50 protein-coding genes and 9 pseudogenes (1 of these 59 cut by a window edge) are annotated in these 57,671 nt (G+C 62.0%); 30 read left to right on the top strand and 29 right to left on the bottom strand.

The window, feature by feature from the left end; genetic code table 11:
- Window positions 1-183, bottom strand: a complete 183-nt coding sequence (locus tag CFB34_RS33695; RefSeq protein WP_143330922.1) for a hypothetical protein — start codon at window positions 181-183, stop codon at window positions 1-3.
- Window positions 184-1,094: 911 nt separating this feature from the next.
- On the opposite strand from CFB34_RS33695, the gene cueR reads away from it, so the two are divergent.
- The 14 genes from cueR (at window position 1,095) to CFB34_RS33625 (ending at window position 13,711) form a co-directional block, all read left to right on the top strand.
- Entirely contained in the window at window positions 1,095-1,556 is a 462-nt protein-coding gene (gene cueR / locus CFB34_RS33690) for a Cu(I)-responsive transcriptional regulator (protein ID WP_063777000.1), read from the top strand.
- 183 nt (window positions 1,557-1,739) lie between these two features.
- On the top strand, window positions 1,740-3,008 hold the full coding sequence (locus tag CFB34_RS33685; RefSeq protein WP_080001177.1) for an IS256 family transposase: 1,269 nt from the start codon (window positions 1,740-1,742) through the stop codon (window positions 3,006-3,008).
- Between the two features lie 480 nt (window positions 3,009-3,488).
- Window positions 3,489-3,803, top strand: coding sequence for a hypothetical protein (locus CFB34_RS33680; protein WP_027810709.1), 315 nt, complete (start codon window positions 3,489-3,491; stop codon window positions 3,801-3,803).
- Window positions 3,804-3,859: 56 nt separating this feature from the next.
- The gene (locus CFB34_RS33675; RefSeq protein ID WP_027810708.1) at window positions 3,860-4,108 is read left to right on the top strand and encodes a DUF2933 domain-containing protein; all 249 of its coding nucleotides are present in this window, start codon (window positions 3,860-3,862) and stop codon (window positions 4,106-4,108) included.
- Between the two features lie 151 nt (window positions 4,109-4,259).
- Window positions 4,260-5,207 (top strand): cytochrome c biogenesis CcdA family protein, encoded by a 948-nt coding sequence (locus CFB34_RS33670; protein WP_046544059.1) that lies wholly within the window; start codon window positions 4,260-4,262, stop codon window positions 5,205-5,207.
- The gene (locus CFB34_RS33665) at window positions 5,182-5,850 is read left to right on the top strand and encodes a peroxiredoxin family protein (protein ID WP_159068964.1); all 669 of its coding nucleotides are present in this window, start codon (window positions 5,182-5,184) and stop codon (window positions 5,848-5,850) included. Before CFB34_RS33670 ends, CFB34_RS33665 begins: the two co-directional genes overlap by 26 nt.
- Window positions 5,851-5,878: 28 nt before the next feature.
- Window positions 5,879-6,115, top strand: coding sequence for a thioredoxin family protein (locus CFB34_RS33660; RefSeq protein WP_223274314.1), 237 nt, complete (start codon window positions 5,879-5,881; stop codon window positions 6,113-6,115).
- A 73-nt stretch (window positions 6,116-6,188) separates the two neighbouring features.
- The gene (locus CFB34_RS33655; protein ID WP_027810706.1) at window positions 6,189-6,848 is read left to right on the top strand and encodes an isoprenylcysteine carboxylmethyltransferase family protein; all 660 of its coding nucleotides are present in this window, start codon (window positions 6,189-6,191) and stop codon (window positions 6,846-6,848) included.
- Window positions 6,849-6,989: 141 nt separating this feature from the next.
- Window positions 6,990-7,643: a peroxiredoxin gene (locus CFB34_RS33650; RefSeq protein ID WP_027810705.1), complete on the top strand. Its 654-nt coding sequence runs from the start codon at window positions 6,990-6,992 to the stop codon at window positions 7,641-7,643.
- A gap of 359 nt (window positions 7,644-8,002) precedes the next feature.
- Window positions 8,003-10,390 carry a heavy metal translocating P-type ATPase gene (locus CFB34_RS33645; RefSeq protein ID WP_080289696.1) on the top strand — a complete coding sequence of 796 codons (2,388 nt, stop codon included), beginning with the start codon at window positions 8,003-8,005 and terminating at the stop codon, window positions 10,388-10,390.
- Window positions 10,391-10,459: 69 nt separating this feature from the next.
- Window positions 10,460-11,410 carry a hypothetical protein gene (locus CFB34_RS33640; RefSeq protein WP_027810704.1) on the top strand — a complete coding sequence of 317 codons (951 nt, stop codon included), beginning with the start codon at window positions 10,460-10,462 and terminating at the stop codon, window positions 11,408-11,410.
- Between the two features lie 57 nt (window positions 11,411-11,467).
- Window positions 11,468-12,082, top strand: coding sequence for a class I SAM-dependent methyltransferase (locus CFB34_RS33635; protein ID WP_027810703.1), 615 nt, complete (start codon window positions 11,468-11,470; stop codon window positions 12,080-12,082).
- Between the two features lie 325 nt (window positions 12,083-12,407).
- Window positions 12,408-13,082 (top strand): c-type cytochrome, encoded by a 675-nt coding sequence (locus CFB34_RS33630; protein ID WP_046544057.1) that lies wholly within the window; start codon window positions 12,408-12,410, stop codon window positions 13,080-13,082.
- On the top strand, window positions 13,079-13,711 hold the full coding sequence (locus CFB34_RS33625) for a TlpA disulfide reductase family protein (protein ID WP_027810701.1): 633 nt from the start codon (window positions 13,079-13,081) through the stop codon (window positions 13,709-13,711). Before CFB34_RS33630 ends, CFB34_RS33625 begins: the two co-directional genes overlap by 4 nt.
- A 462-nt stretch (window positions 13,712-14,173) precedes the next feature.
- Here the strand turns inward: CFB34_RS33625 and CFB34_RS33620 are convergent, their stop codons facing one another.
- The 18 genes and pseudogenes from CFB34_RS33620 to CFB34_RS33535 form a co-directional block, all read right to left on the bottom strand.
- Window positions 14,174-14,611 carry a DUF411 domain-containing protein gene (locus CFB34_RS33620; protein ID WP_027810700.1) on the bottom strand — a complete coding sequence of 146 codons (438 nt, stop codon included), beginning with the start codon at window positions 14,609-14,611 and terminating at the stop codon, window positions 14,174-14,176.
- 52 nt (window positions 14,612-14,663) lie between these two features.
- Window positions 14,664-15,173: a protein-disulfide reductase DsbD domain-containing protein gene (locus CFB34_RS33615; RefSeq protein WP_048985210.1), complete on the bottom strand. Its 510-nt coding sequence runs from the start codon at window positions 15,171-15,173 to the stop codon at window positions 14,664-14,666.
- A gap of 14 nt (window positions 15,174-15,187) precedes the next feature.
- Window positions 15,188-16,357: a cytochrome c biogenesis protein CcdA gene (locus CFB34_RS33610; RefSeq protein WP_027810699.1), complete on the bottom strand. Its 1,170-nt coding sequence runs from the start codon at window positions 16,355-16,357 to the stop codon at window positions 15,188-15,190.
- Between the two features lie 13 nt (window positions 16,358-16,370).
- Window positions 16,371-16,895, bottom strand: a complete 525-nt coding sequence (locus tag CFB34_RS33605) for a TlpA disulfide reductase family protein (protein ID WP_027810698.1) — start codon at window positions 16,893-16,895, stop codon at window positions 16,371-16,373.
- Window positions 16,896-16,911: 16 nt separating this feature from the next.
- Window positions 16,912-17,445, bottom strand: coding sequence for an SCO family protein (locus tag CFB34_RS33600; RefSeq protein WP_223274318.1), 534 nt, complete (start codon window positions 17,443-17,445; stop codon window positions 16,912-16,914).
- A 170-nt stretch (window positions 17,446-17,615) separates the two neighbouring features.
- Window positions 17,616-18,077: a cytochrome c gene (locus tag CFB34_RS33595; protein WP_034175753.1), complete on the bottom strand. Its 462-nt coding sequence runs from the start codon at window positions 18,075-18,077 to the stop codon at window positions 17,616-17,618.
- Window positions 18,070-18,972, bottom strand: coding sequence for a hypothetical protein (locus tag CFB34_RS33590; protein WP_143282323.1), 903 nt, complete (start codon window positions 18,970-18,972; stop codon window positions 18,070-18,072). The genes CFB34_RS33595 and CFB34_RS33590 overlap by 8 nt, the downstream gene beginning before the upstream one ends.
- Before the next feature lie 955 nt (window positions 18,973-19,927).
- Window positions 19,928-20,578 carry a DUF1109 domain-containing protein gene (locus tag CFB34_RS33585; RefSeq protein ID WP_027810695.1) on the bottom strand — a complete coding sequence of 217 codons (651 nt, stop codon included), beginning with the start codon at window positions 20,576-20,578 and terminating at the stop codon, window positions 19,928-19,930.
- A gap of 239 nt (window positions 20,579-20,817) precedes the next feature.
- Window positions 20,818-21,039, bottom strand: coding sequence for a hypothetical protein (locus CFB34_RS33580; protein ID WP_027810694.1), 222 nt, complete (start codon window positions 21,037-21,039; stop codon window positions 20,818-20,820).
- A gap of 79 nt (window positions 21,040-21,118) precedes the next feature.
- On the bottom strand, window positions 21,119-21,913 hold the full coding sequence (locus CFB34_RS33575; RefSeq protein WP_027810693.1) for a molybdopterin-dependent oxidoreductase: 795 nt from the start codon (window positions 21,911-21,913) through the stop codon (window positions 21,119-21,121).
- A gap of 4 nt (window positions 21,914-21,917) precedes the next feature.
- On the bottom strand, window positions 21,918-22,502 hold the full coding sequence (locus CFB34_RS33570) for a cytochrome b/b6 domain-containing protein (RefSeq protein ID WP_046544053.1): 585 nt from the start codon (window positions 22,500-22,502) through the stop codon (window positions 21,918-21,920).
- Between the two features lie 389 nt (window positions 22,503-22,891).
- Window positions 22,892-23,152: pseudogene (locus CFB34_RS33565) on the bottom strand (NrsF family protein); the annotation flags it as partial.
- Window positions 23,153-23,404, bottom strand: a pseudogene (locus CFB34_RS33560) (sigma factor-like helix-turn-helix DNA-binding protein); the annotation flags it as partial.
- 75 nt (window positions 23,405-23,479) lie between these two features.
- A pseudogene (locus CFB34_RS33555) lies at window positions 23,480-23,674 on the bottom strand (integrase core domain-containing protein); the annotation flags it as partial.
- 39 nt (window positions 23,675-23,713) lie between these two features.
- A complete protein-coding gene (locus tag CFB34_RS33550; RefSeq protein WP_080001177.1) occupies window positions 23,714-24,982 on the bottom strand; it encodes an IS256 family transposase in 1,269 nt (422 codons plus the stop codon).
- Between the two features lie 62 nt (window positions 24,983-25,044).
- A pseudogene (locus CFB34_RS33545) lies at window positions 25,045-25,353 on the bottom strand (DDE-type integrase/transposase/recombinase); the annotation flags it as partial.
- Between the two features lie 59 nt (window positions 25,354-25,412).
- Window positions 25,413-26,399, bottom strand: coding sequence for a cation diffusion facilitator family transporter (locus CFB34_RS33540; RefSeq protein WP_027810736.1), 987 nt, complete (start codon window positions 26,397-26,399; stop codon window positions 25,413-25,415).
- Window positions 26,400-26,487: 88 nt separating this feature from the next.
- A pseudogene (locus CFB34_RS33535) lies at window positions 26,488-26,910 on the bottom strand (Cd(II)/Pb(II)-responsive transcriptional regulator).
- 82 nt (window positions 26,911-26,992) lie between these two features.
- Here CFB34_RS33535 and CFB34_RS33530 point away from each other — a divergent pair.
- From CFB34_RS33530 to CFB34_RS33490, 9 genes and pseudogenes are all read left to right on the top strand, one after another.
- Complete coding sequence (locus tag CFB34_RS33530; RefSeq protein ID WP_080289699.1) at window positions 26,993-29,386, top strand: heavy metal translocating P-type ATPase; 2,394 nt, start codon at window positions 26,993-26,995, stop codon at window positions 29,384-29,386.
- 45 nt (window positions 29,387-29,431) lie between these two features.
- The gene (locus tag CFB34_RS33525; protein WP_034175768.1) at window positions 29,432-29,764 is read left to right on the top strand and encodes a zinc ribbon domain-containing protein; all 333 of its coding nucleotides are present in this window, start codon (window positions 29,432-29,434) and stop codon (window positions 29,762-29,764) included.
- Between the two features lie 511 nt (window positions 29,765-30,275).
- Window positions 30,276-30,479: pseudogene (locus CFB34_RS33520) on the top strand (transposase domain-containing protein); the annotation flags it as partial.
- A gap of 187 nt (window positions 30,480-30,666) precedes the next feature.
- Window positions 30,667-30,779 (top strand): annotated as a pseudogene (locus CFB34_RS33515) (IS3 family transposase); the annotation flags it as partial.
- 279 nt (window positions 30,780-31,058) lie between these two features.
- Entirely contained in the window at window positions 31,059-32,366 is a 1,308-nt protein-coding gene (locus CFB34_RS33510) for a TolC family protein (RefSeq protein WP_039349349.1), read from the top strand.
- A 26-nt stretch (window positions 32,367-32,392) separates the two neighbouring features.
- Entirely contained in the window at window positions 32,393-33,862 is a 1,470-nt protein-coding gene (locus CFB34_RS33505; RefSeq protein WP_039349346.1) for an efflux RND transporter periplasmic adaptor subunit, read from the top strand.
- A gap of 128 nt (window positions 33,863-33,990) precedes the next feature.
- Complete coding sequence (locus CFB34_RS33500) at window positions 33,991-37,203, top strand: CusA/CzcA family heavy metal efflux RND transporter (protein ID WP_027809992.1); 3,213 nt, start codon at window positions 33,991-33,993, stop codon at window positions 37,201-37,203.
- On the top strand, window positions 37,203-37,886 hold the full coding sequence (gene irlR, locus CFB34_RS33495; protein WP_006490455.1) for a heavy metal response regulator transcription factor IrlR: 684 nt from the start codon (window positions 37,203-37,205) through the stop codon (window positions 37,884-37,886). Before CFB34_RS33500 ends, irlR begins: the two co-directional genes overlap by 1 nt.
- Window positions 37,883-39,307, top strand: coding sequence for a heavy metal sensor histidine kinase (locus tag CFB34_RS33490; RefSeq protein ID WP_027809993.1), 1,425 nt, complete (start codon window positions 37,883-37,885; stop codon window positions 39,305-39,307). Before irlR ends, CFB34_RS33490 begins: the two co-directional genes overlap by 4 nt.
- An 82-nt stretch (window positions 39,308-39,389) precedes the next feature.
- Here CFB34_RS33490 and CFB34_RS33485 read toward each other — a convergent pair whose 3' ends face one another.
- Window positions 39,390-39,674 carry a DUF4148 domain-containing protein gene (locus CFB34_RS33485; protein WP_027809994.1) on the bottom strand — a complete coding sequence of 95 codons (285 nt, stop codon included), beginning with the start codon at window positions 39,672-39,674 and terminating at the stop codon, window positions 39,390-39,392.
- A 146-nt stretch (window positions 39,675-39,820) separates the two neighbouring features.
- Between CFB34_RS33485 and CFB34_RS33480 the strand changes: the two genes are divergently transcribed.
- Complete coding sequence (locus CFB34_RS33480) at window positions 39,821-40,216, top strand: hypothetical protein (RefSeq protein WP_223274451.1); 396 nt, start codon at window positions 39,821-39,823, stop codon at window positions 40,214-40,216.
- Window positions 40,217-40,421: 205 nt separating this feature from the next.
- Here the strand turns inward: CFB34_RS33480 and CFB34_RS33475 are convergent, their stop codons facing one another.
- The gene (locus CFB34_RS33475; protein WP_027809996.1) at window positions 40,422-41,582 is read right to left on the bottom strand and encodes a porin; all 1,161 of its coding nucleotides are present in this window, start codon (window positions 41,580-41,582) and stop codon (window positions 40,422-40,424) included.
- A gap of 315 nt (window positions 41,583-41,897) precedes the next feature.
- Between CFB34_RS33475 and CFB34_RS33470 the strand changes: the two genes are divergently transcribed.
- Both CFB34_RS33470 and CFB34_RS33465 read left to right on the top strand, forming a co-directional pair.
- Window positions 41,898-42,173, top strand: coding sequence for a DUF4148 domain-containing protein (locus CFB34_RS33470; protein WP_027809997.1), 276 nt, complete (start codon window positions 41,898-41,900; stop codon window positions 42,171-42,173).
- A 64-nt stretch (window positions 42,174-42,237) separates the two neighbouring features.
- Complete coding sequence (locus CFB34_RS33465; RefSeq protein WP_027809998.1) at window positions 42,238-42,741, top strand: hypothetical protein; 504 nt, start codon at window positions 42,238-42,240, stop codon at window positions 42,739-42,741.
- Between the two features lie 22 nt (window positions 42,742-42,763).
- On the opposite strand, the gene CFB34_RS33460 is transcribed toward CFB34_RS33465, so the two are convergent.
- Together CFB34_RS33460 and CFB34_RS33455 are read right to left on the bottom strand one after the other, a co-directional pair.
- Window positions 42,764-43,489 (bottom strand): hypothetical protein, encoded by a 726-nt coding sequence (locus CFB34_RS33460; protein WP_027809999.1) that lies wholly within the window; start codon window positions 43,487-43,489, stop codon window positions 42,764-42,766.
- A gap of 161 nt (window positions 43,490-43,650) precedes the next feature.
- A pseudogene (locus CFB34_RS33455) lies at window positions 43,651-43,908 on the bottom strand (PLP-dependent transferase); the annotation flags it as partial.
- A 115-nt stretch (window positions 43,909-44,023) separates the two neighbouring features.
- On the opposite strand from CFB34_RS33455, the gene CFB34_RS33450 reads away from it, so the two are divergent.
- Window positions 44,024-45,694 (top strand): phage integrase family protein, encoded by a 1,671-nt coding sequence (locus CFB34_RS33450; RefSeq protein ID WP_027810000.1) that lies wholly within the window; start codon window positions 44,024-44,026, stop codon window positions 45,692-45,694.
- Window positions 45,695-46,093: 399 nt separating this feature from the next.
- A pseudogene (locus tag CFB34_RS33445) lies at window positions 46,094-46,800 on the top strand (IS5/IS1182 family transposase); the annotation flags it as partial.
- Window positions 46,801-46,951: 151 nt separating this feature from the next.
- Here CFB34_RS33445 and CFB34_RS33440 read toward each other — a convergent pair.
- The 4 genes from CFB34_RS33440 to CFB34_RS33425 form a co-directional block, all read right to left on the bottom strand.
- Window positions 46,952-48,100, bottom strand: a complete 1,149-nt coding sequence (locus CFB34_RS33440) for a porin (protein ID WP_027810002.1) — start codon at window positions 48,098-48,100, stop codon at window positions 46,952-46,954.
- Between the two features lie 149 nt (window positions 48,101-48,249).
- Complete coding sequence (locus CFB34_RS33435) at window positions 48,250-48,978, bottom strand: substrate binding domain-containing protein (RefSeq protein ID WP_179266745.1); 729 nt, start codon at window positions 48,976-48,978, stop codon at window positions 48,250-48,252.
- Window positions 48,979-49,094: 116 nt separating this feature from the next.
- Window positions 49,095-50,087, bottom strand: a complete 993-nt coding sequence (locus tag CFB34_RS33430) for an IS5-like element ISBmu2 family transposase (protein WP_006412423.1) — start codon at window positions 50,085-50,087, stop codon at window positions 49,095-49,097.
- Window positions 50,088-50,162: 75 nt separating this feature from the next.
- Window positions 50,163-50,378: a LysR family transcriptional regulator gene (locus CFB34_RS33425; protein WP_226233998.1), complete on the bottom strand. Its 216-nt coding sequence runs from the start codon at window positions 50,376-50,378 to the stop codon at window positions 50,163-50,165.
- A gap of 396 nt (window positions 50,379-50,774) precedes the next feature.
- Between CFB34_RS33425 and CFB34_RS33420 the strand changes: the two genes are divergently transcribed.
- On the top strand, window positions 50,775-53,048 hold the full coding sequence (locus tag CFB34_RS33420; RefSeq protein ID WP_223274452.1) for a heavy metal translocating P-type ATPase: 2,274 nt from the start codon (window positions 50,775-50,777) through the stop codon (window positions 53,046-53,048).
- 95 nt (window positions 53,049-53,143) lie between these two features.
- On the opposite strand, the gene CFB34_RS33415 is transcribed toward CFB34_RS33420, so the two are convergent.
- Together CFB34_RS33415 and CFB34_RS33410 are read right to left on the bottom strand one after the other, a co-directional pair.
- Window positions 53,144-54,562 carry a heavy metal sensor histidine kinase gene (locus CFB34_RS33415; protein ID WP_080289663.1) on the bottom strand — a complete coding sequence of 473 codons (1,419 nt, stop codon included), beginning with the start codon at window positions 54,560-54,562 and terminating at the stop codon, window positions 53,144-53,146.
- Complete coding sequence (locus CFB34_RS33410) at window positions 54,559-55,230, bottom strand: heavy metal response regulator transcription factor (protein ID WP_046544051.1); 672 nt, start codon at window positions 55,228-55,230, stop codon at window positions 54,559-54,561. The genes CFB34_RS33415 and CFB34_RS33410 overlap by 4 nt, the downstream gene beginning before the upstream one ends.
- A 449-nt stretch (window positions 55,231-55,679) precedes the next feature.
- On the opposite strand from CFB34_RS33410, the gene CFB34_RS33405 reads away from it, so the two are divergent.
- Window positions 55,680-57,671, top strand: the 5' portion of a protein-coding gene (locus CFB34_RS33405; protein ID WP_027810005.1) for a copper resistance system multicopper oxidase. Its footprint extends 39 nt past the window's final position; 1,992 of the gene's 2,031 nt are visible here — the first part of the coding sequence; the start codon lies at window positions 55,680-55,682; its stop codon lies off the right edge, out of view.

The raw sequence follows: 57,671 nt of genomic DNA, 5'->3' as shown, positions 1-57,671 counted from the left end.
TTAACAGCCCCACGGGGCCTTTTTGAAACCGTCTCTTAGCGTTGCGGTGGTTGTTCCGGTTGACGCATACGGATACGGCCCCGGACCACGCGAGCCGCCGCCTCCACCTGCAAAAGCGGTGGCGGACAGCGCAACGAGCACCACGGCAATGGTGGCGCGATTCAACAGCGAAAACTTGCTCATGATTAACTTCCTTGAAATTGACGAAATTCTGTGACGTGCAATGGCACATTCACGAAAAAGGGGCTCAGCGCTCGCCGATACCTGCAAGCCGCTTCCGGCTGCGACAGCCCTTGCGTCCGAGGAACGATTGAACGACGGAAGCGCGGGCGCGCGAACGCACCGCGCATCGACGTCATGCGTCAACACGTGCGCTAGCAGGGCTGGAAGCGCGATGGTGCGTGCGAGCGCGGACACATGCCAGCATGTGCGGGCACGGCCACGATCAGTCGACCGGGATTAAGTGCGGAATACCTGGAAGAGGATGCGTGATGGCGGGGGCGCCGACACGAGGAGGGGCTCGACATGCGCCGGCCGATCCGGCTGCAGCGCGAGTGTCAGAATGCTCGAGTGTCCCCAGATCAAGGGCAGCCACACGAGTGGCGCCGGGACAGGTTGATCGGCGTGATCCGGTTGCGCGCTGTTGTCGCAGTGCGCGTGGCATGTCACACCGACGTGATGATCCTGGAGATCGCCGTGGCTGTTGGCTGGGATCGCCGAAACCATCGACGATGTGCCCCGTGCGTCACCCGTGACTGTCGTACACGCGTACGCCGAAATCCACAACTGACTGAAAATCAGCGTGAACATCACGGCAATGGCGACGAGTGCTCGTTTGACAGGGCGGCGCATGGTATCTGAACGGTGGGCCGGGCAGTTGAAAGCGATGGCCCGAATTATGCGCATTGCCACGAACGGAATGTCAAGAGTATTTATCCGAGGATTTTTCTTCGCTCGCCCCTCAAAAAACCTTGACATTCCCGCCGTTGTATCGCCTAGAGTCGAATCAAGATGTGAGAGGTCCTGCGTGCGGCCGTTTGCAAAGATCACGCGCGGCGTAGCGGAACATAGATTCGGCGATATCGAGGTACACCATGAATATCGGACAAGCCGCGAGCGCGTCGGGGGTTACCCCGAAAATGATCCGCTACTACGAGAGCATCAATCTGGTGCCGGCGGCAGGGCGCACGGTTGGCGGGTATCGAATCTATGGTGCAGACGATGTCCAGGTGCTGCGGTTCATTCATCAAGCGCGCACACTGGGCTTTCCGATCGAGCAAATCCGGCACTTGCTCGCGCTCTGGCAAGAGCGCGATCGCGCGAGTGCCGAAGTCAAGAAAATTGCTTCGTTGCAGATCGCCGAGCTTGATACGCGGATCGCGGAGTTGCTCGAGATGCGTAGCGCGCTCGACCATCTGGCCAGTCATTGCGCCGGTGATGACCGACCCGCTTGTCCGATTCTCGAGTCGATTGACAGTGGTCAGGAGATTCGCCGACTCGCTCATCAATCTGTAGCGTCGTCGGCAACAATCGGCGGCTTGGATTCACAGGGCTGACGATGCTGGGACGAATCTTTACGTGCTAGGCGAAGACCCAAGGGGGCGACCGTGAGGTGGATGGTCAAACTGGTGCTGATGTTCCTGATTGCGTGGCTGCCCATTGCGGGCTTCTCCACGCGGACCTATCCGTCATTTTGTGGGCGGGGCATATCATGAGGTGTAAAAGCCATGGATATGCCGATGAAGAAGAAAAGACAAACCGTAGCGCGTCAGGCAGCGGCCCGCGGGCCGCTGCCTGAGTTGCCCAAGGAACTGCTGGACCAACTGGTCAAGGGGCCGATGACGCCGACCGAGGTCCAGGATCTGATGCTGGCGTTCAACAAAGCGATCATCGAACGCGCAATGGGCGCCGAGATGAATCTGCATTTGGGCTACCCGTCCGGCCAGTCCAAGCCTACCGGGCAAGCCAACGAGCGCAACGGCGCCAGCGGCAAGACGGTCATCACCGATCGTGGCCCGGTTCGGGTCGAAGTCCCCCGCGATCGCGACGGCAGCTTCGAGCCGATTCTGATTCCCAAGCACGAGCGCCGCTTCACCGGCTTCGACGAACGCATCATCGCGATGTACGCCCGCGGCATGAGTGTGCGCGAGATTCAAGGGTTTCTGGCCGAGCACTACGGCACCGAAGTGTCGCCCGACTTCATCAGCTCGGTCACCGACGAGGTGATGGCCGAGGCGCTGAGCTGGCAGAACCGCCCGCTCGAGCCAATGTACCCGGTGGTGTTCTTCGATGCGCTGCGGGTCAAGATCCGCGACGACGGCGTGGTCAGCAACAAGGCCGTCTATCTGGCCTTGGGCATCCAGGCCGACGGCCAGCGCGACGTGCTGGGCCTCTGGATCGAGCAGACCGAGGGCGCCAAGTTCTGGCTCAAGGTGTTCAACGAACTCAAGACGCGCGGCTGCCAGGACATCCTGATCGCCGTGGTCGATGGCCTGAAGGGGCTGACCGAGGCCATCAGTGCAGCCTATCCGCGGACAACCGTTCAGACCTGCATCGTGCATCTGATCCGCAACAGCCTCGAGTACGCCAGCTACAAGGACCGTAAGGCGCTCGCCACAGCCCTGCGCCCGATCTACGCAGCCGCTAGCGAAGAGGCGGCAAGGCAGGCGTTACAGGACTTCGCCGACGGCCCGTGGGGCGAGAAATATCCGACCATCGTGCAATCGTGGCAGCGCGCCTGGGAGCACGTCATACCGTTCTTCGTGTTTCCGCCGGAGATTCGACGGGTCGTGTACACAACGAATGCCATTGAAAGTCTGAACATGCAACTGCGCAAGATCATCAAGACCCGTGGTCACTTCCCCAATGACGAGGCGGCGATCAAGCTGCTCTGGCTGGCGCTGCGCAACGTGCTGGCCAAGACCGTGCGGGCCGCCTTCGACTGGAAATCAGCGATGAACCAGTTTGCTATCCTGTTCGGCGAGCGATTCACGCAGGCGCGTGGATAACCTGTTGTTCAACCGCCTCGCCCACAAAAATGCGGACAGGTTCCTCCACGCCGGCACTGCTTTGTCAGCACAGCGCGTCGCCCGTCTCGACTTCTCCGGCCGGTACGGCACACATGTTGAACGCGATGCCCAGCGTGCATGCCACGGCGCCGGACGGCGGTCAGCATCATCAACCCGTCTGTCAAACCAGCGCGGGCACGGCATCCTGTACCATGCTGGCGATACCGTCGGCGACGATCGTCACTGTCCCTGTGACGTCTTCCTCCACGTACGCACTCCGTAACGTACCGTCGGCATCCCAGTTCATTCCAGAACTGCCTCAGCGCCCGCCGCAAGCACTCTAACTCCTGCTGTTCCCTGATCGGAAACCGCCGTCGCGGTTCGATCGCACTCGCCATTCCTCGTCGATTCGACCAATTTCGTAAGGATCGCGAGCTGGTCAGGAGTGCACCAATACGCCTTTGACAGGAGGAACACACCATGAACACCAAACGCATTTTCGTCATGCCGTTGCTCGTGATCACGCTACTCGCCGGTAGCGGTCTGAGCATCGCCGCCGACTCGCATTCTTCGTCGGCATCGTCTCGATCGACCATGGATCAATCCATGATGGGCGGCTCGATGATGGGCGGGCATATGAAAGGCGGCGCCATGATGCAAGGTTGCCCGATGATGGGCCAATTGCCGCCGGGCAACGAGAAACTCGCGATGCAGATGCACGGCGAAATGATGAAGGCGATGGGCGACATCATGCTCAAGTACGCCGACAAGGTCCAAACCTCACCGTCGAAATAGCAACGCGTCCGACTGACGCCAAGCTTCCCGAATTCTGAATCTCAAGGAGTCACATCATGAAATGCACGAAGAACATGCTGGTCATCGGCGGCATCATGCTCGCCGTCCTGGCAGCCGCCTATTTTGCGTTGCCGCAGTTTCGCGCGCTCGTCGTGAGCGCTGGACCGTTCCTCCTGTTCCTGATCTGTCCGTTGTCGATGTTCTTCATGATGAAGGGCATGAACTCGCACAGCGACCGGCCTGCGTCTTCCGACAACGCGAACAAGGAACGTCTGTCGTCGAACGAATCGCACGGAAAGCACTGAGTGTGAACGGTGGAAGCCATGCGTCGCAAATACGCGCTTGATGCAATCGCAGCACGGCTTCCGTGGCGGGCACCGCCTATCGGATGAATGACAAGCAGGCGGTGCAACGATCCAACGTATCGCTGGCGCGAGCCGGCCACAGGACGACACGATGGAAACCAGCATTTTCTTTGGCGGGTCGGTCATCGCGGCTTTCATTGCCGGCATGATCGCGCTGTTTGCGCCGTGCTGCATTTCGGTGATGCTGCCCGCGTATTTCGCAAGCTCGTTTCAGAATCGCCGCAAGCTGGTTGCAATGAGCTTCGTGTTCGCAGCTGGGATCGCGACCATCATCCTGCCATTGGTGATGGGCGCGGTCGCGCTGCGGCAACTCTTCGTTACTCGGCATCTGTTCGTGTATCTCGCCGGCGGACTCGTGATGATCGGCATGGCGGTATTCACGTTGCTGGGCGGAAAGCTGCAACTGCCGATGCCAGGCCGGCGCGCGGCGACGCCCGCCGGGCCGCTTGGCGTCTACTCGCTCGGGATGTTTTCGGGTGTGGCCAGCTCATGCTGCGCGCCGGTGCTCGCCGGGGTGATCGCGCTGTCGAGCGTCGCGCCGTCGATTGCGATCGCGATTGGTCTCGGCAGCGCGTACGTGTTCGGCATGGTAGCGCCGTTATTCATTGTGTCGCTGTTGTGGGACCGGGTCGACTGGCGATCGAGCGGGTTGTTTCGCGCACGCCGGATCACATGGCGGCTCGGCCCGATCCAACGCACGTTATCGGCGTCTGCGCTCGCAAGCGGGCTGCTTCTTGCCGTGATGGGAGCAGCGACGGTGTGGATCGCATTCGCGGATCAGTCGATGCCCACGCCGAGCCATTGGGCGCTGATGCTGTCGGTGAGGTTGCAGCATCTGGGGCGGATCGTCACGACCGCGCTTTCCTGGGTACCGAACTGGCTCGCCGCACTCGGTCTCGTCATCGCGGTCGGCGCGCTGGCCGTACGCGCGCACGCGCAGTGGCACGGTCAGGCGCTCACCGAAAAGCAACACAACACGCCGTCAACGAAGCATCACGCAGATGGAGGAGATCATGAAGCAGATACAACCATTCTCTGACGGGCAAGCAGCTTCACGGCGCGTGCTTGTGCTGTCGGCTGGCCTGGCTGTTTTGGTCGCATTGGTGGCCGCGATCTTTTGGATCCACGCACAACAGGAAGCGGGGCGTGGGGGGGCATTCGGGCAGCTCGCGGGCAAGTACCGGTTTCAGGTAGGCGATCCGGGCCCGGGTCAACTCGCCCCGCCGATTCGATTGATGAGCACCGACGGTAATGTCTTCGACCTGAGCGGCATGCGAGGCAAATCCGTGTTGTTGTATTTCCAGGAGGGCGTGACGTGTCAGCCTTGCTGGGACCAGGCGAAAGACCTCGCCACCCATTCCGATCAGCTCCGCGCGCTCGGCGTCGATTCCGTCGTCACCATCGCGTCGGATCCAGTCGACGTGATGAGGCGCGTGGCAAAGGACATGTCGCTGTCCTATCCGGTGTTGTCTGATCCTGATCTCGCAGTGTCGTCGGCATATCACGCGAACGACTACGGCATGATGGGACGAAGCCGTGACGGACATTCGTTCGTTCTGGTCGGTCCTGACGGTCGTATTCGGTGGCGCGCGGATTACGGTGGCGCCCCCGACTATACGATGTACCTGCCGGTCCCGAATCTGATCGCCGACATGCGGCAAGGCATGCGAATCCCTGGATGAGGTGCGGATGAGAACGCTACGAATCACCGTGCTGACGCAGGACGATTGTGTGTTCTGCGTCGATGCTATCGCGATACTCGACCGCCTCGCGGCCGAGTATCCGTTGGCCGTCGAAACAATTGCCTTCCAGTCGGCGGAGGGCGAAGCACTTGCCATCCAGGGCGGCATCTATTTTCCGCCGGGTGTGTTGATCGACGGTGACGCCGTTTGCTATGGCCGTCCATCGGAAAGGCTGCTCCGTAGGGAACTTGAACGGCGATTGTAGTGACGGATGGTATTTGCCGGCGCATTGCGTCCCGTGAAGCACCCGGGTCGAGGCGATGGCAAGGAGAAAGGACATGGATGATGAGGCTGGCTTCGCTGCGCACTACGGCCATTGGGGGCTGGTTGCGATCATGATCGTCGCAGCCAGCTGGATCCTCTACCGATTCGCGGCACCGAAACGCTGGCGAGAATGGACGGGCGCGGGACTCGTCCAAGCCTTCATCATCGCCCTGTACGCAGAGATGTACGGATTTCCGCTCACGATCTATCTGCTGTCTGGATTCTTCGGTCTCGATATCCCGCGTACGTCGTTCACGGGGCACTTGTGGGCAACACTGCTCGGCTATGGCGAAATGGGCGCGATACTCGAAATGCTGATCGGGGGCGTCTTCGTTGTGCTCGGTCTGGCCATGCTCGCTTTTGGCTGGCGAGAGGTCTATCTGGCGCGGCGCGATGACCAACTCGCGGACGACGGGCTGTACAGCGCAATACGACATCCTCAGTACGTGGGCATCATGCTCGCCGTGTTCGGTCAGGTCGTTCACTGGCCGACGGTCGCGACACTCGCCCTGTTTCCGGCGATCGTGTTCGCGTATGTGCGTCTCGCTCGCAAGGAGGAGCGCGAAATGTCTGGACGGTTCGGTCCGGTCTGGAAAGAGTATGCGCGCCGTGTACCGATGTTCGTTCCTCGCCTCGACCATTGGAGCGTACTCCTGAATCCGTTGAGGTGGTAACAAGCTTGCGCTGGCCCCGTGGAGGCGTCGGCTGTGCGAACCCGAATGATCGAGACCTGTGGCCGATGTTGACGCGTACGAAGGCGGCCACGGTGAGCGTGGCAGTCGTTTCTTGATTCACTTTCCGTATGGAGGCACAAGATGGCTATTCGCATTGGAGACGAAGCACCCGATTTCACCGCCGAGAGTACCGAGGGCACGATCCGCTTTCACGAGTGGATCGGCGATCACTGGGCAATCCTGTTTTCCCATCCGAAGGACTTCACGCCGGTATGCACAACGGAGCTCGGCTACATGGCCGGGCTTAAGCCGGAATTCGATCAGCGCAACACGAAGATCATCGGGCTCTCCGTCGACCCCGTCAGCGATCACCAGAAATGGGTGAAAGACATCGAGGAGACGCAAGGGCACGCGATCAACTATCCAATGATCGGCGACGACAATCTGGTGGTCGCAAAACTGTACGACATGATTCACCCGAATGCGAGCGGCGGGCCGCGCACCGCGGTCGACAACGCGACCGTACGCTCGGTGTTCATCATCGGGCCCGACAAGAAAGTGAAGGCGATGCTGGTCTACCCGATGAGCGCGGGCCGTAATTTCGACGAGGTGCTGCGCCTGCTCGATGCGCTGCAACTCAACGCGAAGCACACGGTCGCGACGCCGGTGAACTGGACGCCCGGCGACGACGTCATCATCCCGACCTCGGTGTCGGACGACGATGCGAAGAAGAAGTATCCGCTGGGTTTCAAAACCCTGAAACCTTACCTTCGTTACGTGAAGCAGCCTGGCTAGATCTGAATCCGCGGGGGCGCCAGAGAGTATCCCGGCGTCCCATTAGCGCAGGGTTCCGCCGACAAAATGGGGATTCATCGACGACACAATTGTTGTGCCGCGACGGCGGACGACGGAATCGCCAGTCGTGCGAGAGCAGTTTCTGCGACGGGGAAAGTAGTGAATCGACTGCGAAGAGATTTAACTGCACGTGTGTATCAGGCGACCGGCTTGACCTTCCCACCGGGGCGACGTCGATCGTGTAACTAAAGCCGCACCACAACGGGACCGGACAAACTGCTGATCCCGCGCCGTGGCAATGGTGCCCGCGAGGCGTTGCCGAATCGGTTCAACCGTATTCGTTGAAGGAGCAAGATCGAATGGACAAGCAGCACGACGACCACGCCTCTTGCGTGCATCGCAGCACCGCAGAACCCAGCGCATCCGGTCAAGCCAAACGGGTTGATGACGCTCGAAACGGTGCGAACACTTCATCACTGAAGGATCCAGTGTGCGGAATGACCGTAACGGCGGATACTCCGTACCAGACTCGTCACATGGGCCACGCATACAGTTTCTGCAGCGAATCGTGCCTGCGGAAATTCAAAGCGAATCCGGCGCGATACGTCGACTCGACTGGAGAGGATATGCCGAGCAAAGCGCCGGACGGCACGGTTTATACCTGCCCGATGCATCCCGAAATCCGCCAGGATCATCCCGGCCACTGCCCGAAGTGCGGGATGGCACTCGAGGCACTGATACCGGACACGAGCGACGAAGTAAACCCGGAACTGGTCGATTTCCGCCGTCGATTCTGGCGGACCTTGCCGTTTTCCGTCGCTGCCTTCCTGATCGCCATGTTCGGCCACCGGATCGGCGGAGCATTTCCATTGATGCAGAACTGGGTGGAACTGGCGTTGTCCGCGCCGGTCGTGCTGTGGGCCGGCCTGCCGATCTTTGCGCGCTTCGTGCAGTCATTGCTCCAGCGTAGTCCGAACATGTGGACGCTGATCGGACTCGGCACCGGTGCGGCGTTCATCTACAGCGTCGTGGCGACTGCCGTGCCGGATGCCTTCCCGCAGACTTTCGTCGTAGACGGCAGGGTGGGGGTGTATTTCGAGGCCGCGGCGGTGATTCTGTCGCTGACGCTACTCGGCCAGATTCTCGAACTGCGGGCACGCGCGCAGACATCGGCCGCGATTCGATCATTGCTCGAACTTGCACCCAAGACGGCTCGCCGAATCATGGTGGACGGAACGGAAGAGGATGTGCCGCTGACCGATGTTCGTCCGGATGATTGCTTGCGGGTGCGACCCGGTGAGAAAGTCCCGGTCGATGGCGTCGTCGTAGTTGGCGCCAGCACAATCGACGAGGCTATGATCACCGGCGAGGCGATGCCAGTGCCGAAGCATTTGGGCGATCACGTGATCGGCGCGACGCTGAATACGTCAGGCAGTTTCGTCATCCGCGCGGAAAAAGTGGGATCGCAAACGGTCCTGGCACAAATCGTCGAACTTGTCGCGCACGCACAGCGTTCCAAGGCGCCCATGCAGCGCATGGCCGACAAGGTGGCCGGTGTGTTCGTGGTGGCGGTGATCGCGATTGCGCTGACAACGTTCGTCGCGTGGGGACTGTGGGGGCCGCAGCCCGGCTGGGTGTTTGGACTGATTAACGCTGTCGCGGTGCTGATCATCGCGTGCCCATGCGCGATGGGCCTCGCCACACCGATGTCGATCATGGTGGCGAACGGCAAGGGGGCATTGAACGGCGTGCTGTTCCGTGACGCGGCCGCAATCGAACATCTGCGGAAGGTGGATACCCTCGTCGTCGACAAAACCGGGACGCTGACCATGGGGCGGCCGGCGTTCTCGGAGGCGCTCGCCGCGAACGGCTTTGCCGACAACGAGGTGCTGCGTTTGGCGGCGAGTCTGGATCAGGGCAGCGAACACCCGCTGGCCGCCACGCTCGTCACGGCTGCGGTGGAGCGCAAGCTGGCGCTCGAATCGGCGACGGACTTCACGGCGCTCGCTGGACTTGGCGTGCGCGGGTCGGTTGCAGGGACGCCACTTGCACTTGGCAACGCCGCGCTGATGCATGAGATCGGTGCCGATATTGGGCCGCTTGCCACGCGCGCTGACACGTTGCGCGAGCAGGGATCGAGCGTCATGTACCTCGCAGTGGACGGTGCGCTCGCCGGCTTGGTAGCTGTCTCCGATCCGATCAAGGAGACTACGCCTGAGGCACTTGGCACGCTGCAGGAAGCCGGCATCCGGGTTGTCGTCGCGAGCGGTGACGGGACTGCGACCGTCAAGGCCACCGCAGAACGTCTCAAGATCGGTGAATACCATGGTGAAAGTAAGCCGGCCGATAAATTGGCGCTGGTGTCGAGACTGCAGAACGAAGGCGCGGTCGTTGGCATGGCCGGGGACGGCATCAATGATGCGCCGGCACTTGCGAAAGCCGATGTCGGCATCGCGATGGGAACCGGGACGGATGTCGCGATGCACAGTGCTCAGGTGACCCTCGTAAAGGGTGATCTGCGCGGCATCGCGCGGGCGCGAGCGTTGTCCGAAGCCACGGTGCGCAACATGAAGCAAAATCTGGCGTGGGCATTCGTCTACAACGCGTTGGGCGTGCCACTGGCGGCCGGCGTGCTTTATCCGCTGACCGGTTGGCTGCTGTCGCCGATGATCGCGGCGCTGGCAATGAGCCTGAGCTCGGCGTCGGTAATCTCGAATGCGTTGAGATTGAGAAGCGTCAGAATTTGACACGCGTGAATGGCCGTTTCCCGACGGCGATGCGCAAGACAATGCAAACGCGAAGCGGGGAGATCGACGATGGAACGAACATACGGGATCGATGGCTTCACCCGACGCCGTTTCTTATGCGCACTGGCAGCGCTGGCCGGATACTACGGCGGCCCGGCTGCCGGCGCGTCCGAAGATCGATCGAACGGGCGTTATCAGATTTACGTCGACGATGTCGTTCCAAGACAGGGCGTCGACACGAGAGTCGCTTTTGGCGATGCGATTCATCGGCTGGTGGCAGCGGGCGTGATCGTCCCCGACAAATACCGCGCAGTGATTGGTGCGAAGGCGCGCCTTCCGGATTGGGTCGAGCACCTATTCGTCGGGCCGTCGTCGTCGCCGATCGTGTTCTCCGCCGAGAATGCGCCGTATCTGCTTCATTTGCTTTGGCCGCTCGGCTTGGCGACACGCGCCCGCTTCAACGAGCACAGCCCGATGCGAACGGTCCGGCTGCCATCATTTGCGAGCACGGGCGGCTGGACGCTCGGTCAGGCAAGCAACGGCTACGTCTATTTCGACCGGATCGACACGATGCGTCTGACGCCTGCGCAAGAAGCAATCGCTCTCGAGGTCGCGACGAACACCTATCGGCCATGCTGCGACAACTCGACTTTCTATCAGGACTGCAATCACGGCTCGGCTCTCCTTGGAATGATCGAGTTGGCTGCGTCGCAAGGTGCATCGGCTGACTTGGTGTTCCGGATCGCGCGGGTAGCGAATTCGTACTGGTTCACGTCCCAATATGCGATGACGTCGATGGTCTTTACGCATCTTCGCCAGCAAGCGTGGCATACGGTGTCGCCACGGCTCGTGCTGGGACAGGACTATTCGTCGTTGAGCGGGTGGCAACGGAATGTGGCCGACGTGCTGGAGCGGAAGAAGGTATCCGGGCCGCTACCGCAACAGGCGTCGGCATCGTGCGGCATGCCCGGCGACAACGCCGCGCGACTGGCCGCGCCGCATATCGTGCGACGGGAGTAAGACGTGAGCGCCGTCGCGTACCTTCGCCGAGTTCGGCGACATCGAAAGGGGCATTTGATGGGAATCTACAGTCGCTATATTTTTCCTCGGCTCTGCGATCTGGCGATGGGTCAGGCGATGCTGGTCCCGTACCGTGAGCGCGTCGTCGGAGGCGCAGCGGGACGCGTGCTCGAGGTCGGTTCGGGCTCGGGCCTGAATCTGCCGCTGTATCGCGAAGATGTACGCGGCGTATTCGCGCTGGAACCGTCGGCGGAACTGTTGAAGATGGCGAGCCGTCACGTCATGCAAGCTGGCGCGCCGGTCGATTTCCTGATGGCGTCTGCGGAATGCATTCCGCTTCCGGACCAGAGCATCGACACGGCGGTCAGCACCTGGACGCTGTGCTCGATTCCGGATGCCGATCGAGCGTTGCAGGAAATCCGGCGGGTGCTGACGCCCTCGGGGCGCTTGCTGTTCGTCGAGCATGGTCTTGCGCCGGAGCCCGGTGTGCGACGCTGGCAAGATCGGCTGACGCCCGCTTGGTGTTGCGTCAGCGGCGGCTGTCACTTGAACCGTCCGATCCGCTCGCTAATCGAGCGTGCAGGTTTCGGGTTCGACCAAATCGGTACCGGTTACGCGCCGGGACCCAGATGTTTCACGTATTTCTACGAGGGCGTTGCGCGGAAATGCTGAGATCGTGGCGTCGCGATATCGGACGTGACCGCGGCGCATGGTCGCGAACGATTGCCTTGCCAAATTCTTTCGATTTGACTGCGCCATTTGTGGCAGTTGGCGAGTTTTGGCATGCGTTCGACCCGCAGCTGTGTTCGCGGCCGCGTCAAGTGGAGGTCGTAATCGAACACCTTGGAATTTCACGCGGAAAGTGCCGCACGGGATAGAACGATGACGAGACGGATGGGGGGCACGATACAACCGCAGGACGCGGGCAGAGCTTCACCCGTCGCCGTTTTGCGTGCTGTCGCCGCAATTTGACCCGGTACCCAACTGGAGCCGTTCAATGATCTCGCCGCTTCGCCCCCCAACGATTCTGGCTACCCTGGTCACGTTTGCCTTCGGCGGTCCAGTTCGAGCAGAAGGCGATCTCATGCGCGGCGCGCAGGCGGCCCGCGAGTGCATGGCCTGCCACTCGTTCGCGCCGGGGCGACACATGACGGGGCCGAGCCTCGCCAACGTATGGGGCCGCAAGGCGGGCACAGCCGCTGGTTTCCAGCGCTATTCGGATGCGCTGAAACGGTCGGGCCTGGTTTGGGACAAAGAGCACCTGGATGCGTGGCTCAAGGACCCCGCGGCACGGGTTCCCGGCAACGCGATGGACTTTCCGGGCATTGCGGACGCGCGCACGCGGGCCGATCTGCTCGCTTATCTCGAGGCGGTTTCCGGCGGTCGTGTGTCGGTCCCGGACCAGGGCCTGCCGAACCTGAAGGCGGCAGGCGCGGCTTCGCAGCTGACCGCCATCCACTACTGCGGCGACACGTACCGCCTGTCGACGGCCGACGGAAAGCTACATACGTTCTGGGAGTTCAATCTGCGGTTCAAAACGGACGGCAGCGTCGACGGCCCGCGTCCGGGTACGCCCGTACTCGTTGGCACCGGCATGCGGGGTGACCGCGCCGCTGTGATTTTTTCGCGTCCGGAGGAAATCTCCGGATTTATTCGAAGGCAGTGCACATGAATCAACGCCGCCCTGACCGATCCGACGAACCCATCCCGCCAAGCGATACCGCAGAGCGGCATGACGGCGAGCGCAACTGGCGCATGTCGAGACGAGCGTGGCTTGCAATGCTGAGCGTCACGGGCCTGGCGGGTGCTGGCTTTGCTTACGGGAGCTGGTTTTCGGATGATATTGTAAACGGCGTTGTCATTCATCCGCGTCCACGCGAGCTCGGAACGCTGCGTTTCGCAGACGACAAGGGCACCGCGACAAGCCTGAGCGCGTTTCGTGGCCGAGTCGTGCTGCTGAACGTCTGGGCTACCTGGTGCCTTCCGTGCCGTGATGAGATGCCGACACTGGATCGTCTGCAGGCAGCGCTCGGCGGACCGAGTTTTGAAGTCGTCGCAGTTTCTCTTGACGCGGGCGGCTTGCCGGCGGTGCAGGCGTTCTTTCGCGAGATTGGCGTTAAACACCTGCGCCCATATCTCGATACCTTCCACGATGTCGCGGCTCTGGCCTCAACGGGCATACCGCTCACCTTGTTGATCGACCGCAACGGCCGCGAAGTGGGCCGCAAGCTGGGGCCTGCCACGTGGGACGATCCTCAAATGCTCCGACTGATCCGGCGTTATCTACCGGCCACGCCGTGAGCGAGCGGCCCCCCCGAATCGCACGCTCACATGAGGAGATCGAGATTTGGGTCTTTAACGCCACACCACCATGCCACGGCACTGCGATCGGGCGATCGCGCAATGCCATGCTGCTCCCTTATCGCGAGCGCGTCACGGGCAGCACGGAAAACGCCGGATTGGAGATCCGGGCCGGTTCCGGGCTGAATTTTCCCTTGTGAAAAAGGGGGCTCGGCGATACGCGCGAGCCCCGTAAAAGACGGTCGAGACCTGACAATCGATCACGGCAGGACAGCACCCTAATCGACTCTCCGGCCAGCACCGTCTGCGTGGACGTTGCGCCGCGGCGCTCTTGCACAGTGCGTCTTGTCGGGCAACCGCCTAGACCCGGCGCCGCAGCAGTAGCAGGGACACCGACAGCAAGACGTGGCATTCACGCATGCGCGCATGCTTCTGGACGTCGGTGCTGCGCCATCCTAGCCCTCAGAAGTTCGCAAAGACTGTGGGCGCTGGCCCTGGCTGCAATTCGTAGACGGTCAGCGGCCCTTTACGGGACCCCGGCATCCCCGGCGCGCCGGCCGGCATGCCCGGCAGGGCGATCCCCTTGATCGCCGGATGCTCGTTCAGCAGGCGCTTGACGAGATTCGCAGGGACGAGCCCTTCGACGACATAGCCGCCTACGATCGCCGTATGGCACCCTTCCAGGCTTTCAGGCACGCCGTATTGTTTCTTGATCGATACCAGGTTGGGCGTATTGATTGTCTCCACCTTGAAGCCATTCGCCGCGAGGTCTTTCGCCCATGCATCGCAGCACCCGCAATTCGGGTTCTTGTACATCTTCACGGGAATTTCAGCCGCCAGCGCGGACAATTGCACGCCGAGCGCGGCGATCATCAGCAGGCACATCTTGAGGTAACGCATGACAGGACTCCTTCGTCGTGAGGTGAGTGACTAAACAAACGAATGCTGCTGGTTACGTCGTGTCCATCGAAGCGACGACGTTCGCCGGGGGCAGGCAGATGCCCTGGGTGCTACAGGCCTGCACGTGCACCACGACACGGTAGCTCTTGAGGTTCGAGGGAGCCGTGAACGGGATGACCGTACCGTCTTCGTACACCTGAATGTCCTTGCCGTCGATCACGATCCCGCTGTTTCTACCGGGCGGATAAACGGCCTGCGCATCATGCGATGCGCCTTCGCCCTGAAGCGTTAGGGTCGTCGGAATGAGCGATTCGAGCGACGCGGGATTGGCGTTCACATGCCAGCCGGTGGCGATATGCAAGGTCAACTCGGCGTGGTGGTCACGTGCAGCGACGGAGGCGCTCACGTATCGAGACGAGTCAGCCATGCCGATCGCTTGCGAGTCGGTGACGGAGGGGAGGTGAGCGCGCGGGCCAGCCTCGATCCAGACGAAGGCCGCGGCGACGGCCAGCACGACGACGGCGGCCGACGCGGCGAGCACACGGTTGACATTCTTCTTCATCAAGGATTCTCCATTTACTTCAGCGCATTCAATGCGTCCACAAGGCTTCCGGCGGTGAACAGGCCGGAAAAGTGTTGTACCTCGCGCCCATCGCGATCGAGCACCGCAACGAACGGCAGCCCCACTCCGCCGTAGAAAGCAAGCAGGCGTTCGAGCGCGGGATCGGGTCGTGTGAGGTCGGCCTGAAACGGCACGACGCCGCGTCGGTGAATGGCCTCGGCAACGTTATCGGCCTGGTACACGCTGCGCTCAAGGACCTTGCAGTTGATGCACCATTGCGCAGTGAATTCCACGATGGCGGGGCGCCCGAGTACCGGCAGCATTGCCAAGTCGCGATCGTGCAGTGGTTGCCAGGCGATGCTGCGCGCCGCGGATGATCCGAAACCGGTGCTGACATTGACCATCACCGCTGTTACGACGCCGACGATGACGACCGCGCGGCGCGAACCGCGGTCTTTGCTGCGTACAAAGACTGCGCACGCCCATGCCAGCACGCCGAGACCAAATGCAAACCACAGCAGCGGTTCCCAGGCCGCAGGCAAGACACTGCGAACGAAGAAAATCGCCGCGCCGGACAGGATCCAGCTGAAACTCTGGCGCACTACGTCGGACCAGCCGCCGGCGCGCGGAAAACGCAGGAGCAGCGCAGGCCGGAGAATCAGAAGAGCGTAGGGCGACGCGAGCCCGACGCCGATTGACACGAAGAGCGCGACGATATTCGGTGCCGGCTGCGCGAGCGCGAATACGAGGACACCGCCCAGCAACGGTCCCGTGCACGGTGTCGACAGCAACGCACACACCAGGCCGGAAACGAAAGGCTCGAGAAACTTCACGCCATGCGCCGACGCGATCACGGCGGGCAGGCGCAGCCCACGCCAGCCGAAATTGGCGATCGCCAGCGCGAGCAGCAGCGCGCTCAACATGGTCAACACGATCCGCGATTGAAACAGGACGCCCCAATGCAAATGCAGCAGCGCCGTAGCCAATCCCAGCGCCGCAAAAAAAAGTACCGATCCGGCGGTAAACAGCGCGGCCGACATCGCGCGCGCGCTCAGCCGTTGCCCGGTTTCGCGCAGGATCGCGCGAACCTTGAGGGGGATGGCTGGCAGCACGCACGGCGTGAGATTGAGCAGGGCGCCGGCGCCGAACGCGAGCGGAATCTGAACGAAGAGCAGAGACAGCATGTCGGCACACTCATCAGGAAGCTTGCGCGAGCGCCTGCTCGATCAGATGATGCAGCGCGGGAAAGTCGGGCTCGCCGAGAATTCGTTTCAGGATCTCCCCCTTTTTGTCGACCACGAAAGTCGTGGGCGTCATGTTCACGTTGTCGAATTGCTGAGCGAGGCCGCCGTCCGAGTCCATTGCCACTTTGAAAGGAAGTCCGTGCGTACGGGTGTAGTTGACGACGTACACTGGCGGGTCGTACTTCATCGATACCGCGATGAAGTCGAATCCTTTCCCTTTGAACTTGTTGTACGTGTCAATCATCTGTGGCATTTCCTTGATGCAGGTCGCGCAACTTGTCGCCCAGAAATTGACCAGATATACCTTGCCGCGCAGGTCGGCCGTCGTCAGCTTCTGGCCCGACAGCAGGACGAAGGTCGCCTTCGGCACGGACTTCGTCGGAGCCAGTGCGAGGTATGCGGATACGAGAAGAGCGGCCGTTACCAGCGCGGCGGCGACCTTGCCGATTGAAAGCCTGAATCTGCGCGTCGCGGTCATGTCGGGCCTCATGATTTCATTCCAGCAATTGCCGTATGTCCGCCGCGAGTGTCGTGGCATCGGCACCGGTCTGCTCCAGCACGCGCACGGCGCCCTTTGTGTGGAACAGGAAGACATTGCCGTTATGCATAATGGTGTTATCGCTCGGTTCTCCGGATCGGCCGCCAAACACCTTCATCTGGCTGGTCGCGGTCTTCAGTTCCTCCGGCGTGCCGCGCAAGCCGAGAAAGCGCGGATCGAACGCGGATACCCACTGCCGTAGCACGGGCAAGGTGTCGTGCTCGGGATCGACAGTCACGAACAGTACCTGCACCTGACCGGCGTCCTTGCCGAGTTGCTGCATCGCCCGTCCAAGCTCCGCCATCGTCGTCGGACATACGTCCGGGCAGTGTGTGTACCCGAAGAACACCGCGACGACCTTTCCCCGGAAATCGGCCAGCGACCGCCGCCGGCCCGTATGGTCGGTCATTGTGACGGTCATCGTCAGTGGCGATGCGCTGATGTCCAAGCCCTTGAAGTCGGGCGTCCGACTGCACGCGACCAGCAGCATCGCGGCGGGCACGAGCGACAGGTAACGCAACGCGGTACGCCGGCCCGTGCACAACGGCTTGGCATGGGTCACTGGGGGCTTGCGAAACTGCATATACGATCCTTTATGGTGGCGCGTGACTGGCGGCTGTCGGATTGCGTCAGCGGGCGAACAGGTTCGGGAGGCCGGTGTCATTGCCGAGCCTCCGGCGGAAACGATGCGTCGCGACTCTCGGACCGCTGGAATGCGCGTTGTTCAGGTGTCCACATCGTCTTCAGATATTCGATCACGCTGCGAATCTCGATCGGCGTCAGCGTGGCGCCAAAGGGCGGCATGGTCAGCCGCTCGGTCTTGTTGAACGGATCGCGCCAACCGTCGTGGACGAGCTTGTACAACATGCCATCGGCGTGCTTCCACGTGTGTCCCTTTGCGTTGTGCGGGGGCGCGGGCATCTCGCCCAATGCATCGGGTTGCTGCCAGTTCGGTGCACCTTCACCGTGTGGCCCGTGGCACGACGCGCAGTTTTGCTGGTATATCGTCAGGCCGGCCTTAAGCAAGTCGAACCTGTGCGGCGATGCCGAGGTATCGCCGGCATGCGCGAGCGGCGCCAGCGTGAGCAGCGCGGCGAACGCGGCGGGTGTCGGCTTAGCCATCGAGGCGCTCCCATGTTCCTGCGTGATCTGCGCGGCGAAAGAGCGCGCCGTCGCCAGCCGCGTACAGCACCCCGTCCGGGGTGACTAGCAGAGCGGTGATCGCCGGGCCGGGCGCGGCCAGATGCGTCCATTGCTCGCCGCCGTCCCGGCTCAGCAGGAGTTCCTTGCCCAAAGCCGCGTAGATCTGCTGCGGTTCGCGTGGATCGTAGGTGACCGCATCCACTTTGCCGGTCAGCCCGCCGGCCTTGCGCCAGCCGCAGAAGCAGTCCATCGACCGGCTGACGCCGTTCGAGGTCGCGGCCAACAGCCAGCCGGTCTGCATGCTGCCGGGCATGTTCGAGTGAACAAGACGCAGGATCGTGGCTCGCGGTCCGGCATCCATCAGGCGCCAATCCCGTCCGTCCTTCTGGCTCCGGAAAATTCCACGCCCGGCCACATAGGCGTAAACCGTATCGGCCTGATCGGCATGCGTGGCAAGGGCCTCGACGGTACGGCTGGGCAGTCCCGCGTTGGTCGATTGCCAGCTTTGACCGTCGTTGTCGCTACGAAGGACGCCCAGACCGGGCCCGCCGACGTACAGCAGGCCCGGTCGCCGCGCCGACGTCGCGATGGCCAAGACGCGGCCATGCGTTTGCGGCAGCGCGATTCGATTCCAATGCCGCCCGTCGTCGACGCTCCGGTAGAGCGCATCGACGGTAGCTTTCAGCAGCACATGGTGGGACGCGTCGATCCCGAGCGCGACGATCGGGCTTCGCGCGGCCGTCGTCAGCGCATCCGCGCTGGCATCGTGCAGCGCGAGCAAGCCAGTGAACAGGACAACAACCACGCTCAGCGCGTGTGCTGGCAAGTTGCACCGTCCGAAGATTCTGCGCTTGCCGTCTTTTTTGGGTTTCATTGAAGTCTCCAAGACAAACGACTCCCGTTTGCCGACGATTTCCGGTCAATCCGTTCGTCCGCACCGCAACCGCGCCCGCCGGCCCTCAGCCGACGGACGGGACACAATTCAGCGCGCAGGCTTCAATCCCACACGCGGGATAGGCGGCGAAATCCGTCTTTTCCGCAGTGGTATGGCGGACGGAGCGGTGCGTCGTCGAAGGCGGCAATCGGCCAACGGACTAATCGCGCAGTGCGACGAAACGACACCGTCGTGCTGCGGACGCGAAGGAAAATCAGCCGAGACTGGGAGGACGCAGCAGCGTCCGCGGGAAGTCCTGCAGGATGAAATGCGAGGGGAGGTGGGGATAGCGGAACCGCTGATATTGAGAATCAGGGAGACTGGAATCCGCTTGGAGTACCGGCATGGTGGGACTGCACACCGTAGCAGCCTTGCACGGCTTGCCCATCAACGCATGCTGGCTGGCGTCCGCTGGCAAGCAATCGGCGGTGGCTGCCACCGTTCCCGTTGCCATCGCCGAACCTTCCGCGCATTCCCCCGACGCTGACAATGCCGCTCCCGCCTGTCCCAGGAAGGCCAGACAAACGAACAGCGAAAGGAGAAGGCGGACTGCAGCGGTCATACAAGGGGGGACGGACGCCCCGGCAATGGCGCAAGCATGACGAAGACTATATCAAAGTATTCGCGCTGATCGGCAACATTGAATTGAACGTTGCGTGAGAAGGCGGCCGAAGTTCGATCATCCGTCCACCGCTGCTTGCGCAGTGCATCGCAGCAATTTCCGCATGATGCCGGCGTATCGGCACGCGGCTGCGTCGCCCCGGGCGGTCCCGGATGGGTTTCACGCGTCAGGGGCACGCGAGCTGATCGCTGAATCGACGTGTCAGGTGGGGTGGCGGCGACGACTCCACGTCCGCGTTCGCGCCCCGGGAGTGGCGATGACAAGCGTAGCTCGTCATCGCTGCGGCGCGAGCCACCCCAACAGCCGTGGCCCATACCAGGCACTGAGCACGAGGAGGAGAGCTGTAACGCCGAAATTCCACAGGAGAACCATCACCGTTGCGTCGAGCGGATGGAGTAGTGACAGCGCTATCGTTGTCACGGCCGAACGGAGACCGCCCATTATCGCTACGGGCACCGGCGCGAAGCGCGCTGCGTGGCGCAGCATCGCAAGCATCAGTAGTGACAGCGGCGTGCCGGTGAGGGTCAGCGTGGCGAAGCAGCGCGCGGTTTCCCCGGCGGATATACCGTCCGGCCCAATTTTGATCCAATTGGTGAGGCACCCGTAACCGATGGTAGCTATCCACACGGCGAGTGCGGGCGCGGGAAGCAGCAACCACCGCCGTGAGCGGCCCGGAACGCTGACGATGAAAGCGGCCACCGCGGCGAGAACGCCGGTGGTTGCTGCTGCCACGCCGGTGACGAAAGTGGGCTGACCCAGCTTATTCATCAAGTCCGGCCGCACCCCGTGTTCGAGTGCCACCAGCGTCAATATCAGGGCTGCAAACGCCAGCCAGCATGCCGCCCGCAGCGTAGGCGGCAGCAGGCGTCGAACCGGTTTTGCCTCGGCGACCAGCGATTCGATCAGATCCTGGGTAGATGTCATGCTTCGCCTCCCCGCTTTCCGCTCGGCTGACGCTGATTGTGCCGCGCCCGGTGTGTCGCAGACCTTCGGCGTGGCCGTCGGGATCCCGCTGGCCACCGCAGCTTCCCATGCTAACGACGCTTCGTCGCATTTCCAGTGATCCGGATCGCATCCCACTGCGCCTCCGTCACGCGCTCATCCGGTCGAAGAGCCTCCGGCACCTGCAGCACTATGCAGTGCGACTCTTCTGGCTCAGAGGGCTAGTAGCCCTTCGCGCCGGAGGCGTGGTTCCCCATCCCGCTGTCTTGCTTTTTCATCATTTTCTTTTGATGCTTCATCGGTGTCTTGGCCATCGTCCCGCTGGCAGCCAGCGTTTCGGACGACATCGCATTGTTACTCATCACGCCGCTCGCTTGTGCAAACGTTGCACCGCCCGCCATCAATAGGCCAGCGGAACATGCAGCAATGATCAAGTTCTTCATTTTGCGCTCCTTGTTCATTACTTGATTCCGACGGATCGCCGGCTGCGTCGAGGGCGCCCGCTACGCGTTCCTTCGCGCCTCAGGAGCCGCCGAACCAACTGTACCCTTGGTCTTCCCAGTAACCGCCAGGGTACGTATTTGTGACGAACATCTCCATAATGTGCTTCGGGTTTTTGTAGCCGAGCTTTGTCGGCATCCGCAGCTTCATCGGAAAGCCGTATTCGGGCGGCAGCGTCTTGCCGTCGTACTGAAACGTCAGCAGTGTCTGGGAGTGCAGCGCCGTCGCCATGTCGATACTTCCGTAATAGTCATCCGCACATTTGAAGCCGACATACTTTGCCGACGTGTCCGCACCGATCCGCTGCAGGAATTCGCGGAAAGGCGTCCCGCCCCAGCGGCCAATCGCGCTCCATCCTTCCACGCAAATGTGACGCGTGATCTGTTCGGCATGCGGCAGTGCGTACAGCTCCGGTAGCGTCCAAGTGCGCTTTCCGGTCACAAGGCCGCCAATCTGCAGCCGGTAGTTCGAGCCGTCCACGTCGGGCACCTCGTCTATTCCGTAATACGCATTGAACGGAAACGGCCGCGTGATTTGCGCTTCGGTGTAAGTCGGCGCCAGCCGGGTCGGGTCGAACAGCCACGCCTGCACGCGGTCGTTCATCCGCGACACCCGCATCAGGAAGGCGTTGACCGATTGGTCGTCGGTGAGGCTGCAGCCCGTCAGCATCGCGAGGCCGCCGAGCGTCAGCGCGCGCTGGGTGAAGAGGCGCCGCGACGGCAGCGCCAGTTCGCGTTGCGCGTCTTTCAGGATCGACTTGCGATCGAGCGACGGGCTGACAGGAAAACTGATCTTCTGCCTAATGGACATCGCAATCTCCTCAGCGTCCGCGGATCATCGTCAGCAGCGAGCGGGGCACCACGGCGACCATCGCGACATGCACCACGACGAACGCTACCAGCACGGCCATCGCGCAGAAATGGACGATGCGCGCGGACTCGTAACCGCCCATCAATTCCCGAAGCAGCGGGAACTGCACTGATTTCCAGAGCACTATCCCGGACAGCACCAGTACGATCAAGTCGATGATCGCAATCAGGTAGGCGAGTTTCTGCACCGCGTTGTAGTTGTGCAAATCGTCGTGATGCAGCTTCCCAGCCAGCGCTCGCATGAGATCGCGCAGCACGGCCACCGGCGCCAGCGGAAAGAATTTACGAAAGAGGCGCCCGGTCACGAGGTTCAGCACGAGATAGACGATGCCGTTGAAAACCAATACCCACATCGCCGCGAAATGCCATTGCAGCGCGCCGGCGAGCCACCCGCCCAGCGTAATGTCCGGCGAAAACATGAATCCTTTGAAGATCGGCGACGCATCATAGATGCGCCAGCCGGACAGCACCATCACGATCGCGGCGAGTGCGTTCACCCAGTGCGTGATGCGTAGCCAGATCGGATGAATCGCCATGATCGCCTCTCTTAACCGCACACCGTCAGAGCGGTCGCCTGCAGCTCGCCGCTGTCCCTTGCGCCCATGCGTGACGGTGACGATGCCGCATGTATCAGATTGTAGATTTAGCTGGTACTGCCGACCGCGATTTTCTGGCACATTTCGACGGCTGCACGACGTGCAGCTCCGCCGCCCGTCAGCCACGAGCGTCTTGCCGCCGCTTTCGTCTGCTTGAACCGGCTGCAAGACCCGCTCGTCGCCGAAGTACCGGCACGCTCCGCGTCGACCAACACTTGAGACCGTGTCCGACCATCCTGTTATGTCGAGATTCGACGTTGGCGTGCTTGCGAAGAAGGTTCGTGGCAATTGCGGCGTCGCAAGAAGGAGAGCGAAATCCCATCCGCTAATCACTCGCCCGCTCCGACCCAACGGAACAGCCGCGCGCCGTACGACGCGCTCGCGATCAACAGGACGATTATCAGCCCGACGTTCCACGCGAGAATCATCATCGTGGCGTCGAGCGGATGATAGAGCGATAGCGCGACCGCCGTCATCGCGGAGACGGCAACGCTTCCCGCCATGACCACGGGCACCGGCGCGAGACGTGCGGCATGGCGCAGCATGATCAGCAGTGTCAACGAAAGCGGCACACCGGTGAGCACGAGCGTGACCCCGCGATGGACCGCGACCTCCAGGGCGGCAACCGTCATGCCGCTCGCGACGGCCGCTTCCTTCAACGACATTTCCTCGAGTTTGAGCGTCCGGATCGCGTCGCGCTGGCCCTGTGGTAACCGGGAGGGCGCGTCGCGCAGCACCCGCGAATCGGCTGCCTCCTCCATAAGATTCGCTCCGTGGCCGGCCAAGGTTTCGTGGTCGGGGTCGAGCGACATCTCGCGTGATGCCGCACGGCCCCGGCGACGTTGTATCAGGCAGGCAGAGGTGGCTCCGTACGTTCGGACAGTCGTTTCGCGATTTAAAGTGGAAGCCGCTGATCGTTAAGCTGCCGTTTTGATCGCAGGCAGCATCGCGAAGTAAGCCTCGTCCGGCGTCCGGTCGGTCAGACTGGAATGAGGCCGTTGCCGGTTGTACCACGTCATGTAAGCGGCGATCGACTCGCGGGCCTGGCTCACCGATTCATACGGTTTTAAATATACCTATTCATATTTCACACTCCGCCATAGCCGCTGAACCTGTCCGCATTTTTGTGGGCGAGGCGGTTGAACAACAGGTTATCCACGCGCCTGCGTGAATCGCTCGCCGAACAGGATAGCAAACTGGTTCATCGCTGATTTCCAGTCGAAGGCGGCCCGCACGGTCTTGGCCAGCACGTTGCGCAGCGCCAGCCAGAGCAGCTTGATCGCCGCCTCGTCATTGGGGAAGTGACCACGGGTCTTGATGATCTTGCGCAGTTGCATGTTCAGACTTTCAATGGCATTCGTTGTGTACACGACCCGTCGAATCTCCGGCGGAAACACGAAGAACGGTATGACGTGCTCCCAGGCGCGCTGCCACGATTGCACGATGGTCGGATATTTCTCGCCCCACGGGCCGTCGGCGAAGTCCTGTAACGCCTGCCTTGCCGCCTCTTCGCTAGCGGCTGCGTAGATCGGGCGCAGGGCTGTGGCGAGCGCCTTACGGTCCTTGTAGCTGGCGTACTCGAGGCTGTTGCGGATCAGATGCACGATGCAGGTCTGAACGGTTGTCCGCGGATAGGCTGCACTGATGGCCTCGGTCAGCCCCTTCAGGCCATCGACCACGGCGATCAGGATGTCCTGGCAGCCGCGCGTCTTGAGTTCGTTGAACACCTTGAGCCAGAACTTGGCGCCCTCGGTCTGCTCGATCCAGAGGCCCAGCACGTCGCGCTGGCCGTCGGCCTGGATGCCCAAGGCCAGATAGACGGCCTTGTTGCTGACCACGCCGTCGTCGCGGATCTTGACCCGCAGCGCATCGAAGAACACCACCGGGTACATTGGCTCGAGCGGGCGGTTCTGCCAGCTCAGCGCCTCGGCCATCACCTCGTCGGTGACCGAGCTGATGAAGTCGGGCGACACTTCGGTGCCGTAGTGCTCGGCCAGAAACCCTTGAATCTCGCGCACACTCATGCCGCGGGCGTACATCGCGATGATGCGTTCGTCGAAGCCGGTGAAGCGGCGCTCGTGCTTGGGAATCAGAATCGGCTCGAAGCTGCCGTCGCGATCGCGGGGGACTTCGACCCGAACCGGGCCACGATCGGTGATGACCGTCTTGCCGCTGGCGCCGTTGCGCTCGTTGGCTTGCCCGGTAGGCTTGGACTGGCCGGACGGGTAGCCCAAATGCAGATTCATCTCGGCGCCCATTGCGCGTTCGATGATCGCTTTGTTGAACGCCAGCATCAGATCCTGGACCTCGGTCGGCGTCATCGGCCCCTTGACCAGTTGGTCCAGCAGTTCCTTGGGCAACTCAGGCAGCGGCCCGCGGGCCGCTGCCTGACGCGCTACGGTTTGTCTTTTCTTCTTCATCGGCATATCCATGGCTTTTACACCTCATGATATGCCCCGCCCACAAAATGACGGATAGGTCCTAGCCGCTCGACGAACACATTGTCGCGCCAACTGCCCTTGCCATCCATCGACAGCCGGACGCCTTTGCCGAGCACCATCTCAGTGAACGCGTCGCTGGTGAATTGGCTACCCTGATCGGTATTGACGATTTCCGGCTGCCCATACCTCGCGAACGCCTCTTCCAGCACGGCGACGGCATGCTCGGCTTCGAGCGTGATGGCTACCCGGTGCGCGAGCACACGGCGGCTTGCCCAGTCGACGACTGCCGTCAGATAGACGAAGCCGCGCGCCATCGGAACGTACGTCGTGTCGAGTGCCCAGACCTTGCTTTCGATGATCGCCTTCAAGATGACTTCGCCGGAGGCTTACACTGAGACTGACTCCCCGGCTACACAACGTGTGCGGGAGCCAGAAGGCACGGATGCGACGGATCACCGGCCTCGATCTGAAACGTAGCGTGATTGATGGAGAAGCGCGTGCGTAGTTCCTCGCAGGCTGACTGAACAAACGCATCATCGATGCCGCCCCCGGGTCGTACCAGATGTACTGTCAACGCAGTCTCTGTCGTGCTCAGCGGCCAGATGTGGAGATCATGAACGTCCTGCACGCCAGGCATAGAAGCGAGAAAGGCCTGTACCTTCGCTGCATCTACCGCTTCCGGTACTTTATCGAGCGCCAGATTGACGCTGTCGCGCAGCAGTCCCCATGTTGAAAACAGAATCAGCGCCGCGATGCCGAGGCTGACAATCGGATCGAGCAGGGACCAACCGGTCATCATGATGACGAGTCCCGAGATCACGACTCCGGCGGAGACGGCGGCGTCCGCAGCCATATGCAGGAACGCTCCTTTGATGTTCAGATCGCCCGCACGTCCGCGGGCAAATAACAGCGCCGTTGCGCCATTGATCAGGATGCCGATTGCAGCGACGATCATGACGGTTCTGCCGCCGACCTGGTCGTTAGCCAGCCCCGAAGTCAGTCGCCGGATCGCCTCCACGGAAATGCCGCCAACGCCGACCAGCAGTACAACCGCGTTGGTCAACGACGCGAGGATCGAGCTTCTGCTGTATCCGTAGGTGCGACTATGCGTTGGTTTTCGCCGTCCAAGCCATGCCGCGAACCAGGCCAGCAGGAGTCCAAGGACATCGCCAAGGTTGTGTGCGGCGTCTGCGAGCAAAGCGATGGAGTGCGCCGCGAGACCATATACAACCTCTGCCACCACGAAACCGGCATTGAGCGCTGAGCCGATCGCGAACGCGCTATCGAACCCGGCGGGCGGTGCGTGATTGTGGTGGTGATGCCCGTGGCTATCCTGATGATGAGCGTGCTCGCCGTGGTCGTCGTGATGATGGTCGTGTCCGCTGGGGCGTGTCATCCTGGCTCCTACGTTCTTCATGGTCATGCCAACGCGATAGCAATGTGGATGCCTTGCACTCGCGCGCCATGTCGACTTGCGGTAATGCTCAGACGTGGCTGTGCGATGGGGGCGAACCAGCCATCACCGTCGTGCGAAGCTCCTGCATAATGCCGCAGTCTTCGACTGCATTCCTGGCGGCGCACCGGCTGCGCACAGCAATTGCCCTTTCAGCGCGTTGAGTTCGTCAATCCGTTCCGCAACGTGACCAATATGTTCATCGACAAGCCCGTTTACGCCAGCACAGTCAACGCCTGAGGCTTCGCTTGCATCCAGCAGCGTCAGGATCTCGGTGTGACTCATGCCCAGGCCCGGCAGTTTCGAAGGAAACGCAGCCTCTGAAGGTGCGTGTCGCCGTAGATCCGGTAATTGGTATCGGACCGTTCCGCAACGGGAAAAAGGCCTTCCTTCTCGTAGAACCGGACCGTATCGGCCGTGCAGCTGCCTGCATGGCCAGCTCGCTAATTTTCATACAAAATTTCCTTGCGCTGTGCTTGACCTTGGAGCGGCTCCAAGGTGTTTACTAGACCACAACGCGCTTAAGGAATCCAGCAATGTCCAAAACGACCCCTTCGTCTGGCGGAAACACCAATCTCCAGCAGGTTGGCCATCAGGATCAATCCGCTCACAGCCATGGCGGTCAGCTCGCCGCGGCAACCGACGGCTCCGCTCATGCTCACGATCGCGACCAGGAGCATTGCTGTGGCACCGCCCATTGGCATGAGCACGCTCCCGTACACAGCGACAGCCATGATCATGGCCGTGATCACGACCACGACCACGACGGCAGCTGCTGCACTCCCGGCGCAGCAACGTTGGGTGCGCTCGCCTCGCCGACGGTGGCCAGTGACAGCGTCTGCACGCCGATCCGCATTCTGCAGATGGACTGCCCCACGGAAGAAGCCTTGATTCGCAACAAGCTCGGCGCAATGGCGTCCGTCAAGGGCATGGAGTTCAATCTGATGCAGCGGGTGCTGACTGTTACCCACGCGCCGGACGCCCTCGCGCCGGTGCTCGACGCAATCCGCTCGCTGGACTTTACTCCTGAGGTTGCCAAAGCCGGTGGGCAGCTTGCAGCGGTTCCGGAAGCGCCCGCGAAGCCGTGGTGGCCACTCGCGCTAGCCGGTTTGGCGGCGATTGCGTCGGAAGCAGCGAGCTGGTTGGGACAGCCGGGATGGGTGAGCGCCGCACTGGCCATCCTTGCTGTCCTGGCGTGCGGTCTCACGACTTACCGAAAGGGCTGGGTGGCACTCCGCAACGGCAATCTGAACATCAACGCGCTGATAAGCATCGCCGTCACCGGCGCACTGGCGCTCGGCCAGTGGCCGGAAGCCGCGATGGTGATGGTGCTGTTCACGATTGCCGAGCTGGTTGAGGCGAAGTCGCTCGACCGCGCACGCCACGCGATTCAGGGTCTCATGCGGCTTGCCCCTGAAAAGGCCACCGTCAGGCAACCGGACGGCTCGTGGGCCGAAATCGAGGCGGGGTCGGTGATCGTTGGCTCCGTGGTGCGCGTGAAACCGGGCGAGCGTATCGGCCTCGACGGCAACATCGTGGCGGGGCGCTCGAGCATCAACCAGGCACCGATCACGGGCGAGAGCCTGCCGGTCGAAAAAGCCGAAGGTGACCTGGTGTTCGCTGGGACGATCAACGAAGCGGGCTCGTTCGAATATCGCGTCACCGCGGCGGCGGGCAGCACGACGCTCGCCCGTATCATCCACGCGGTGGAGGAAGCGCAAGGCGCGAAGGCGCCAACTCAACGGTTCGTCGACCAGTTCGCACGAGTCTACACGCCAATCGTGTTCGCGATCGCCATGGCGGTCGCGGTCGTCCCGGCGCTGGTGATGAACGGGAACTGGCATGACTGGATCTACAAGGCGCTCGTGCTGCTCGTCATCGCGTGCCCGTGCGCCCTTGTGATTTCGACGCCGGTCTCAATTGTCAGTGGCCTCGCCGCTGCAGCGCGCCGTGGCATCCTGATCAAGGGCGGCACCTACCTTGAACAGGGGCGAAAGCTGACCTGGCTCGCTCTCGACAAGACAGGCACGATCACCCATGGCAAGCCGGTGCAGACTGATTTCGAACTGCGTGCGCAGGTCGACCTCGCGAACTGCTGCGCGTTGGCCGCGAGTCTTGCAAGTCGCTCCGATCATCCGGTTTCACTGGCGATCGCCAACGCCGCGGAGGTGCAGCATCTTCCGCGTCTGCCGGTCGATGACTTCGAAGCAATTCCCGGCCGCGGCGTGCGCGGCACGATCGATGGCGTGTCCTGGTCGCTCGGCAACCACCGGCTGGTCGAAGAAATGGGACGTTGTTCGCCGGACCTGGAGGCCCGTCTGGATACCCTTGAGCGACAGGGAAAGACGGTCGTCATGCTGGTCAATAATGACCGCGTCGTGGCGCTCTTTGCGGTCGCAGACACCGTGAAGGACACCAGCCGCGCAGCCATCGCGGAATTGCATCGGCTGGGGGTGCGCACCGCGATGCTCACCGGCGATAATCCGCACACGGCAGAAGCGATTGCCGGGCAGGTCGGCATTGACCAGGCGAAGGGAAACCAGTTGCCTGAAGACAAGCTCAATGCCGTCGATGCATTGGCGGCCGACGGGGCGACAGTCGGCATGGTCGGTGACGGCATCAATGACGCGCCGGCGCTCGCGCGGGCCGATATTGGCTTCGCAATGGGCGCAATGGGAACGGACACCGCGATCGAGACGGCAGACGTCGCGCTAATGGATGACGACCTGCGAAAGATTCCTGCCTTCATCCGCCTGTCCAGAGCGACGCATTCCATCCTCGTGCAGAACATAACCGTGGCGCTTGGAATCAAGGCTGTCTTCCTGACACTCACGGTGGCGGGGTACGGAACCATGTGGATGGCGGTATTCGCCGACGTGGGAGCCAGTCTACTGGTGGTGGGCAACGGCCTGCGTCTGCTGCGCAAGTGAACGGCAGGCAGTGCCAGAACTGACCCGACTCTACTGGAGGTTGCGATGGGGTGGTTGGAAAGAATACTTGGTGGTCATCATGGCGGCCGCGGTAGCCACGAGGGCGGACGGGACGCACACGGCGGTGGCCACGGCTATGGTGGCGGCCACGGCTCAGGTGGTCATCATGACCAGGCTTGGGGAAGGACGGCGGCACCTCCGCAGCGTGCCACGGACGCCGTTACCTGTCCGAAATGCATGACGGCCAATGCGCAGGGCGCACGTTTCTGCAGTCAATGCGCCACGTCGCTGGGTCCAGTGGTATGCGGAAAATGCAATGTTGCGCTGGCGACCGGCGCGAGGTTCTGCAGCCAGTGCGGCAGTCCGGTCACTGGATGACGCCCGCCGTTAAACTGGCGCTTCTTACGCTTCCGCCCCTTCTCGCAGCAGGCGCCGGGGCGCTCGTCGTATCCGTGAAGACGCCCGGTGCCCGCACAACCAGTGTCATCCAGCATTTCACCGGCGGCATCGTGTTCGCAGCTGCGTCCCTGGGGTTACTGCTCCAGGACAGAACGCACACGACGACCCCAGTCGTCATCGGCTCCGTACTGGGCCTGTTGCTGACGCTGGCATCCGGCAGATGTGCGACCGGCTGGAGAGGTGGTTGGAAGATGCAACGCTGCCGACAGGTCTGATCATCGTCACGGCCATCGACCTCATCGTCGATGGTCTGGTACTTGGTATCGCATTTTCGGCGGGCGAACAGACGGGCCTCATCCTCACGATAGCTCTCACGCTCGAGGTGCTTTTTCTCGCGCTGTCGGTGAGCGCCGCGCTCAACGTTGCGCGCACAAGCAGGCTGTGGACGCTCGCCGTACCGGTCGTGCTCGCCGCATTGCTGAGCATATCCGCGGTTGGCGGCCACGCGTTGTTCGCCGGCTCACTGCGCGCGGGGCAACGTGCAGCCGCGATCATGAGCCTGATCCGGTCGGCGCAGCTTAACGGCCATGATCCGTACGCCTACCTGAAAGAGGTGCTTACCCGACTGCCCACGCATCGTGCCGACGACATCGCGGCGCTGCTTCCGCATCGCTGGACGCTCGCCGCGGCTTGATCAGCGGCACCTCACGAGTCTCGGTGCCTTTACCGGGTGCTTACCGATGTTGAGCACTATCGCTTAGCTGAACGTAACGGCTGCGATCACGACGTCTGAAAGAGATGGCCGCGCAAATTCGGACAGTGGGATCAGTGGAACGCTCGGGGCCTGAGCCGGCGATAATGCCGACAAAGGAACCAGAAAGATGACGAAGAGAACCCGACGGACGCACTCAGCCGTGTTAAAAGCGAAAGTGGCGATGGCGGCGGTCAAGGTGAGCGGACGCTAGCCGAACTGGCGCAGCAGTTCGATGTGCACCGGGCATCCGCTTGTCCATGGACGGCAAACGTGCCGAGCGACAAAAACAGCCTGGTGCTGCACGGCGATAACGGCGCGACGCTGCGTTGCGATGGCCCCGCACGTCGGCAGCAAACAGCCTCTGGCTGCATGAATCAGGCGGCAACTACATTGACGCGCGCCGATCTACCAACCTCAACACCTGTCGCGCCGGACATGACGGAATTGTCATCTTCGCCTCATGTTCGCACTGCGGCCGGTCCGTAGCATCGGTCGCAAACCGTTACCGCAGAACTGAACATGTTCAAGCTCAACCTCGCCGTGGCCATCGTTTTCGCGATGGCCGCGACGGCTCATGCGCAGCCATCGCTGTCGCCGGGGCCGGCCCCGGCTGCCGCCGCCGCGCCGATCGGCGCACCGCCGTCCGACGCACTTCCTGCATCGTCATTGACGCTTGCCGACGCGCTCGCGGTCGCCGCCCGAAACAACCCGGCGCTGCGCGGCGCGCGCGCGGATGTCGATGCATCGGCCGGCGCGCTGATGCAGGCAGGCGCGCGCCCGAATCCCGAAGTGTCGTTTCTGCAGGAAGGCTTCAGCCGCGCGGAACGCACGTCGACCGCGCTGATCAACCAGACGATCGAACTGGGCGGCAAGCGTCGCGCGCGGCTCGACGTCGCGTCGTATGGCCGCGAATCGGCCAGCGCATCGCTCGACGAGCAGGGCGCCGTCGTGCGCGCCGACGTGATCGCAGCCTTCTACGGGCTGCTCGCCGCGCAGCGCCAGCTTCAGGTGACCGAGGAGTCGGCCGCGATCGCCGCGCGCTCCGCGGATCTGGCAGCCCGTCGCGCGCAGGCCGGCAAGGTGTCGCCGGTCGAGGCGACCAAGGCCCAGGTGGCGGCGGCCGGCGTGCAGATCGAAGTCGTGACCGCGCGTGGCCGTGTCGACGTTGCGCGCGAGAAGCTGAACGCGGTGATGGGCGAAGCGCGCAACGACCCGCTTGCGGTGCTCGGCGACCTCGAAGCCGTACCGTCGGTCGAGCCGCTGTCCGCGCTGACTGCGCGGCTCGATGATGCGCCGCTCGCGCGAATCGCGCGTGCCGAAATGCTGCGCTCGAACGCGGCCGTGTCGTTGGAGCGCGCGCGCCGCATCCCGGACGTGACGGTCAGCGCCGGCGTGAAGCGCGTGACCACGGGCGGCGTGCCCGACAACCAGGCGGTGGTCGGTGTGTCGATCCCGATTCCGCTGTTCAACACGAACAAGGGCGCGCTGCTCGAGGCGACGCACAAGGCCGAGCGCGCGAACGCCGATCTCGACCGCGAACGCACGCGGCTGCGGCTTGAACTGACGCAGGCATACGCCAATTTCGAGGCCGCCGAGCAGGAAGCGCAGCGGCTGAAGTCCGACATCCTGCCGGCCGCGCGCGTCGCGCTGGACGCGATGTCGCGCGGCTACGAACTCGGGAAGTTCAGCTTCCTCGACGTGCTCGACGCGCAGCGCACGCTGTTCCAGGGGCAGTCGCAATACGTCCGTGCGCTTGCCGACGCGCATACGGCCCGTGCCGATATCGGCCGGCTCGTCGGCACGCCGCTCGCGGCCGGCGCGCAATGAGCGCCCCTCTTAACTGAAGGATCATCATGTCACGCAGCAGAATCTTCATCATTGCGGCGGCCGTGCTCGGCGGCGCAGGAATCGTGATCGGCGCGCTCGCCGTCACGCGGGGCGGGAGCGGCGCATCGGCGCCGACGACCGCCGAATCCGCCCAGCCGGCCGAGGGCGCCGGCGCGCACGGCGGCGTCGTGCTGAAGCGCGGCAAGCTGTCCGTCGAGATCGTGATGACGGAAAAGCCCGGCGATGCGCGGCTCGTCGTCTATCCGTTCGTCGACGGCAAGCCCGCGACCAACGGCGTGACCGTGTCCGGCACGCTGGTGCGGTACGACCGCACGCACGAGCCGTTGCGGTTCGACGCGGCCGGCCAGAAGTTCGTGTCCGCACAGTCGGTCGCGAAGCCGCACGTATTCGATGCGACGATCGACGTGAAGGCCGGCAACGACGCCGCATCGTTCCCGTTCGCGCGCGCCGACGGCGCGGTCGCGCTGACCGACGCGCAACTGGCGACGTCGAAGATCGCGCTCGCGAAGGCCGGCCCCGCGCAGATTGCGACGCCGTTCCAGTTGCCGGGCGAGATCAAGTTCAACGAGGATCGCACCGCGCACGTGGTGCCGCGCGTGGCCGGCATCGTCGAACAGGTATCGGTGTCGCTCGGGCAGAACGTCGCGAAAGGGCAGGTGCTCGCCGTGATCGCGAGCACCGATCTGGCGGACCGCCGCAGCGAACTGCTGACGGCCGAGCGCCGGTTGTCGGGTGCGCGCGCAACCTACGAGCGCGAACGCACGCTGTGGCAGGAGCGCATCTCGGCCGAACAGGATTATCAGCAGGCGCAGGTGCAGTTGCGCGAGGCCGAGATCGCCGTGCAGAACGCGCGACAGAAGCTCGCCGCGCTGAACGCGCCGGCGGGCGCGGGCGCGCTGAACCGTTATGAACTGCGTGCGCCGTTCGCCGGCACGATCGTCGAGAAGCATGCGACGCCCGGCGAGGCGATCGCCGCCGATGCGAGCATGTTCGTGATCTCCGACCTGTCGACCGTGTGGGCCGAGATGGCCGTGCCGGCGCAGCGGCTGAACGACGTGCGCGTGGGCCGCGATGCGACCGTCAGCGCGACCGCGTTCGAATCGCGTTCGAGCGGCCCGATCGCGTACGTCGGTTCGCTGCTCGGCGAACAGACGCGTACCGCGCCGGCGCGCGTCGTGCTGCCGAACCCCGACGGCGTGTGGCGCCCGGGGATGTTCGTGAACGTGTCGGTCGACGCGGGCCGGCAGGGCGTGCCGCTCGCGGTCGCGAGCGACGCGCTGCAGGACGTCGACGGCGCGCCGTCGGTGTTCGTGCGTTCGCCGAAGGGTTTCGTCGCACAGGCCGTCGAAACGGGGCGGCGCGACGAACGCGCGACCGAAGTGCTGAAGGGGCTTAAGCCGGGCCAGGAATACGCGGCGACGAACAGCTTCGTGCTGAAGGCCGAACTCGGCAAGGGGAGCGCGGAACATGAATGAGCAGCAATACGCGTGCGCCGTGGCGCGACTGGCAGCCCGTTATGCGGCGCGCCTTCCGATCCGCCGGGTGACCGGCCGCGCGGCGCGCCCGGTACGGGCGACCGTACCCCGTTTCAAGGAATCCCGACATGTTTGAGCGCCTGATCCGCTTTGCGATTGCGCACCGCTGGCTCGTGATGCTCGCGATCGCGGCCGTGGCCGCGCTGGGCGTGTTCAGCTACCAGCGGCTGCCGATCGACGCGGTGCCCGACATCACGAACGTGCAGGTGCAGATCAACACGTCCGCGCCCGGCTACTCGCCGCTCGAGGCCGAGCAGCGCATCACCTATCCGGTCGAGACCGCGATGGCCGGGCTGCCGGGGCTGGAACAAACGCGTTCGATCTCGCGCTACGGGCTGTCGCAGGTCACCGTGATCTTCAAGGACGGCACCGACATCTACTTCGCGCGTCAGCTCGTCAACGAGCGCATCCAGGAAGCGAAGGACAAGCTGCCGGCCGGCGTCGCGCCCGCGATGGGCCCGACGTCGACGGGCCTCGGCGAGATCTACCTGTGGACTGTCGAAGCCGACGCCAATGCGCGCAAGCCCGACGGCACGCGCTACACGGCGGCCGACCTGCGCGAGCTGCAGGACTGGGTCGTGCGGCCGCAACTGCGCAACGTGCGCGGCGTGACCGAGGTCAACTCGATCGGCGGCTACGTGAAGGAGTATCGCGTCGCGCCGAATCCGGCGAAGCTGATGTCGTACGGGCTGACGCTCGCTGACGTCGTGCGGGCGCTCGAGCGCAACAACGACAACGTCGGCGCCGGCTACATCGAAAAGCGCGGCGAGCAGTATCTCGTGCGCGTGCCGGGCCAGGCGCGCACTGTCGACGACATCGCGAACATCGTGCTGACCAACGTCGGCGGCGTGCCGGTGCGGATGAAGGACGTCGGCGTGGTCGACGTCGGCCGCGAACTGCGCACCGGCGCCGCGACGTCGAACGGCGAGGAAGTCGTGCTCGGCACGGTGTTCATGTTGATGGGCGAGAACAGCCGGACGGTGTCGAAGGCCGTCGCCGCGAAGATGGAGGACGTGAACCGCACGCTGCCGGCCGGCGTGAAGGCGATTCCGGTGTACGACCGCACGGTGCTCGTCGAGAAGGCCGTCGCGACCGTGAAGAAGAACCTGCTCGAGGGCGCGGTGCTCGTGATCGCCGTGCTGTTCCTGTTCCTCGGCAACATCCGCGCGGCGCTGATCACCGCGCTCGTGATTCCGCTGTCGATGCTGATGACCTTCACGGGGATGGTCAACGCGAAGGTGAGCGCGAACCTGATGAGCCTCGGCGCGCTCGACTTCGGGATCATCGTCGACGGCGCGGTGGTGATCGTCGAGAACTGCGTGCGGCGGCTCGCGCATGCGCAGGCGGCGGCCGGGCGGCCGCTCACGCGCGACGAGCGTTTCGCCGAAGTGTTCGGCGCATCGCAGGAGGCGCGCCGCGCGCTGATCTTCGGGCAACTGATCATCATGGTCGTGTACCTGCCGATCTTTGCGCTGACCGGCGTCGAGGGCAAGATGTTCCACCCGATGGCGATCACGGTCGTGATGGCGCTCGCTGCCGCGATGGTGCTCACCGTCACGTTCATTCCGGCGGCCGTCGCGCTATTCATCGGCGAGCGGGTCGAGGAGAAGGAGAACCGGCTGATGCGCTGGGCGCGGCGTGCGTACGAACCGGTGCTCGCCGCGTTCATGACGCGCCCGGCACGCGTGATGATCGGGGCGGGCGCGATCGTGCTCGCCACGCTCGGACTCGCCACGCGGCTCGGCAGCGAGTTCATCCCGAGCCTCAACGAAGGCGACCTGGCCGTTGCCGCATTGCGAATTCCCGGCACGAGCCTGTCGCAGTCGGTCGAGATGCAGAAGTCGATCGAGAAGACGCTGAAGGCGCGCTTCCCCGAGATCGAGCGCGTGTTCGCGCGCACCGGCACGGCCGAGATCGCGGCCGACCCGATGCCGCCGAACCTGTCGGACGGCTACATCATGCTGAAGCCGGCCGACACGTGGCCCGACCCGAAGAAGCCGCGCGAGCAGCTCGTGAGCGAGATCGAGGAAGCGCTCGCCGAGCTGCCGGGTAACGCCTACGAGTTCTCGCAGCCGATCCAGCTGCGCTTCAACGAACTGATCTCGGGCGTGCGCAGCGACGTCGCCGTGAAGATCTTCGGCGACGACATGGCCGTGCTGAACCAGACCGGCGAACAGATCGCGGCCGCGTTGCGGAAGGTGCCGGGTGCGTCGGAGGTGAAGGTCGAGCAGACCACGGGCCTGCCGGTGCTGACCGTCAACCTCGACCGCGACAAGCTCGCGCGCTACGGCGTGAGCGTCGCCGACCTGCAGGATTCGGTGGCCGCGGCCGTCGGCGGGCAGAAGGCCGGTACGCTGTTCCAGGGCGATCGCCGCTTCGACATCGTCGTGCGGTTGCCCGACGAGCTGCGCACCGACATCGAGGCGATCAAGCGGCTGCCGATCGCGCTGCCCGCGCCGACGGCCGGCGCCGGCGCACCGCTCGCGGCGGCGCCGTACGTGCCGCTCGCGGAGCTCGCGACGATCGACGTGGCGCCCGGCCCGAACCAGATCAGCCGCGAGGACGGCAAGCGGCGAGTGGTCGTCAGCGCGAACGTGCGCGGGCGCGACGTCGGCTCGTTCGTCGCCGATGCGCGCGAGCAGTTGCAGCAGGACGTGCGCGTGCCGGCCGGCTACTGGGTGTCGTGGGGCGGGCAGTTCGAGCAGTTGCAAAGCGCGAGCGAGCGCCTGAAGCTCGTCGTGCCGCTCGCGCTGTTCATGGTGTTCGTGCTGCTGTTCGTGATGTTCAACAACGTGAAGGACGGCTTGCTCGTATTCACTGGCATTCCGTTCGCGCTGAGCGGCGGGGTCGTGTCGCTGTGGCTGCGCGGGATTCCGCTGTCGATCACGGCGGCGGTCGGCTTCATCGCGTTGTCCGGCGTGGCCGTGCTCAACGGTCTCGTGATGATCTCGTTCATCCGCAACCTGCGCGACGAAGGGGAGCCGCTCGACGCCGCGGTGCGCGACGGCGCGCTCACGCGGCTGCGGCCCGTGCTGATGACCGCGCTGGTCGCGTCGCTCGGCTTCCTGCCGATGGCGTTCGCGACCGGCACCGGCGCCGAGGTGCAGCGCCCGCTCGCGACGGTCGTGATCGGCGGTATCCTGTCGTCCACCGCGCTGACGCTGCTGGTGCTGCCGGTGCTGTACCGTGTCAGCCACGCGGTGTCGTGGCGCGCGGCGTTGCGCGGCGGGTTCGGCGCGGGCATGATGCGCCGGCTGCGTTTCTTCAAGGGTAATGCGTGATGCGAATTCTGATTGTCGAGGATGAACCGAAGACGGGCGCGTATCTGCGCAAGGGGTTGACCGAGGCCGGCTACGTCGTCGACTGGGTCGAGGACGGCATCACGGGCCAGCATCAGGCCGAAACGGAGGAGTACGACCTGCTCGTACTCGACGTGATGCTGCCGGGGCAGGACGGCTGGACGCTGCTGCAGAACCTGCGGCGCAGCAAGTCGACGCCCGTGCTATTCCTGACTGCGCGCGACGACGTCGGCGATCGCGTGAAGGGCCTCGAACTCGGCGCCGACGACTATCTCGCGAAGCCGTTCGACTTCGTCGAACTCACCGCGCGCATCAAGTCGATCCTGCGGCGCGGCCAGCCGCGCGATTCGAACACGCTGCGCGTGGCCGATCTCGAACTCGACCTGACGCGCCGCAAGGCCACGCGGCAGGGCGACACGATCCTGCTGACCGCGAAGGAATTCGCGCTGCTGTGGCTGCTGATGCGCCGCGAGGGCGAGATCCTGCCGCGCGCGACGATCGCATCGCAGGTGTGGGACATGAACTTCAACAGCGACACGAACGTCGTCGATTCGGCGATCCGGCGGCTGCGCTCGAAGATCGACGACGCATACGAACCGAAGCTGATCCACACCGTGCGCGGGATGGGCTACGTGCTCGAAGCGCGCGGCGGCGCGGCCGCATGATCGCGCGCCTGCTGCCGCGCACGCTGCGCGGACGCCTGACCGCGCTGATCGTCCTGTCGACGTCGGTGATCCTCGCGTCGAGCGGCGTCGCGCTTTACGAAGCGCTGAGCAACCGCGTCGAAACGACGTCGGCCGAGCAGATGGCCGGCATTTCCGCCGCATTGGGCACGCATCTGGCCGAAGCGCGCACGACGGCCGACGTCGCGCGCAACAGCGATATCTGGATCGACCAGTTGCACGGTCACCCGAACATGGACCTCGCGATCTTCGATGCCGCCGGGACGCGCATCGTCGGCACACCCGGCTTCCGTCCGTATGCGCCGCTGCTGTCGATGAACACAGGGCGCGTCCCCGTCGGCGTCGCGCCGCCGGGCGCACGGCACCAGTACCTGCTGACGGCCGTGCCGCTCGCCGGCGCGGGTGCGCCCGTGATGCGCGTCGCCGTGCAGTACGATCGCAGCGCCGACGTGCTGCTGTTGCGCACGCATGCTTATACGATCGTCGTGATCGAGGTGTTCGGCGTGGTGCTCGCGGCCGCGATCGCGTACGGCATCGCCGCGCTCGGGCTGAGCCCGCTGCGGCGGTTCGCCGCGCGTGCCGAGCAGATGTCGACGAGCCAGCTCGCGCATCCGCTGCCGGAACTCGATACGTCGGGCGAGCTGAAGGAGCTCGAGCATGCGTTCAACGGGATGCTCGAACGGCTGAACGAATCGTTCACGCGGCTGAGCCAGTTCTCGTCGAATCTCGCGCACGACATGCGCACGCCGCTCACGAACCTGCAGGCGGCCGCGCAGGTCGTGCTGTCGCAACCGCGCAGCGCGGACGAATACCGGAGCGTGATCGAGTCGAGCATCGACGAATACCAGCGGTTGTCGCGGATGATCGAGGACATGCTGTTTCTCGCGCGTTCGGAACAGGCCGGCACGTCGATCAGCGTGCGGCGGCTGAATGCGGCCGAGGAAGCGGAGCGGGTGGCCGGATACTACGAGCCGCTGGCGGAAGATGAAGGCGTGACCGTGAAGGTCGACGGCCACGCGTGGGTCGACGCGGATCTGACGCTGTACCAGCGCGCGTTGAGCAATCTGCTGTCGAATGCGCTGACCTATGCGCCGCGCGGCAGCGTCGTGACGATCGATTGCGTCGAGCAGGGTGGTGCGACGACGATCGCCGTGTCCGATACGGGGCCCGGCATTGCCGCCGAGCATGTCGGGCGGATTTTCGAGCGCTTCTATCGCGTCGATCCGTCGCGGCACAATTCGGCATCGGGCACGGGGCTCGGCCTCGCGATCGTCCGGTCGATCATGGACAACCACGGCGGCGAATGTGGCGTCGACAGCGAGCCGGGCCGCCGCACGACCTTCTGGCTGCGCTTTCCGCGACGGCCGGCCAAGTCGAAGCGGACGCCGGCCGCTAGCGCATAGCGGCGCCAGTACGTGGGGCCGCGCGTGGGTCCCAGAGCGCTAGCGCCTGCCACGTTACCCTCGATCAGTCCTTAGCGAGATATTACCGCTGGGCCAGATTATCGTGCTGGTCGGCCTGCGGGGCTTTCTCACCCGCATGCACTGAGATTCCGTGCAGTTCCTTGTTGCGCGAGACCATGTCCTTTGTCGGCGGGTATTGCGTCTTGCCCACCGGTACGACGCCTTCATGTTGCGCCTGCTTCAGCTCCTCTATGACCTGTGCGCGGGTCTTGCCTTGCGCCTGCGTCTGTGCGTGAGCAGCTTGCACGGCCATGCCGAGCGACATCGTGGCGGTGAGGAACAGAGTAGCCAATTTTGCGGTCTTCATTGTGAATACTCCTTGATTTGAACGAGGCCGCCGGGTGGCGAACCATGAGCCCAGTATGCAAAGACGGCCGTGCGCTACCGTGATCGAAAGATGAAAAATGCGTCAGATTCGGGGGCGTCACGGCAATTGCGGCATATGCGTGCGGCATGACGAAATTGTCATGTTCGCATCATGAATGCGATGCGCGGAAGGCGGAACATCGAGTCAGCCGCCTGCCGATGGCGTGGACGGCATTCGCGCCGTTCGCAAGCAGCAGGATCGAAAGCGGGCGGTCCTGCCTCGATTTCATTACAGGTCGAAAATTGCATCGTCCCGCCATTCGCCTCGCCTTGATCGCAGTCCTGATCGTCTCGCTGTTCGCGGGCTGCGCGTCGACACGTTCCGGCACCACGGCCACCGCCCCTGCCGCCGCGCGCAAGCCCGCGCCGGTCGACCTGACGGCTGGCGAGCAGGTCGACTATGCCGGGCATCGCTGCGGCAATCCGAACCTGTATGTGAAAACGCATCCATGCCTATTCCCGCAGCGCAATTCCGTGCGGTGATCGTCGGACACGCGTAAAGAGAAAATGGCCCGGCACTCGACGAGTCCGGGCCTAACGCGGGATCGTGCCATACGACATCGACCCGCTGCGTGGGTGTGAACGAGCGTGGCCCGTCACCGTTCCGATCGTAGCGGCGCGACGCATCGTGGACCTGATCCGAACATGAAATTTCCGTTACGAGGCGCGCATGGTTGGCCGCCGCGATTCAGAACCGGTGACGCAACCCGAGATTGACGATGCCCTGCGTGCGCGTGCCGCCATAGCCGTACGAGCCGATCGACGCCTGCGCCGTTTGGGTGCCGCCGTCGACCGTGCGCTGTTCCCCGTTCGCACGTTGCCAGGCACCGACCGCGTAGAGATCGGTGCGCTTCGATAGCACGTAGTCGGCGCCGGCCGATACCTGATGGTAGGTCGCGCTCGTATCTCCACGGGCCTTCGTGTAGCTGTAGCCGACGCCGACGAGCAGGTTGGCCGTTGCCTGGTAGTTGAAGAACCCGCGTGCGGTGTCGTATTTCTGCGTGCTTCGGAATACCGACATCGCATCAGCCTTGTACAGCGCATTGCTGTAGTCGACACCGACCGCGAAGGGCGCGAAGTTGTAGCGCAGCGCGCCGCGCGCGATGCCGATCGATTTCGCCGAGATGTAGCCGCCGTTGACCAGCGACCCATCGAACGTGCCGTCGGAAGTGCCGTTCCAGCCGGTGCGGATGCCGTTGGCGAGCGACGAACGGTTGGCCGCGTAGTAGTAGCCGCCCGCGACATCGACCGGGCCGTTGCTGTATGAAAGGCCGGCCGACCAAGTTTGCCCGGCACCGCTCTTGCCAGCCACGCCGCCGAGCGCATACATGCCGACGAATTGGAATCCGCCGATCGTCGGCGACGTGTACTTCACCGCGTTGTCGGTTCGCGACGACGTGTCGTAGTTATCGACGTCGCCGGGTGTTGCATACACGCTGCCGAAATAGAAGTCGCCGGTCACGGGCCACGCGACATCGGCAAGCGCGTCGTACTGGCGGCCGAGCGTCAGGGTGCCCCAGCGCGAGCTTTCCAGTCCGACGAACGCCTGCCGGCCGAACATCCGGCTGCCTTGCCCGAGCGCGCCGGTGTTCGGGTTGAAGCCGTTTTCCAGCGTGAAGATCGCCTTCAGCCCGCCGCCGAGATCCTCCGCGCCTTTCACGCCGAAGCGGTTGCCGAGCAGATTGCCGTTGCCGAGACCGACGAGATTCTTGCCGTCCGCACTGGCGTTCCATACATAGGTGAGCGACGTATCGAACAGGCCGTAGAGCGTGACTTCCGTCGCATGGGCCACTTGGGCTGTCGTCAGCAGCGCCGCCGACATCGTCACAAGCCGAACTGGTGTTTTCATGGTGTGTCCCTGAAGTTCAAGATGGTCGTTCCGTGCATCGTTCGACCCCGGTGCCGAGCTTTGCGGCGGCGGGCCGGAATATCGCGATCGCGCTGGCGATTCTGGAAAGCGTTCGAATCGTGGAGGTGAGGGACAAATGAGAAAAATGTCATCGCCGCCTCATGAGCGTCGAAACATGCGACGAATTTCATTCGCAGTGCAATGCAGGAGATGCCGGAACGGTGACGAAACCGTCATGCGGCGATCACGTTTCCGCACCGCCACCGGATCAAAGTGAAGGCTCGAGTCACGGATTTCCAGCAAGGAGCGAACGCCTTGAACATGCCGCGACCGATGATAGTCATCGCCGCTGCCGCGTTATCGATTGCGGCCTTTTCGCGAGCAGCGGCCGAGCAGCAGAAGACCCGGCAAGAAGTCCGCCAGGAACCGGTGCGCGCGCGCCACGATGGCGTGATCCCAAGCCCGAAACAAGATTACCCGGCGAGCCCGGCCACCGTCGCGCGCAACCAGGAAATCCATCGTGCAACGCTGCATCGCGGCGAGGCGGCGCCGATGGTCGATGCGCACGACAACCGCTTTCCGGTTCGCTGATCGTTCGTTCGCGGCCGACCGCCGCGGTGCCGGCCACCGCACCCCATAAGAAGAGGAGCGCGTCATGCGCAATATCGCGAAAGGAATCGTGCTTGTGGCATGTCTGATGTCGACGGCCGCGATGGCGGCCGGCTGGCCGGAGCGTGCGCTGTCGCATGCGTCGGCACACGACGTCGACCAGCGAGCTAACGAGCGGATGCGTTGCGAATTCGCGGCCGTGCCGGTCGGTGCGTGGACCGCGACGTTCATGCGCGGGCAATGCGAAGTCGACAACGGTCGGCTGACGTTCGTTCCTGCCGATGTCGGCGACGAGTCGACCGCCGCGGCGAAATGGATCGTGCTCGGCGACGTTCGCACCGCGTCGCATCAGTCACGCAAGCTGAAGGAACAGCTGCAGCTGACCACGCGCGACGAAGTGATCGCGCTGAACGTGCTGACCGACGACGGCAGTCGCAAGTCGCGCGAGCATGCGATCGATCTGTGGACTGCGCTGCGCAACGAGGGTGTCACGCCGGTCAACGGCACGCGGATCGTCGATACCTATCCGACCGGCGCGACGACCTGGTAGCCGTCGCGCCGTCGCGTGCGGCTCATCCGGCTTTCACCGATCCTTCGATCAGGAGGAACACGATGAAGCCGATGAAGAACGAAGCCGTCGCGAACGGTGTTTCGGGCACTTCGTGGGCTTCGACCAGCAGTTCCTCGGTGACGAGGTACAACAGCGCGACCGTGCCCAGTCCCAGCAGCGCCGCATAGATATTCGCCGGCAGCCCGGCGAACGCCACATTGCCGGCAACGGCCGCGACGCTCAACAGCGCCGCGAGCGCGACCGGCACGACGATCGACAGCAAGCGCCCGATGTCGGCCGCGGCCAGCGCCGCGCTGACCGACAGCGCGAGGAACAGCACCTCGAGCGTCAGCGCGACGGTCAGGATGATGCCGCTTTCGTCGCTTGCGGAAAAAGCGATGCCGAGCACCAGGCCGTCGACGACGAGGTCGATCGCGGTGACGATGATCAGGCTGACCGGCAACCGCGCTGCCTCGAAGCGCGTCTCGATCGCGCCCGACAGCGCGTGGATCGCCAGCATCAGCGCAAGGCCGAGCACGAAGCCGACGACGACCGGAAACAGCGCATGCTCGCGGTCCTGTGGCAGCAGTTCGAGCGCTGCGGCCGCGAACACGATGCCGCCGGTGAAATGCTGAATCACGCTTGACGTTTTTGGCCCAGGCGCGCGCCACGCGGCCGCGAGGGCGCCGAAAAAGGCCGCCAGGATGGGCGGTAACGTGAGCAACGCAAGCTTCGCGGTCGATGTCATGAGGCCTCTCAGCGGTTGGTGTGCCGCAGCGGGAGCTGCGTTGCACAATCGTACGCGCCGGGTGTCGCCTCGGCACGAACCGGGGATTGAATAGCTTGAAGCCGCTTCAGGGTCAAGCGGTTTGATGCGGTCGCACCGGCAAGCCGGCGCGACCGCTCTGGTCAAACCCGCGCGAGGAATTGGTCGAGATCCGAGCAGGTCGTCGATATGCTCGATGCCGTTCGATAGCCGCACAGCTTCTTCTTTCACGCCGGCGTCCGCGAGTTCGGCCGGCGACAGCCCGCGGTGCGCGATCGAGGTTGGAAGCATCGCGAGCGACTTCTATCGTCGATGTTGATGAGCTGCGTGAACGGATTCAGCACGTCGTGGAACTTCGCACTGCCGTCGCGGCCGCCTTTCATGCCGAGTGTCAGACTGCCCCGGCGCGCGGCACAGCAGGTAGATGAATTTCAATTGATGAACTATCCAATATCAGATTTGGGCCGATAATTAACATTATCTGTCCAGCGACATTTTTGACTTAAACTGGCGTGCATGAAAACGCGTGAGACCGAACCCATCGCCTTTCCTGACGATGCCGAACTGGCCGCGCTGCGTGCCTGGTACGCCGGGCTCGGCGCTCGAGCGGCAGTCGCCCGCTATCTGGGCGACCGCAAGGCGCCAGGGGCCTCCGCGCGAGGCGTACTCGGCCGCATCCGGCGCGCGCTGGTCGCGTTCGCGACGAGCCGTCACCGGGTCGATCTGGCGGAAGCCTTCGGCGAGCGGTCCGCCGCGTCGGCCGACACCGTTGCGCGCGCGATCGAGACGTTGCGCAGCCTGCCAGCACCCGTGCCGCACATCGCCGACGAGATTGACCAATGGTTGCCGCCGCGCGCGGTGGCCGCGCTGCGGGCGCATGGCATCCGGACGCTGGCCGAGCTGACCGTGCGGATTCCGCGCCGGCGCCGCTGGTGGATCGCGATTGCAGGTCTCGGCGTCGCCAGTGCGCGCCGAGTGGAGGCGTTCTTTGCTGCCCATCCGGCGCTGACCGAACGGGCGCGGGCGCTGATCGTCGCGGCACCGGCCGGGGACATCGTGCCGTGGGAGCAGTTGCGTGTGCCGCACGAAGTCGACGGCTCGCACGGACAGTTCCGCGCACCGCGGGCCGCCTGCCTGCTCAATGCATCCAACGACTACGAGGCAGTCCAGTCCTGGCTGTCGCTACACGAATCGGCCGCCACCCAGCGCGCTTACCGCAAGGAAGCGGAGCGGCTGATCTTGTGGGCGATTGTCGAGCGCGGCCGCGCGCTGTCGTCGCTCACCACCGACGACGCGATTGCGTACCGGGCATTCCTGCGCCGCCCGACACCGCGCGAACGGTGGGTCGGGCCGTCGCGGCCGCGGCACAGTGTCGAATGGCGACCGTTCACCGGCGCGCTCGCGCCCCGATCAGCGGCATACGCCCTGAACGTGCTGTCGGCGCTGTTTCGATGGCTGATCGAGCAGCGCTACGTGCTCGCGAATCCGTTTGCGGGAGTGAAGGTCAAGAACCATGCGCCGCGCGCCGGATTGGACGTGTCGCGCGGCTTCTCCGAGGGCGAGTGGTTGCTGATCCGCACGCTGGCCGACGGCCTGGAATGGTCGTATGGCTGGAGTGTGCCGGCCGCTCAGCGCTTGCGGTTCCTGCTGGACTTCGGCTACGCAACCGGCTTGCGCGCGAGCGAACTGGTCGGCGCGACGCTCGCCGACATTCGCCGGGACGAACACGGCGATCACTGGCTGCACGTGCTCGGTAAGGGCGGAAGACGTGGGAAGGTGACGTTGCCGGCGCTGGCCCGGACGGCGCTCGACCAGTATCTCGTGCAGCGGAGCCTGCCGGTCACGCCCGCGCGCTGGAGCCCGGCGACGCCGCTCGTCGCGAGTCTCGACGAGGACGGCGCACGCATCGAAAGCACGCGGCTTTGGCGGGTGTTGAGACGGTTCTTCGTGCTGGTCGCCGATGCGATCCAGGACGAGCGGCCCGCGACCGCGGAGAAGTTGCGCCGCGCGAGCCCGCATTGGATGCGCCACACGCACGCGTCACACGCGCTGGCGCGGGGCGCCGAGCTGATCATGGTGCGCGACAATCTACGCCACGCGTCGATCTCGACAACGTCGACCTATCTGCACAGCGATGAAGTGCAGCGGGCTCGGCAGTTCGATCAGGCTTTTGCTCCGCGGAAATGAGCGGCGAGCCACAGAGAGCCGCGTTAAAGCGCCAGATTTTGCACCTGAAGGGCGCAATTCCGCGAAATCGATGGTTTCATAAGCTTATGATTTTTAGGTGAATTTTTAGATAAACCGCCAGATTTTGCACGAAAAGGACGATTGCCCCTAATCGAGCGTGCAGGTTTCGGTATCGAGCGGATCGGTACCGGATATGCGCCAGGACCTCGATGCTTTACTTACCTTTACGAAGGCATCGCACGGAAGCCCTAAGAACAGGTAATCAGGACCGATCGAACATCGGCGTGATATCGGCGCCGGGCACCGTAGGTATCCGCCATCCATTGACCGCGAAACACCACCTTCCAAACTGATCACGTTCGCCGAAACGGCTGATCATCGTCACCGAAATCCGCAATGTACTTGCAGACGAAGCCGCCGATCGATCCGTCGGGCTTGAAGCGCTGGCGCAAGCGGCTGGGCGAAGCCGGCGTCGAAGAACTGCTGGCCGAGACGATCGGAGTAGCCAAACGGGCCCAAGTCGTCAAGAGCTCGAGTCCGAAGTGCGTGATCGTCGACACGACAGTGATGGAGAAGGCGATCGCGCATACCCCCGGAAGTTGAGTGCTTGGCGAAGGGCAAGGCACGCAAACCGTATGAGTTCGGCGTGAAGGTGTCGATCACGACCACGCACAAGGAAGGTTTGGTGGTGGGCGCGCTCGATGCCAGGTAACCCGTGCGACGGACATACGCTGGCCGAAGCACTGGAACAGGCGGCAATCCTGAGCGACGTCCAACCGGAGATCGCCGTCGCCGTCCGAGGCTACAAGGGAGTCGCCATTGACGGCGTGAAGATCTATCACCCGGGTTTGCGACGAGGCATCACGCGCGGCCTGCGGGCGATGATCCGGCGCCGAAGCGCGATTGAGCCAGCCATCGGGCCCATGAAGGCCGACGGCAAGCTCGATCGAAACTAGCTCAAAGGCGCGCTTGGCGACGCGATTCACGCAGTGCTGTGCCGTGTCTGCCACAATCTGCGGATGATACTGCGCAAGCTGCGGCTATTTTACGCCCCGATTCTCCCCGCTTTGCTCAATTTCAACACTGCTACGCTGTCGCCGGCGTGAGCCTATCTGCGCGACAATACGATTTGTTCAGGGCCGACCACTTAGTCGACAGTGCGCGGCGGATTCTCAGATGCATCATGCACTGGGAATCCGGTCGCGCTTTTAGGCGGGCTGTGCTCGACTCAATATTGAAATGTCCGGCCCAGACCAATCAAAACACGTGCCGCATCGCAACGCGAGTAAGGACTTGATTTGCCGTCGAGGAAGAAGACGCTGCCCCCGTGATATAGGCAGTATTCAGCGGAGCGATGCTATCGGTGCCACCGGACAGATGTTGATACATGCCCTGGACATACAAGTCAGTTCGCTTGGAAAGCTGGTAGTCCACCATCAGGCCGACCTGCTGCCATTTCGGGGATACATTTCCAGCGGTGCTGTTAAAACGTCCGCGAGTATAGTTGTACATTCCTCCGATATATGCATTTTTCGTGAATTGATATTTCGCATTGATCTCAAAATTATCAAATTTCAGCGAATTTGCCAAGTTATCGAAGTTTCCGACATAAACCGAACTCGACGTGTTTTTGAGGTCCGTATGTGAATAGACGAAGCCGATCATCGCGTCGTTCGTAATTTGATAATTGATGCCGGCACCCCAGACACGTTGGCGACCGGCGACGAACGAGGTGTCGTCCGTTGCGAGTGATCCAATCGACGTGCCGCCGGGGTTGTTGATCTGCATGTATGCTGCGGCGATTGAAAGCGGGCCGCCTACATACTGGGCACCGACGCTGTATGCGCGATTGTTGGCAAAACCAGAGGCTTGGTTACTGAACCCGTACAGCCCCCCAAACGAGAAGCCGCCATACGTGTTGCTTGCAAATTTTACCGAATTGTTCAGCCGGAATGAATTGTCGGTGTTGTCGTTATCGAATGGATGGGAAAGGAGATAGCCACCCCAGTTCCCGTTTGCCGTCAGCGGCGCCAAGTAGTCCACTACCGAATCGTATTGACGGCCAAACGTCAATGTCCCCAAGCGATCACTCTGCAAGCCGACGTACGCCTGTCTGCCGAACATCCGTTTCCCTTGGCCTGCAGCGCCAGAGTTGACGTCGAAACCATTTTCCAGTTGGAAGACCGCTTTTGTGCCGCCGCCGAGATCTTCGACTCCTTTGAGGCCCCAACGGCTGCCTTGAGCGAACCCGCTCTGCATCTCGAAGTTGCTGTGACCGCCTACATTGTTCGTGTAGTTGATCCCCTCGTCGATCAAACCGTACAGCGTGACGCTGGACTGCGCGTGCGAAATGTACGGAATAGCCAGTATGCCAATGGCAAGGCTCGACTGGATTACTTTATTCATGCATCCCCCTTTTTCTTGAAGTGTTTCAAATGGATGTGTATGGCGGATAGCCGCGGATGAGGCACGCTTCGCCTTCGTCCAGATCCGAAGGATAAGAGTGCAAAAATTTACGGTTTTTGAAATACTGTAGTGACAGATTCGTGTTGTAGCTATCCTACATTACCGTTGTCGTCGGGGCGATGTTGCGCTTTGCTGGTGCCATCGCGAATGAAGTCCGTCACGAAGTCGATGAACCGGCGGACGCTGCGGGTCATGTATTTGTTGCTTGCGTACAGCATTTGCAGTTTCCGTTGACCGGTGACGACTCGGAATTGGGGTAGGACAGCCTTTAGGGTCTCTGATTCAAGGTCGCGGTGGACAAGCGCATGTGGAAGGCAAGCGATGCCGAGTCCTGCGATCGCCGCGTGGCGAACCATTACAGTGCTCGGCGCGCTCAACGCAGGACGGAGCGACGAGCGATATGGGATACCATCAAATTGAAACTCCCAAACGCGCTCGGTGCTGTCTGCTGCAAGGAGTGTTCGGTGGGACTCGAGATCGCTCGGATGTCGCGGCGTGCCGTGTTGTGCCAGGTAGATTGGGGATGCGACAACCACGTCATAAACTGGTGAGAGGGCGCGGTAGATGAGAGAAGAATCTTTAAGTTGAGTATCGAATGTGAACCAGATGTCAAAGTCGTTCGTAATCAGCTCCGGAATGCGCTCGACCAGTTCGACATCAAAGCTTATGCGAGGCTCTATGAGATTGAAGGCAGCAATGAGGTCGGCAAGAGCGCTCGCGGCAAATGCTTCCGGCGCTAGGATTTTCAATGTCCCGGTTGTTTCCCGGGCGTCGGACGTGACAGTCGATTCGAGGCAATCTAAGGAAACGCTGATCAATGGACCAACTTCCGAAGTTGCAGGCGAGATGGCTTCAAATTTTCTGGATGACGAAGCGAATCGGCGCTCAATTCAGTGAATTTGGCGCGTAAGCGAGCCTCCCCTGCTCGCATTTTTCATACGCATGACGGACTGCTCCCATGGACCGATCGCAACAGATTTCGCGCAATCACCAGATTCGCCAGAGCGAACAGGCTGAACAGTTGCGCGGTGTTCTTGGCCAAGCCCTTGTATCGGGTCTTGCGATGCTGAAACAGATTCTTGACGATATGAAACGGATGCTCAACCCGCGAACGGATCTGCGCCTTGGTTCGCTCGAGCGCGATCACCAGGTCCTTCAGCGCTCCTTCTTGCATCGCCTTGATCTTTCCCCGCCTGGCAGCGACGTGCCACTTCACGGCCTTGCCCGCCATTTCCTCGCGCTTGTCGACGCCAATGTAGCCCGCGTCGGCGAACACCTGCTCTTCATGCCCGTGCAGCAGGGCATGAGCTTGCGATACATCCGACACGTTGGCCGCCGTGCCAACCACACTGTGAATCAGGCCCGAGTCGGCGTCGACGCCAATGTGGGCTTTCATGCCAAAGTGCCATTCGTTGCCCTTCTTCGTTTGATGCATTTCCGGGTCACGGCTCTTCCCGGCATTCTTGGTCGACGGCGGCGCTTCAATGATCGTCGCGTCAACCAGCGTGCCTTCCTTCATCATCAGCCCACGCTCGCACAGCGAGATGCCAATCTCGTCGAACAACTTCCGTGTCAGTTCGTGTTCGATCAGCAGGCGCCGGAACTTCAACAGCGTGGTTGCATCAGGCACGTTCTCGATCGCCAGATCGATGCCGGCGAAGGCTCGCAGCGTGATGCTGTCATACAGCGCGTCTTCCAGTCCTTCGTCCGACAGTCCGTACCACTGTTGCACGAAGTAGATTCGCAGCATCCGCTCAAGGCCAATCGGCGGGCGACCTCGCGTGCCCTTCGGATAGTGCGGTTCGATGGCCGACAGCAAGCGCTGCCACGGAACGACCTTCTCCATCTCTTCCAGGAAGCGTTGGCGCCTCGTCACTCGCTTCTTGCCTGCAATTTCCGCTTCCGCGAAGCCGATCTGCCTCTTCATCGTCGTGGGTCCGTTCCGTGAGCTGTCTTCTAAACGTCCTCGGCTACGTCTGCGATGACCGCCGAGCCGAATAAATCAGCGTTTCCCTAACCTATATAGTAGGTCCTTGCAGCCCTGCCAATATGCATGTCCCGCATCAGTCAGCGAAACATGTCGCGTGGTTCGGTTCAATAGGCGCACCTCTAAGTGCGCCTCCAGGGCAGCGACCCCTCTTGTGACCATCGCACTTGAAACACCCAATTGCCGCGCCGCGACGCCAAAGTTGAGCGTCTCGGCAACTCGAGTGAACATTCGCATTGCGGCTATCTGATTCATAATCACCAGCGAGACATGAATACGTAAGCATGATGACCTAGTGGCGACAGCTGGATGGCGTGCAAATTACAAGATTGTCATTTTGTGCGAGCCGGGCCAGAATCGTCGACCACATGACGGAACTAATGTTCGTCTGGCTTCGCCACGCGAAACCGGTGGCAATTCGGTCGGTCGTCTAAGGAACGATACAAGTGGAATGAGGAGCGCACGGTGACAGATCAACACAGCGGAATTGGGTCGCCTCACAAACCGACATCGGATTCGCATCAGACTGATATCAATAGCGTTCCGAGTCACGAGGCCGCAGACCAAACACATGATCCCCGTACGCACCACCACGGGCACGAACATGCTGCTCGCGCGGATGAGCATGTGGAGTCTCGAGACCCAGTGTGCGGGATGACGGTCACTGAAGACGCTCAGTTTCGCGACAGCTATAAGGGGCACCTCTACCGCTTTTGTGGCGAGCTCTGTCTGGCGAAATTTCAAGCGGCACCGGCCAAATATGTTGTCCCGTCTGCTCCCACGACGGCGGCGGCACCAAGTGGAACACTTTACACTTGCCCAATGCATCCGGAAATACGGCAGGATCATCCAGGCCAATGCCCGAAATGCGGCATGACGCTTGAACCGGTTCTCCCGAATCTTGAGGAAGGCGAAAACCCTGAGAGGAGCGATTTCCGGCGCCGATTTTGGTGGACGCTTCCGCTGACGCTCATTGTGTTCGTGTTGGCGATGTTTGGCCATCGTCTGGATTGGATGCCAGCGACCATCCAATCGTGGATCGAACTTGCACTGTCGGCACCCGTCGTGCTGTGGGCGGGATTTCCGTTTTTCGAGAGGTGTATCCAGTCCCTTGTCCACCGTAGTCCGAACATGTGGACGCTGATCGGCCTGGGGACGGGCGCAGCCTTTATCTACAGCGTGATCGCAACCGCTCTTCCGAGCGCCTTTCCAGCAACGTTCACTGCCCACGGCAGGATCGGCGTCTATTTCGAGGCTGCAGCTGTCATTATTTCGCTGACTCTGTTCGGCCAAATACTCGAACTTAGCGCGCGTGCGCAAACGTCCGCTGCGATCAAGGCGATATTGGGACTGGCCCCGAAGACCGCGCGGCGTCTTCGTGCCGACGGCATGGAAGACGACGTGCCACTGTCTGATGTGCACGTGGGAGACCTACTCCGGGTTCGCCCTGGCGAAAAAGTTCCGGTAGACGGTGTCGTGACCGATGGGTCCAGCTCGCTTGACGAGTCGATGATTACAGGGGAACCCATTCCAGTCACGAAGCACGTGGGTGACCATGTCATTGGCGCGACCATGAACACTTCCGGCAGCCTTGTCATCCGATCCGAGAGGGTTGGCTCGCAAACCGTCCTTTCGCAAATTGTCCAGATGGTGGCAGAAGCGCAGCGGTCTCGAGCCCCCATGCAGCGCATGGCGGACAAAGTCGCGGGCGCATTTGTCGTCGCGGTCGTCGGTATCGCCCTGCTGACCTTCCTCGCATGGGGCATGTTCGGTCCTGCGCCAAGCTGGGTATTCGGTCTGATCAACGCGGTCGCAGTACTCATCATCGCATGCCCATGCGCTTTGGGTCTTGCGACGCCGATGTCAATCATGGTGGCTAGTGGCAAGGGCGCCTCGAATGGCGTGCTCTTTCGTGATGCCGCGGCGATCGAAAACATGCGTAAAGTTGACGTGCTGATTGTCGACAAGACTGGCACCTTGACCGAAGGGCGGCCTGCATTCGAGTGCGCATTGGGCGTGAACGGGTATACAGACGAAAACGTCTTGAGATTCGCTGCGAGTATCGATCAGGGAAGCGAACATCCACTCGCGTCCGCGATCGTCGCCGCCGCTCGTGCGAGAGGTCTAGCCCTGGATCGCGCCGCAGACTTCGAATCGTCGACGGGTATGGGAGTCAGAGGGAGGATTGGAGCGCATCGACTTGCACTGGGCAATACCGTGTTAATGCAGAGCGAATCGATTTCTGTTCTACCTATTGCCGCTGAGGCAGAGCGACTGCGCACGCAGGGTGCGAGCGTCATGTATCTGGCAATCGACGGTCGCTTGGCGGGGCTCTTGTCGGTGGTAGACCCGATTAAGAGTACGACGCGTGAAGCGCTTGCAACCCTCAGGGCCGACGGTATCCGAGTTGTCATGGCGACGGGGGACGGCTTGAGAACAGCCCAGACCGTCGCTGAAAAGCTTGGAATTGAGGAGTTCCATGGCGAGGTAAAGCCAGCCGATAAGCTCGCGCTGGTGGCGCGTCTTCAGCGAGACGGGCACGTAGTGGGGATGGCCGGGGATGGGATCAATGACGCCCCAGCATTGGCAAAAGCGGATGTTGGGGTGGCCATGGGGACGGGGACGGATGTGGCAATGAATAGCGCACAGGTCACGCTAGTAAAGGGGGACCTGCGTGGCATCGCGCGAGCCAGAGAATTGTCCGATGCAGCCATCGCGAACATGAAGCAAAACCTGGCGTTCGCGTTCGTATATAACGCGTTGGGCGTGCCTTTGGCGGCCGGCGTGCTTTATCCTTTTACGGGGTTGCTACTATCACCGATGATCGCCGCGCTTGCCATGAGTTTGAGTTCAGCTTCAGTCATCATGAATGCGCTGCGTCTGCGTCATTCCAAGATTTAACCGCGCAATGCACGGCTGTGCTTTGGAGGGGGGGAGTATCTATCCGACGCTGACACCATCGTCGTGCGTTATTGAATCAGAGTACAAAACTCTGGTTACGTTCGAGAGGTTGGGGAGTATTCGTTCGTACCCCGCGCCTTAAAGGTTAGCGTGAATGACGTTTTCCCATTTTTGCTGACCACAGTAACATCGCCGTCGTGGAGGTTCATTATAGATTTTACGATTGCAAGGCCGAGGCCAGCATTTTTTGCCGAGCCATGCCTTGCATGGTCGGCACGATAGAATCGTTCAAACACGAAATCGATATGCTCTGGGGGGATCGCTTTCCCGACGTTTTCAACGCAAATCGAAGCTGTTGACGAAGTTTCGTATGATCGAATTGAAATAACGGAATTCGGCGATGCGTGTTCGACCGCATTCGACAGAAGATTCCCAACTGCCCGACGAAAGAGAATGGCATCGGCTGAAATCGTCGCGGCCCCATTGTTCTGCAGTGTCACATCTTTCTCATCTGCCGTGTTCTGAAAGTAAGATATGATTTTCGGGAGTTCCTCGTTTGTTTTAATTTTAACGAGATTGATGTGTTGAGTAGCGTTGTCTGTCCGGGCGAGAAAGAGCATATTTTCAATCATGCGCTGTAGTCGCTCGCATTCTTCAATATTCGACTCAATCAGTGTCTCGTATTCTTCGCTTCGGCGGGGGCGTGAAAGCGTGATTTGAGAGGAGCTGATGATATTGGCCAGCGGAGTACGCATATCGTGCGATAAGTCTGACGAAAATTGCGAGAGGCGCGTGAATGCTCGCTCCAGTCGGTCGAGCATTTTATTAATAGACGATGAAATCTCAACAAGCTCGATCGGACCTCGATCGATGTTTAATCGATCACTCAATCGGTGGGCTTCGATATTCGATGCTTGATGTCCAATATTCTTGATCGGGCGAAGTCCGCGCCTCGTGACGATATATCCCAAAACGGCGACAGCCAAGGCGCCAATTGTTGATGCAATGAACGCATCCATTCGGTAGTCTTGCAATAAGGAATGCCGATCATCTGCGCTCCTTGCGATGATAATAATCACCTTGATGTCGCTGAGTGATGCGGTTCCGTAAATGCATTCCGAAAAGCCAATTCCAGGTGGGAAGCATTCGAATGGCCTATTCGGTTGCTGGCCGTTGATCAGCTTCGAACTCAGACTCACCGATTTGATGTCGGAATGTTGGATCAGTGGGGCACCATCGGGACCGAATACGCCGACAAACAAGCCGGGGTGAGATAAAAGGGTCTCGTGAAAAAAGAGTGAATTTTCCCGTACACCGTCCAGTGAGCCGGATTCTCGTGCAAATTTTGTAAATTGATCTAGTTTTCCAGCGATTTCAATATCGTCACGTTGGTTGAGTTTGGAAGATAGTGCCTGATAAAGATATGCGCCCAGCATTGAGAATATTAGTGCTGCGACGATTGCGAACGCCGCAGTCAGGCGCTTGAGTAAAGAATATTGCGCGGTGCGGCTCATTCCGATCTATTTTCCAGAACGTAGCCCATTCCCCGGACGGTGTGGAGCAACTTCGGTTCGAAGCAGTCAACTTTTGCTCTTAGACGCCGCATGGCCACGTCAACGACGTTCGTGTCGCTATCAAAATTCATATCCCACACTTGAGAGGTAATAAACGCACGGGTCAGAATTTCGCCTTCGCGCTCAGCGAGCAGCTGGAGGAGAGCGAATTCCTGAGCCGTGAGATCGATGCGTGTGCCAGTTCTGCGGACGCGCCGTTTGATGAGATCAATCTCTAGGTCGGCGATTTGCAAAACCTCCCGCCCGTCTTGCTGCGTCCGACGAAGCAACGATCGTATCCGCGCAAGCAATTCCGCGTAAGCGAACGGCTTCGCTAAGTGATCGTCGGCGCCAAGTTCGAGGCCCGCAACCTTGTCCTCGACACTATCGCGTGCGGTCAGGAGCAGAACAGGGGTCTTCTTTGTCTCCCGGAGCCGGCGTAACACTTCGAAGCCATCCATACATGGCAGCATGACGTCAAGGATGAGCAGGTCAAAATGCTCATTCAATGCTAGGAAGAGGCCGTCCTCCCCGTTTGTTGCGGTCGAGACGCCATAGCTTGCCTCCGTGAGACCTTTGCGGAGGTAGGAAAGCATCTTCTCTTCGTCTTCGACAATAAGGATACGCATGATGGTGAGCTGTCTCGTCTCGTAATGCGGCGGTCGAAAAAATGTCTGTCGGCCGGCGCGCTTTGACGAAAGAAGATATCGCCAAACGTGCGGAATTTCCAGACCTTACGTTCATGACAAAATGGTCATCTGGTGGCAATGTGTGTGACTACATGAGGGGGGTAGTCTCCTCATCAACGGTTTGGTAGCGTCAGAGCGCAGTGGCGGCGCAATTGTCTACTCTCAAGGTCGGTGCGCGAGGTCGCGTGTCGTCGTAACCCAAGGCCCGTCCTGCGCGTGCCGACGAGGGGCCACAATCCGATGGGCGTCGTTGAGATGGTTGAGCGAGGTCGCAGGTCGAAACGCCAGCTATGACTCTAGCGCTGAACGTGGGGCTCGCCGCTTGTTGATTTAGAATCCGTGGCTGCCAAGTGGTGAAACTCAAACCAATATCAACTGGATACTGATAGATGCGATCGAATATCAGCAGACGAACCTTCGTGAAAGGCCTAGGCGCAGCCGGCTTGGTCGGCGGTTTGGGGATCTGGCGCCCGCAGGTCTGGGCGATGACAAGCCCGGACCAGCCTCGCGTGCAGGCGGGTAACGACTTCGATCTGTCCATCTCCGAAGCGCCGATCAATATTACCGGCCGGGCGCGAACTGCCACGATGATCAATGGGACGTTGCCCGGTCCTGTTCTGCGGTGGAAGGAAGGTGACGTCGTTACCTTACGCGTTGCGAATCGTATGTCCGATCAAACTTCGATTCACTGGCACGGGATTATCGTGCCTGCCAACATGGACGGCGTGCCAGGACTGAGTTTCAACGGAATCGACCCCGGCGAGACCTATACCTATCGCTTCAAAGTAAAGCAGCACGGAACTTACTGGTATCACAGCCACTCGTCGTTGCAAGAGCAAACCGGTGTGTATGGTCCGCTCGTGATCGATCCGAAGGATCCTGAGCCATTTAAGTACGATCGCGACTACGTGGTCATGCTCTCGGATTGGACCGACGAGAACCCTAAGCGCGTAAAAGCCAAGCTCAAGAAGCAATCGAATTACTACAACTTCCATCAACGAACGTTCGGGGATTTCATCCGAGACGTCAAGAAGGACGGTCTGAGCGCGACCATCGCTGACCGGAAGATGTGGGCTGAAATGCGCATGAGTCCTACCGACCTCGGCGACGTCAGCGCGTACACCTACACCTATCTCGCCAATGGGCTTGCGCCGAATGGAAACTGGACGGGAATCTTCCGTCCTGGCGAGCGAGTGCGCCTTCGTTTCATCAATGCTTCCGCGATGACCTATTTCGATGTCCGTATCCCCGGGCTGCGAATGACAGTGGTTGCCGCTGACGGCCAACCGGTCAAACCCGTCAGCGTCGACGAGTTTCGTATCGCAGTGGCCGAGACCTATGACGTCATTGTGGAGCCGACCTCCGAACCGGCGTACACCATCTTCGCGCAATCGATGGACCGGACGGGCTACGCGAGAGCGACGTTGGCTGTGCGCCAGGGCCTCTCGGCGCCGGTTCCGATGCTTGATCCTCGTCCGTTGGTTACGATGGACGATATGGGGATGGGGGGTATGGCAGGAATGGACCATGGCTCCATGGGGGGCATGACTGGAATGGACCATGGGTCGATGCAAGGTATGTCCGGAATGTCAGGCATGAGTGATGACTCGATGCAGGGTATGAGTAGCATGTCGGGGATGGACCACGGTTCTATGCAAGGCATGAGCGGCATGTCCGGAATGGATGGCGGTGCAATGAAGGGCATGGGTGATATGTCCGGCATGGATCATGGTTCGATGCAAAGCATGTCCGGGATGGACCACGGCTCCATGCAAGGCATGAGCGGCATGTCCGGAATGGATGGCGGTGCAACGAAGGGCATGGACGATATGCAGGGAATGAGCCACGCATCCATGTCCGGCATGAATCACGGTTCAATGCAGGGCATGGGCGCAATGCAGTCCCATCCTGCGACGGAAAATGGTAATCCGCTCGTCGATGCGCAAGCAATGAGCCCAACCCCGCGGCTTGACGATCCTGGCATCGGTTTGCGAAACAATGGTCGGCGGGTGCTGACATACTCCGATCTGCGAAGTACGTTTGCGGATCCAGACGGCCGCGAACCTGCTCGAACGATCGAATTGCATTTGACCGGCCATATGGAGAAATTTGTCTGGTCGTTCAATGGCGTCAAGTTCGGAGATTCTCAGCCCATTCGTCTCAAGTATGGTGAGCGGGTCCGGTTGGTGTTGGTTAACGACACGATGATGACTCATCCGATACATCTGCACGGTATGTGGAGCGATCTCGAAGACGACCAAGGTCGTTTCATGGTCCGCAAGCACACCATCGATATCGCGCCTGGCTCCAAGCGTAGCTATCGCGTCACAGCCGACGCGCTTGGTCGTTGGGCCTACCATTGCCACCTTCTTTTCCACATG

Source organism: Burkholderia sp. HI4860 (assembly GCF_002223045.2).
Lineage (GTDB): Bacteria > Pseudomonadota > Gammaproteobacteria > Burkholderiales > Burkholderiaceae > Burkholderia.
The sequence above is the reverse complement of the archived record's forward strand: the minus strand, read 5'-3'. Positions and strand labels throughout refer to the sequence as shown.

Coding starts and splice junctions, on each gene's coding strand:
- CFB34_RS33695 (WP_143330922.1), bottom strand. CDS start 183: ATGAGCAAGTTTTCGCTGTTGAATCGCGCCACCATTGCCGTGGTGCTC.
- cueR (WP_063777000.1), top strand. CDS start 1,095: ATGAATATCGGACAAGCCGCGAGCGCGTCGGGGGTTACCCCGAAAATG.
- CFB34_RS33685 (WP_080001177.1), top strand. CDS start 1,740: ATGAAGAAGAAAAGACAAACCGTAGCGCGTCAGGCAGCGGCCCGCGGG.
- CFB34_RS33680 (WP_027810709.1), top strand. CDS start 3,489: ATGAACACCAAACGCATTTTCGTCATGCCGTTGCTCGTGATCACGCTA.
- CFB34_RS33675 (WP_027810708.1), top strand. CDS start 3,860: ATGAAATGCACGAAGAACATGCTGGTCATCGGCGGCATCATGCTCGCC.
- CFB34_RS33670 (WP_046544059.1), top strand. CDS start 4,260: ATGGAAACCAGCATTTTCTTTGGCGGGTCGGTCATCGCGGCTTTCATT.
- CFB34_RS33665 (WP_159068964.1), top strand. CDS start 5,182: ATGAAGCAGATACAACCATTCTCTGACGGGCAAGCAGCTTCACGGCGC.
- CFB34_RS33655 (WP_027810706.1), top strand. CDS start 6,189: ATGGATGATGAGGCTGGCTTCGCTGCGCACTACGGCCATTGGGGGCTG.
- CFB34_RS33650 (WP_027810705.1), top strand. CDS start 6,990: ATGGCTATTCGCATTGGAGACGAAGCACCCGATTTCACCGCCGAGAGT.
- CFB34_RS33645 (WP_080289696.1), top strand. CDS start 8,003: ATGGACAAGCAGCACGACGACCACGCCTCTTGCGTGCATCGCAGCACC.
- CFB34_RS33640 (WP_027810704.1), top strand. CDS start 10,460: ATGGAACGAACATACGGGATCGATGGCTTCACCCGACGCCGTTTCTTA.
- CFB34_RS33635 (WP_027810703.1), top strand. CDS start 11,468: ATGGGAATCTACAGTCGCTATATTTTTCCTCGGCTCTGCGATCTGGCG.
- CFB34_RS33630 (WP_046544057.1), top strand. CDS start 12,408: ATGATCTCGCCGCTTCGCCCCCCAACGATTCTGGCTACCCTGGTCACG.
- CFB34_RS33625 (WP_027810701.1), top strand. CDS start 13,079: ATGAATCAACGCCGCCCTGACCGATCCGACGAACCCATCCCGCCAAGC.
- CFB34_RS33620 (WP_027810700.1), bottom strand. CDS start 14,611: ATGCGTTACCTCAAGATGTGCCTGCTGATGATCGCCGCGCTCGGCGTG.
- CFB34_RS33615 (WP_048985210.1), bottom strand. CDS start 15,173: ATGAAGAAGAATGTCAACCGTGTGCTCGCCGCGTCGGCCGCCGTCGTC.
- CFB34_RS33610 (WP_027810699.1), bottom strand. CDS start 16,357: ATGCTGTCTCTGCTCTTCGTTCAGATTCCGCTCGCGTTCGGCGCCGGC.
- CFB34_RS33605 (WP_027810698.1), bottom strand. CDS start 16,895: ATGACCGCGACGCGCAGATTCAGGCTTTCAATCGGCAAGGTCGCCGCC.
- CFB34_RS33600 (WP_223274318.1), bottom strand. CDS start 17,445: ATGCTGCTGGTCGCGTGCAGTCGGACGCCCGACTTCAAGGGCTTGGAC.
- CFB34_RS33595 (WP_034175753.1), bottom strand. CDS start 18,077: ATGGCTAAGCCGACACCCGCCGCGTTCGCCGCGCTGCTCACGCTGGCG.
- CFB34_RS33590 (WP_143282323.1), bottom strand. CDS start 18,972: ATGAAACCCAAAAAAGACGGCAAGCGCAGAATCTTCGGACGGTGCAAC.
- CFB34_RS33585 (WP_027810695.1), bottom strand. CDS start 20,578: ATGACATCTACCCAGGATCTGATCGAATCGCTGGTCGCCGAGGCAAAA.
- CFB34_RS33580 (WP_027810694.1), bottom strand. CDS start 21,039: ATGAAGAACTTGATCATTGCTGCATGTTCCGCTGGCCTATTGATGGCG.
- CFB34_RS33570 (WP_046544053.1), bottom strand. CDS start 22,502: ATGGCGATTCATCCGATCTGGCTACGCATCACGCACTGGGTGAACGCA.
- CFB34_RS33550 (WP_080001177.1), bottom strand. CDS start 24,982: ATGAAGAAGAAAAGACAAACCGTAGCGCGTCAGGCAGCGGCCCGCGGG.
- CFB34_RS33540 (WP_027810736.1), bottom strand. CDS start 26,399: ATGACACGCCCCAGCGGACACGACCATCATCACGACGACCACGGCGAG.
- CFB34_RS33530 (WP_080289699.1), top strand. CDS start 26,993: ATGTCCAAAACGACCCCTTCGTCTGGCGGAAACACCAATCTCCAGCAG.
- CFB34_RS33525 (WP_034175768.1), top strand. CDS start 29,432: ATGGGGTGGTTGGAAAGAATACTTGGTGGTCATCATGGCGGCCGCGGT.
- CFB34_RS33510 (WP_039349349.1), top strand. CDS start 31,059: ATGTTCAAGCTCAACCTCGCCGTGGCCATCGTTTTCGCGATGGCCGCG.
- CFB34_RS33505 (WP_039349346.1), top strand. CDS start 32,393: ATGTCACGCAGCAGAATCTTCATCATTGCGGCGGCCGTGCTCGGCGGC.
- CFB34_RS33500 (WP_027809992.1), top strand. CDS start 33,991: ATGTTTGAGCGCCTGATCCGCTTTGCGATTGCGCACCGCTGGCTCGTG.
- irlR (WP_006490455.1), top strand. CDS start 37,203: ATGCGAATTCTGATTGTCGAGGATGAACCGAAGACGGGCGCGTATCTG.
- CFB34_RS33490 (WP_027809993.1), top strand. CDS start 37,883: ATGATCGCGCGCCTGCTGCCGCGCACGCTGCGCGGACGCCTGACCGCG.
- CFB34_RS33485 (WP_027809994.1), bottom strand. CDS start 39,674: ATGAAGACCGCAAAATTGGCTACTCTGTTCCTCACCGCCACGATGTCG.
- CFB34_RS33480 (WP_223274451.1), top strand. CDS start 39,821: ATGACGAAATTGTCATGTTCGCATCATGAATGCGATGCGCGGAAGGCG.
- CFB34_RS33475 (WP_027809996.1), bottom strand. CDS start 41,582: ATGAAAACACCAGTTCGGCTTGTGACGATGTCGGCGGCGCTGCTGACG.
- CFB34_RS33465 (WP_027809998.1), top strand. CDS start 42,238: ATGCGCAATATCGCGAAAGGAATCGTGCTTGTGGCATGTCTGATGTCG.
- CFB34_RS33460 (WP_027809999.1), bottom strand. CDS start 43,489: ATGACATCGACCGCGAAGCTTGCGTTGCTCACGTTACCGCCCATCCTG.
- CFB34_RS33450 (WP_027810000.1), top strand. CDS start 44,024: ATGAAAACGCGTGAGACCGAACCCATCGCCTTTCCTGACGATGCCGAA.
- CFB34_RS33440 (WP_027810002.1), bottom strand. CDS start 48,100: ATGAATAAAGTAATCCAGTCGAGCCTTGCCATTGGCATACTGGCTATT.
- CFB34_RS33430 (WP_006412423.1), bottom strand. CDS start 50,087: ATGAAGAGGCAGATCGGCTTCGCGGAAGCGGAAATTGCAGGCAAGAAG.
- CFB34_RS33425 (WP_226233998.1), bottom strand. CDS start 50,378: ATGTTCACTCGAGTTGCCGAGACGCTCAACTTTGGCGTCGCGGCGCGG.
- CFB34_RS33415 (WP_080289663.1), bottom strand. CDS start 54,562: ATGAGCCGCACCGCGCAATATTCTTTACTCAAGCGCCTGACTGCGGCG.
- CFB34_RS33410 (WP_046544051.1), bottom strand. CDS start 55,230: ATGCGTATCCTTATTGTCGAAGACGAAGAGAAGATGCTTTCCTACCTC.